This window comes from Azospirillum sp. NS33, assembly GCF_059703765.1.
The window spans coordinates 56,110-112,697 of the sequence record NZ_BAAKJB010000009.1 but is presented as its reverse complement, the minus strand read 5'-3'; the positions used below and the strand labels follow the sequence as shown (position 1 = coordinate 112,697).

The following is a 56,588-nucleotide window of genomic DNA, read 5'->3' as shown; positions in this document are numbered from 1 at the left end:
GCGCTGAGAGGCGCGGATCGCGGCCCGGGTTTCCGTGTCGAGGGCACCGGTCACCGCGCTCACCCCGTAGCCGTGCTGGCGCAGCGCCAGCTGCACGTCGGCGACCAGGTCGCCGTCCGCCGCGCCGGGCTGGGCCGTCGGCACGCCGGACGACGGCAGCCCGACCCCGGTGATGCGCGCCAGCAGACGCGGACTCGGCTGCCCCGTCACCGCCAAGCCGTTGTCGCGCTGATAGGCGACGATGGCGGCGCGGGTGCGGCCTCCCATGGCCCCGTCGGCCGGCCCCGGGTCGTAGCCGGCGCGCTGCAGGGCGCGTTGCAGGGCCGCCAGGGAATAGACGTCGGACGCCCCGGGGGACGCCCCGGGGGACGCCCTGGGGGACGCCCCGGGTATGGACCCGGGGGTGGCCCCCGGGGCGCCACGATCGCCGTATGTCTGTGCGACGGCGGGGCCGGCCGCGACGGCCAGCATCGCCAGAGTGAACGCGCAAGCGCGGAGCATGGGTGCCTCCCCTTCGCCGTGTCGTGCACAGGCGCCAACAGGGGGGCTACGGACGGGTTCCCGGTGCCGCGGGCCGGGCGCTCAGGCGCAGCCCGGCAGCGCCGGCAGCGGCACCGGGCTTTCCGGCCCGCCGAGGCCGGCGTAGAAGGATTCGTAGTGGCCGGCGACGATCGGCAACGAGAAATGGCGCAGCACGCGGGCCCGCGCCAAGGCGCCGAGGGCCGCGCGCTCCGCGGTGCCGAGCCGCACCAGGCGGCGCCACGCCATGGCCAGGGCGACGGGGTCGCGCGGTTCCACCACCACGCCGGTGTCGGCGATGATCGCCGCGGCGTCGCCGACGTCGGTGCTGACGCACGGCACGCCGCACGCCATGGCCTCGCCGAGCACGTTGGGGAATCCCTCGCCGAACGCCGAGGACAGGGTGGCGATGTCGAGCCCGGCGAGCACGCGGTCCATGTCGCGCCGCTCGCCCAACAGCCGGACGCGGTCGCCGATGCCGCACGCCCGCACCATGCGCGACACCGTGGCGTTGGCCGCCGACAGGCCGGCGCCGATCAGCACGAAGCGCGCCGCCGGCTCATGGGCCGCCAGAGCGGTGGCGGCGGCGAAGAAGCTGGCGTGATCCTTCATCGGATCGAGGCGGGCCGGCAGCCCGATGAGGACGGTGTCCGGATCCAGGCCCAGGCTCTGGCGCAGCCACGGCCGGGCCTCCGGCTGCGGCCGGAAGCGCTCGGTGTCGAAGCCGTTGGGGATCAGCTGCCAGGCGCGCGGGCGGTAGCCGTAGGACTGGTGGACCGCCCGCCCCGCCGTGGAGTTGACCACCACCGCGTCGGGCAGGCCGGACAGACGGGCCAGCAGCAGCGGCAGATGGCGCGACATCCACCGGTAGTTGGGCCGGTTCATGTCGGAGCAGCGCAGATTCCACACGACGCGCGGCACCCCGGCCAGCCGCCCGGCAACCGTTCCCATCAGGTCGGCGTGGTAGAGCCAGGTCTGCAGCAGATGGGGACGCTCGGCACGGAGCAGGCGCACCAGACGCGCCAGGCCACGGGGATCCGCGACTCCCCGCTTCATCTGCAAGGAGAGGATCGGCACGCCGCTGTCCACGAGCTCGGACGCCACGCTGCCGCCGCCGGTCATGGAGATGACGATGTTGCGGAAACGCCGGTCGTCCATCGAGCGGACCAGCTTGGCCAGCATGGTTTCGGCGCCGCCGGTCTGCAACCCGGTGATGAGGTGGGCGACGGTGATCACGGCGGGCCGGCCAGGGTGAGTTCGTCGACCACGGCGTCGGCCGCCTCGCGCCAGGGGCGCAGACGCACGCCCAGGCGCTGCGCCGCCAGCGTGCAGTCGAGGACCGAATTGGCGGGCCGGCGGGCCGGCGTCGGGTATTCCGCCGTGGTGATGGGCACGACCCTCGGGCGCCGGCCGAGCCGTGGCGCCGCCCGCTCGAACACCGCCTCGGCCAAGCCGTGCCAGGTGGTCTCACCCTCGCCGGCGAGGTGGTAGGTGCCCCAGGCGTCGAGGCTGCCGCGGCCCAGCCCGGCGGCGATGGCGACCAGGGCCGCGGCGAGGTCGCCGGCGGCGGTGGGGCAGCCATGCTGGTCGGCGACCACCTTCAGCTCGTCGCGGTCGGCGCCGAGGCGCAGCATGGTCTTCACGAAATTGGCCCCGAACGGGCTGTGGACCCAGGCGGTGCGGACGATGACGTGCCGCGGGTTGGCGTCGCGCACCGCGCGCTCGCCGGCCTCCTTGCTGGTGCCATAGACCCCCAGCGGGGCCACCGGATCGACCTCGCGGTAGGGACCGCGCCTGGTGCCGTCGAAGACGTAGTCGGTGGAGATGTGCACCAGCGGCAGGCCGACGGCCGCCGTGGCCTCGGCGAGGAAGCCGGGGCCCTTGGCGTTGACCGCGAAGGCCTGATCCGGCTCCGATTCGGCGCGATCGACCGCGGTGTAGGCGGCGGCGTTGATCACCGCGGCCGCCCCCGACCGCGCCACCAGCGCGTGCACCGCGCCGCGATCGGCGATGTCGAGCTGTGGCCGGCCGACGGTCTGCAGGACGACGCCGGGCGGCAGGGCCGCCCGCGCCAGCTCGCGAGCGACCTGGCCGGTGGCGCCGACGACGATAAGGGGCGTGGTCTGGGCGGAAGCGGACACGGGCGGAACATCCCCTGGAACGGCGGACCCGGCGACGGCGCCCCGCTGCGGCGCGGCCGCCCCGGGCGGGCGCGCCGCATCCTATACCACCCCTCCCGGGCCTGCCATGGATAAGCTCCGCCCCCGCGCGATTGCCACAAGCGGGCGCGGCGCGGCGCGGGACCGCACGCCTTCGTACGAGTTTTTTCCGAGCGGTATACTCCGGTATGCGCTATTTTCGCCGCCACGACCGGGTTCGGGAGTTGGGGAGCACAACGGCGATGCGGAGAGCGCTGAGCTTGCGGGCGCAGGTCGCCGCCACCTGTGCGGCGTTGACGTTCGCCCTGTCCGCGGCCATGGCCGTCATCGTCGGCTACCGCGCACACACGCAGGTCGAACGCGAGGTCGGCCACACGCTCGCGACCATGGCGGCGCAGATGGCCGAGCAGCTCGACCGCACCATGTGGTCGCGCTCCGGCGAGATCGCCACCCTGGCCGAGTTGGTGCCGTCGCGCGTCACCGGCGACCCGGCGGCCCTGCGCCGGGTGATCGACCGCTTCAAGGAGCGGTTTCCCGCGGTGTCCTGGATGGGGATCACCGACGCCGCCGGCGCGGTCGTCGCGGCGACCGGCGGCATCCTGGAGGGCGTCGACATCGCGCACCGCCCGGTGTTCCGCGAGGGTCGCGAGGGCGTGGCGATCGGCGACGTCCACGACGCGGTGATGCTGTCGCGGCTGCTGCCCAACCCCACCGGCGAGCCCATGAAGTTCGTCGACGTCAGCGCCCCCATCCGCGACGAATCCGGCGCCCTGGCCGGGGTGCTCGCGGCGCATTTCGGCTGGCAATGGGCGCGCGAGGTCGAGCGGTCGCTTCTGCGCCCCATGCACGACCGGGAGCAGGTCAACGTCTTCGTCCTCGCCAGGGACGGCACGGTGCTGCTGGGTCCCGCCGGGACGCAGGGCGCTCCGCTGGCGACCGTGAGCGCGCGCCGCGCGGGCGCCGGCGAGTCCGGCTGGGCGGCGGAGGGCTGGGCCGACGGGGAGCGCTACGTCAGTGGCTTCGCCCACGGGGCGGGCCATCTCGACTATCCGGGTCTGGGATGGAGCGTGGTGGTCCGCAAGCCGGTGGCGGTCGCCCATGCCTCGGCGGTGGCCCTGCGCCGGGAGATCCTGCTGTGGGGGGGCGGCTTCGCCGCGGCGTTCAGCGTGTTCGGCTGGTTCGCGGCGACGCGCCTGACGCGGCCCCTGGCGACCATCTGCGACGCCGCGGCGCGCTTGGGGCGGGGCGAGCCCGGCGCCTCGATTCCGCGGCTGCGCGGCGCGCACGAGATCGAATCCCTGGCGGCGTCCCTGCGCGCCCTGGTCGAGAACCTGACGCGGTCGCGCACCGCGTTGGCGACCATGGAGGATCTGGCCTTCCAGGACCGTCTGACCGGGCTGCCGAACCGCCGTTTCTTCGAAAGCCACGTTCCCCGCGTCACCGGCCGGATCGCCGCCGAGGGGGGAACGGCGGACGTCCTCTACATCGACCTCGACGGCTTCAAGCCGGTCAACGACCAGCTCGGGCACGCGGCCGGCGACGCCGTGCTGCGCCAGACCGCCCTGCGCATGGCCGCGTGCCTGCGCGCCGACGACGTCATCGCCCGCCTGGGCGGCGACGAGTTCGTGGCCGTGCTGACGACGCCGCAGGGCGGGGCCAATCCCCGCCTGGCGGAGATCGCCCAGCGCCTGATCGAGGCGGTCGGCGAGGCGATCGTGGTCGACGGCACCTCGGTGCGCGTCGGCTGCAGCATCGGCATGGCGTCCTTCCCCACCGACGCCGACGCGTTCGAGGCGGTCATGGGCCTGGCCGACACCGCGCTCTACGCCGCCAAGCGTGCCGGCAAGAACCGCGCCGTCGCCCACGGTGGCGCCGGCCCGGCGGCGCGCCGCGCCGGCGGCGCAGCCTGACGACGGCGAGTCCTGACGACGACCGGGCGCACCCGGGTCGCGTGCGCAAAAACGTCACCCCGGTCTGGCCGAGGTTGCATTTCGGTGACGGCGCCCCGTAGCGTCCCGTGACGGATCTCGACACCCAGTGGGGAGCGCATCATGGACGCCACGGCCCGCAAGCCCGGAAAGGGAAAAGCCAAGGGGGAAAAACGACCGGCGCCGGCCGGTGGCGGGCGGGGCGGCGACCTGCTCCGCGACGCCAAGGAGACGGCGCGGATCGAATCCCACTGGCACGTGCTCGGTGACGCCAAGCCGCTGGAGAAGCCGGGCGCGAAGTACAAATACGTCGACGAACTCGCCCGCCTCCAGTTCGAGCTGATCAAGCTGCAGGAATGGGTGCGCATCCAGGGCCTGAAGGTGGTCGTGGTGTTCGAAGGGCGCGATGCCGCCGGCAAGGGCGGTGTGATCAAGCGCATCACCGAAAGCCTCAACCCGCGGGTCTGCCGGGTCGTCGCCCTCGGCACACCGACCGAGAGGGAGCGGGGCCAATGGTACTTCCAGCGCTACGTGGCGCAGCTTCCCGCCCCGGGCGAGATCGTGCTGTTCGACCGGTCCTGGTACAACCGGGCCGGGGTCGAACGGGTCATGGGCTTCTGCACCGACGAGGAGTACCGGGAGTTCCTGCGCGCCTGCCCCCTCTTCGAGGAGATGCTGGTGCATTCCGGCATCGTCCTGGTCAAGTACTGGTTCTCGGTGAGCGACGAGGAGCAGGAAAAGCGCTTCGCCGAGCGCATGCACAACCCCATCAAGCGCTGGAAGCTCAGCCCGATGGACCTCGAATCGCGCAAACATTGGGTCGAGTATTCCCAAGCCAAGGACGTCATGCTGGAGCACACCGACCGGCCGCTGACCCCCTGGCACATCGTCGACGCCGACAACAAGAAGAAAGCGCGGCTGAACTGCATCTGGCACCTGCTGCACCAGATCCCCTACAAGGATCTGGAGCCGGTGGACATGCCGCTGCCGGAGCGCCAGGGCGACACCGGCTACGCCCGGCCCAGCAAGGCCGACCAGAACTGGGTGCCGCGGGTGTTCTGAGGCGCCGGCGCCGGGCCGGCGCGCCGGCGGGATGCCCGGTCGCGGCGGCCGCAGTCCACCCCTGCGGCGGGGCGGCGAATGGCCGCTTGCCTTGTCCGTGGGGGCGGCGATAGCATCCGCGCACTCTCACCGCCCGCTGCCGTTGACCCTTGCGATGCCCCTCGACGCCCGCGCACCCTCGTCGGCCGACCCCCATCCGCGCAGCGATGCCGCGCGGCCCGGCCGGCTGGTGCCGCTGTCCATCGTCATCCCCACCTACAACCGCGGCGCCCTGCTGGAGGACACGGTGGCGGCCGTGGCGCGCACGGCGCAGGGCCTTGAGGTCGAGTTCGTGGTGGTCGACGACGGCTCGACCGACGACACCCCGGACCGGCTCGCCGCCCTGGCGCGCCGCCTGCCGACCCTGACCTGGACCCGCGTGGCCAACGGCGGCCCGGGCCAGGCCCGCAACATCGGGGCGGGCCTGGCCCGCCATCCGGTGCTGCTGTTCCTGGGCGACGACATCCAGCCCCTGAACGCCGATTTCCTGCGGGTCCACGCCGAGCTGCACACGGCCAACCCCGACCCCGGCTTCGGCGTGCTGGGCAAGGTGGTGTGGCCCGACCGCCCCCAGGCCGACGTCAACTTCGTGATGGCCCACATCCAGGGCAAGGGCGGGGAACAGTTCGGCTATGCCGACTTCACCCCCTACACCTTCCTGGATTTCCGCTTCTTCTACACCGCCAATGTTTCGGTCAAGCGCGACGTGGTCGCCGACTGGGCCAGCGACGGCTTCAGCCACGGCTACACGCTCTACGGCTTCGAGGACATCGAGTTCGCCTACCGGCTGTCGAAGGGCGCGCAGGGGCTCCAGCTCTTCTACACGCCGGCCTCGGTGGGCACCCACCACCACGCCTACACGGTGGCCGGGTTCATCGGCCGGCAGGCCAATTGCGGGCGCATGGCCAAGGTGTTCCTGGACCAGCATCGCGAGGTCGCCGACCTGCTCGGCGTGGCACCCCTGGTGCGGGTGCTGGAGAGCCGGGGGGCCGGCGACGACCGGCCGCTGGCCGACCTGATGGCCGTGCTCGACGGGCTGAAGGCCTGGGCACGCCTGCTCGAGGCGGAGCACCGCATCGGCTCGCAGCACTGGCACGACGACCTGCTGCGCGGCGTCTTCGAAATGGCCTATCTGGAGGGCTTCGTGCAGGCCTGGGGCCGGCCGGACGCCAATCTGGGCGATGCCTACCGCCACATCCTCGAGCGGGGCACCCGCCACGTCGAGCGCGCCGTTCGCAACGACATCCTGGGCGACGCCGTGCCGCTGGCCCGCGCCCTGCCGTGGCTGGCGTCCGGCCCCCTGTGACCCCCTTCCGTCTGAACATCAACTTGGAAATCGGTGCGGAGACGTCAGCATGCGCATAGCGATGATCGGCACGGGCTACGTGGGACTGGTGTCCGGCGCTTGCTTCTCCGAATTCGGCGTCGAGGTCTGTTGCGTCGACAAGGACGCCGGCAAGATCGAGCGCCTGCAGGGCGGTGAGATCCCGATCTACGAGCCGGGCCTGGACGAGCTGGTGGCGCGCAACGTGGCGGCCGGCCGCCTGTCCTTCACCACCGACCTGGCCGAGGCCATGCGGGGCGTCGACGCGGTGTTCATCGCCGTGGGCACGCCGTCGCGCCGCGGCGACGGCCACGCCGACCTCTCCTACGTCTACGGCGCCGCCGCGGAGATCGCCAGCCACCTCGACCACTACACGGTGGTGGTGACCAAGTCGACGGTGCCGGTCGGCACCGGGCGCGAGGTCGCCCGGATCATCCGCGAGGCCCGCCCCGACGTCGAGTTCGACGTCGCCTCCAATCCGGAGTTCCTGCGCGAGGGGTCGGCGATCGGCGATTTCATGCGCCCCGACCGCGTGGTCATCGGCACCACCTCGCCGCGCGCCCAGGAGGTCATGCGCGGCCTGTACCGGCCCCTCTACCTGATCGAGCGGCCGATCGTCATGACCGAGCTGGAAACGGCGGAGCTCATCAAATACGCGGCCAACGCCTTCCTGGCGGTCAAGATCACCTTCATCAACGAGATCGCCGACCTCTGCGAGAAGGTGGGGGCCAACGTCCACGACGTCGCCCGCGGCATGGGCCTGGACGGGCGCATCGGCCGCAAGTTCCTGCACGCCGGTCCGGGCTACGGCGGCTCCTGCTTCCCCAAGGACACCCTGGCCCTGGTCCGCACGGCGCAGCAGCACGACAGCCCCGTACGCATCGTCGAGACGGTGGTGGGCATCAACGACCGGCGCAAGCGCCAGATGGCCGAACGCATCATCGCCGCCTGCGGCGGCTCGGCGGCGGGCAAGACGGTGGCGGTGCTGGGCGTCACCTTCAAGCCCAACACCGACGACATGCGCGACGCGCCGGCCCTGGAGATCGTGCCGGCGCTGCAGGCGGCGGGCGCCACGGTGCGCGCCTTCGACCCCGCCGGGATGGCGGAGGCGAAGAAGCTGATGACCGGGGTGGTGTGGTGCGACGACGCGTACGCCGCGCTGGACTCCGCCGACTGCGTCGCCATCGTCACGGAGTGGAACGAGTTCCGCGCGCTGGACCTGAAGCGGGTCAAGGCGCTGCTGCGGGCACCGGTGATGGTCGACCTGCGCAACGTCTACAATCCCGCCGAGATGGCGGCGGCCGGCTTCACCTACACGTCGATCGGCCGGCCGCGCGGCGGCACCGGCGCCACCGCACCCTGAGAGGTCAGCCCCATGCCATTTGGTGACGGCGCGGTGTCGACCCGCGGCTACGGCAAGCGCGTCATGGTGACCGGCGGCGCCGGCTTCCTCGGCTCCCACCTCTGCGAACGCCTGCTGGCCGACGGCTGCGAGGTGCTGTGCGTCGACAACTACTTCACGGGGTCGCGCCACAACATCGCCCATCTGCTCGCCGACCCGCTGTTCGAGGCGATGCGCCACGACGTGACGGTGCCCCTGTTCGTCGAGGTGGACGCGATCTTCAACCTCGCCTGCCCGGCCTCGCCGGTCCACTACCAGCACGACCCGGTGCAGACCACCAAGACCTCGGTGCACGGCGCCATCAACATGCTGGGCCTGGCCAAGAGGGTCGGCGCGCCGATTCTCCAGGCCTCGACCAGCGAGGTCTACGGCGACCCCGCCGTGCACCCGCAGCCGGAATCCTACTGGGGCAACGTCAACCCGATCGGGCCGCGCGCCTGCTACGACGAGGGCAAGCGCTGCGCCGAGACCCTGTTCTTCGACTACCACCGCCAGCACGCGCTGCCCATCAAGGTCGTGCGCATCTTCAACACGTACGGCCCGCGCATGCACCCGGCGGACGGCCGTGTGGTGTCGAACTTCATCATGCAGGCGCTGCGGGGCGAGGCGATCACCATCTACGGCGACGGCTCGCAGACCCGCTCCTTCTGCTATGTGGACGACCTCGTCGAGGGCATGATGCGGTTCATGGCCACCGTGACGGCCGGCACCGGCCCCATCAACCTCGGCAACCCCGGCGAGTTCACGATGCTGGAGCTGGCCGAGAAGGTGCTCCGCCTCACGGGGTCGTCCTCCACACTGGTCCACCGGGAGCTGCCCCAGGACGACCCGCGCCAGCGCCGCCCGGACATCGCCCAGGCCAAGGCCCTGCTCGACTGGGAGCCGCGGATCGGGCTGGACGAGGGGCTGGAGCGCACCATCGCCTGGTTCCGCCGGCGGTTCTTCGCCTGAACGGCCGGCGTCCGGGGCCGCCCCAGAGGGGGAGCGCCGGTCACCCCAGGGCCGCGCGCCGCCGCGTGGCCGGTCACTCCAAGGCCGCGTCGCGCATCCATTCCCAGGTCCGGCGCAGTCCGTCCTGCCAGCTTGTGCGCGGCGCCCACCCGAGGTCGGCGCGGGCCCGGGCGATGTCGAGGATGCTGACCGGCACGTCGACCGGCCGCGCCGGGTGGTGGATCGCCGCGAGCGGCCGGCCGGTCACGACGCCGAGGTCGGCGACGATCTGCGCCAGGCTGCGGCCCTCGCCGCTGCCGATGTTGAACACCCGTTCGGCGCCATCGTGGGTGGCCGCCAGCGCCAGCGCCTCCACCACGTCGTCGACGTACACGTAATCGCGCACCACCGCGCCGGTGCCCCAGATCTCCACCGCCTGGCCGGCGAGCGCGCGGCGCAGGAAGGCGGCGACCACCCCCTGGTGCTTGTGCGCCGTCTGAAAGGGCCCGAAGGGATTGGCGACCCGCAGGATGCGGTGATCGAGGCCGTGCAGGTGCTGGTACAGCGCCAGGTACTTCTCGATCGCCAGCTTGCCGATGCCATACGCGGCGATGGGATCCGTGGGCGCGGTCTCGGGCGTCGGCACCGCCCGCGGCACGCCGTAGACGGTGCCGCCGGACGAGACGAACACCACCCGCCCCACCGTGCCGGTGCGGCACATGTCCAGCAGATGCAGGGTCGCCGCCACGTTGGCCTGGAGGTCCTGGGCCGGATCGAGGTTGGCCGACGCCGGGGTCGATGCGCTGATGAGGTGGAACACCGTGTCGCACCCTTCCACCGCCGTCGCCAGCGCCGCGGTGTCGGCGAAGCCGCCCTCGTACCAGGCGACGCCGCGCACCGCCGCCGGGAAAGAGCGACGGCGGCCGAAGGCGCGCAGCTCCCCCACCCGCTCGTGCAGGCGGCGGCACAGATTGGTGCCGATGAACCCGCCGCCGCCGAGGACGACGCATTTCATGGTCCGCATGCTGGTCCCTCTCCACCTCCCGATGGCCGCTCCCTCCGCGGGTCCCGGCCGCGACAGGCAATCTCCTCTACCAGTCGGTCGCCCGGCGGTCTATTAAGTTCGCTCCATCCGACGCCCCCCGAACACGTGTCCTTGCCCGCATGCTGGAGTCCCTGAAGCCGCTGGTCCGCCGCATCCTGGCGCGCACGCCGGGCGGCGCACCGGTGGAGCGCGCGCTGCACCGCCTCTACCGCCGCCTCGCCGCCACGCCCGCGCCGGTTTCGCCCGCGCCGCCGCAGCGGCCCGGCACGGCGGCGGCCCCGCTGCCGGCGATCGGCATCCTTGCGCCGGCCGACGATCCCGGCCTCGCCCATCGGCTCGCCGCCCTGGCCCCGGCCATGCTGGTCCCCCTCGACCGCGCCGGGGACGCCGCCGCCGCCGGCTGCCGCTATCTGTACGCACCGCAGTCGGCGACGACGGCGCTGGACGAGCGGGACCTGCGCACCATCCTCCTGGCGGTGCTGCACCGCGACCTGGACTTTCTGCTGGTCAGCCGCACCCTGGACGAGGCGCCGACGCTGGCCGTGGCGGGGGCACTGCGCGACCAGACGGTCTTCGCGGCCGACGCGGCGCCGGTCTTCCTCGACCGGCGGGCGCCGGCCCGGCCGCTGACCGGCCGCCTGCTGCGCCTGCTCCCGGCCCCCGCCAAGGCCGTGGCGACGACCCTGGACGAGGCCCTGGGCTTCGCCGCGCCGCAGACGGCGGGCGCCTGGATCGGCCTGGGCGGCGCCCCCGCGGTGCCGGCGCCGCGGCCGACCGCCGGTGCCGCCCTGCCGCTGGCCGGGGCAGGGGACGGGGCAGGGGACGGGGCAGGGGACGGGGCGGGGGGCGGACGCACGGTGCTGGTGCTGCCGATGTTCCTGGCCGTGGGCGGCGTCGAGCGCAACACGGTGGAGATCGTCCGCGCCCTGCACGGGCGCTGGGACTTCGTCATGGCGACCACCGAGCGGCTGGCCACCCGCCAGGGCAGCCTGCACCACCAGGCGGCCCCGCTGGCCCCCCTCTACGACCTTGCCGAGGTGGCGGAGAACACCGACCACCTCGCCCTCATGACGGCGGTGGCGCGCACCCATCGCCCGGATGTCGTGTGGATCTGCAACGGGTCACCCTGGCTGGTCCATCACGCCGCCGCCCTGCGGGCGCTGTTCCACGACGCCGGCATCGTCGACCAGCAGGTCTACGACACCGAGGTCGGCTGGATCGCCCACTATCCCGACCCGGGCATCCAGGCCTTCGACCGCTTCATCGCCATCACCCGGCGCATCCACGCCGTGTTCGTCGACCGCCTGGCCATGGACCCCGGGCGCATCGACCTGATCTACTCCGCCATCGACGCCCCGCGCTTCGACCGCCCGCCGGTCGACGCCGCCGAGCGCGCCCGCCTGTCGGCGATCACCGGCATCCCCACCGACCGCCGCTGCTTCGCCTTCATCGGCCGCCTGACCGACCAGAAGGCGCCTCTGAACTTCCTGGAGCTGGCGCGCCGCGCCTGCGCGGCCGGGAGGTCGGACCGCTTCGTGCTGATCGGCGACGGCGACCTGGCGGCGGCGTGCGACGCCTTCATCGCCGCCCACCGCCTGGACAACGTCCAACGCATCCCCTTCTGCAACGACCTGACCCGGGTCTACCCGCTGCTGGCCGGGCTGGTCGTGTCGTCGCGCTACGAGGGGCTGCCCATCGCCATGCTCGAGGCGATGGCCATGGGCGTCCCGGTGTTCGCCACCGACGTCGGCGACATCCGCGCCGTGCTGGAGGAGTACGGCAGCGGCGCCACCGTGCCGCCGGACGACGCCGCGGCCCTGGCCGATGGCTTCGCCGGCTGGCTGGAGGCCCTTCCCGCCTTCGCGGACCGCGCCCGCACCGCCGCACCGCTGGTGCGCCAGCGGTTCTCGACCGCCGCCATCGCCGGCCAGTACGAGGACTCCTGGCGGCGCGCCACGGCGGCGCGACGCGCCGGCGGCTGACGGCCGCTGACGGCCGCTACGGCGCCGCGGCGACCGCCAGCGCCGACAGCTCGAGGCGGCAGTCCCGCCCGGGGCCGGTGCGAAGGCCGACGATCCCCTCGGCCGGCCCGACCGGGACCGTGAAGCGGAAGGCGGCGGGCGCCCCCGCGGCGACCGTTGCCGTCGCGTCCGGCCCGACCGCGGCCATCACTCCACCGCCGTCGCCGTCGCCGCCGGCACCGCGCACCGCCTCCAGACGCAGCGGCGCGCAGCCCGCTCCCGCCAGGGCGGCCGTGCCGGAGATGACGACCGCGCCGCGGACCGGGCGCAGCAGGGTCACCGCGAGCGGCGCGCCGTCCGCGTCCGCGGGCGCCGGAAAATGAAGGGTGCGGGCGCCGTCGGCGCCGTAGCCAGCGTGGGCGGGTTCCGCCGTCCAATGCCAGACGTCGCGGTAGCGGGGCGGTGGCGAGCCGGTCACCGCGCGGACCCGCCGGTAGATGTCCAGCGCCGTGGCCAACGCCGTCGGCCGGCTCCGCACGTACAGCCGGGCCGTCGCCCCCTGCCCGCCCAGGGCAAAGCGGGCGCCGCTGTCGGCGAAGTCCGCGGCGACCGGCCACTCGTCCCGGAACGCCGCGACCAGAACGCGCACGACGTCCTGCTCGGCCGGGCTGCTGAGATGGTACTGGAAGGGCCGCACCACGACGACCTGGCGGGCCCGCAGCAGATCCTCGACCGGCAGCGGGTCGCGGCTGTCCACCTGCGGGCTGGCGATCACCGCCAGCTGCGGCGGGCCGCCGCCGAACAGCGCCGGCTCGGCCTTGGCCACGAGGTCGAAGTTCAGCAGCCCGTTGGACGCGGCGACGAGGACGGGCTGCGGCCCGGCGCGCAAGGTTCCGATCAGCCGCCGCACCTCGTCGAAATCCCGGCGGACCATCGGTCCGAACGGTATGGACAGCAGCCCGGTGCGATCCTGCACGATGCGGTACGGGGTCGTCCAGGGCCCGTACGTTACCAGGGCCACGGCCGCCGCGACGGCCAGGCACGACGCCAGACACAGCCGCCCCAGCGCCGGCGTGGCGTGGCGGGCCACCGCGTCCGCCGCCATCAGCACGCCCACCGCGGCCAGCGGCGGCAAGGCCACGATGATGTGATGCCCGTTGTTCTGGCGGGCCAGGCCGAACCACAGCGCCAGCCAGAGCGCCCCGAACAGGCCGAGGGCGCTGAGCGCGCCGCAGCGCAGGCGCCCCGCCGCCAGGGCGACCACGACCGCCACCGCCGCCGCGGCCAGGTAGACCGGCCCCATGAGCGCGGCGAAGGACCGCACCAGCGCGCCGAACGGCAGTTGATAGGAGGCGTACAGCGCCCCGTAGTCGTGGGCCAGCACGGTGCCCACGAAGTACGGGTTGAACGCCATGAGGAGCGCCAGCGTGGCCGCCGGCAGCGCCAGCGCCCGCAGCAGCCGGCCCGCCCGGGCATCGGCGAGCACCGCGCCGGCGCCGCCGGCGCGCAGCCGCTCGCCCCAGTGCAGCAGCAGCGACAGCGCGGCCGCGCCGAGCACCGCCAGCCCGGCGTACGCGATGTGGCGGCGGACCACCACCGCGGCGGCGACGGCGACCGCCACGCCCAGCACCGTGGGCCACCGGTCGAGGCGCGGATCGCCCAGCAGGATCGCCAGCCCCGCCAGCAGCGTGGCGGCGGCCAGCACGTCGGGGTAGCCCCGCATCACCGTCATCCACACCGGCGGCACCGCCACCGCCAGACAGGCGCCGCCCCACAGCGCCGCCCGCCCGAGCCCGGGCAGGGCGCGCCGGCAGACCACCCCGACCACCAGGGCATAGGGCACCAGGTAGAGCACGGCCAGCGCCACCACGTAGGTCGTCCGCGAGCCGCCGAACAGGGCCAGTGCGGGAACCAGGGGCACCGCAAAGATCAGGTTGTATTCGTCCTTCAGCGCGCCGAGGAAGAGGGCGGCACCGGAGCGCGCATCGCCGAGCAGCTGATCGGCGAAGCCGACGGCGACGCCGTGGAACCCCGCCCAGTCCCAGAAATAGAGGAACCGTTCATGGGCCATGTAGGCGTGGGCGAGCACGCCGACGGCAAGGGCGAAGGCGGCAACCGCCGCACCGCCGCGCGCCAGGCCGGCCGCCCGGGACTGCCCCCGGCGGTGGCGCCGTCGGCTCGCCAGCGTCATGTCAGAGCGGGGCCATCTGCCGCGCCGCCCCGCGGGCGGGTGCGGGCGCAACCGCTGCCGGCGGCACGGCGCGGGTGACGCTTTCGATGAGGAACAGCGGGCGCTGCTTCGACTGAAGGAAGATGCGGCCGATGTACTCGCCGATGATGCCGAGCATGACGAGCTGCAGGCTGCCGACGAACAGCACGACCGAGATCAGGCTCACCCATCCCGGCTCGGTGCTGAGGAAGGCATAGGAAAACAGCGCGTACGCCAGCATCAGCAAGCCGACGACCACGCCCGCCACGCCGGCGTAGATCGACAGGCGCAGCGGCACGACGGAAAACCCGGTCAGGGCGTCGGCGGCGAAGCCGAGCATCTTGCGCAAGGGGTATTTGGTCTCGCCCGCGAACCGGGCGTCGCGGTCGTAGGGGAGCGCCACCTGGCGGAACCCGATCCAGCTGACCATGCCGCGCACGAAGCGGTGCTGCTCGGGCATCGCGTTCAGCGCGTCGACCACGCGCCGGGTCATCAGCCGGAAGTCGCCGGTGTCGACGGGAACGCGCACCGTCGACATGCGGTCCAGCAGGCGGTAGAACGCCGCCGCCGATGCCTTCTTGAACGCCGATTCCCCGGCCCGATCGCGGCGCTGGCCGTAGACCACGTCGGCGCCGTCGCCGACCAGCCTCAGCATGTCTCCCAGAAGCTCGGGCGGGTCCTGCAGGTCGGCGTCCAGGACGAAGACGAGGTCGCCGGAGGCCACCGTGAGGCCCGCCGACAAGGCGAGCTGGTGGCCGAAATTGCGCGACAGGTTGACCACCGCCACATGGGGATCGCCCGCGGCGATGCCCTTCAGCCGCTCCAGCGTGCCGTCGCGCGATCCGTCGTTGACGTAGACCACCTCGTAGCCGTCGCCGACCGCCCCGCGGCAGGCCGCGGACAGCCGACGGTGGAGTTCCGCGACCCCGTCCTCCTCGTTGAAGCAGGGAACGACTGCGGACAGGTTCGGCATGCGGCCCTCCATTGCGTTGGACGTGCTGCGGCGCACCATGCCCTTTGTGCCACAAGGACCGATGGTGCGCCACCCACCCATTGCTACGCGGACGATGGGAGCGTCCTGCGTTCCCACGCCAGGGCATGGCCGACCATGAGGTCGAGGTCGTCGTATGCCGGCCGCCAGCCAAGCACCTCGCGGATGCGCCCCGCCGCCGCCACCAGCACCGGCGGGTCACCGGCGCGGCGCGGTCCGATGCGGACCGGCAACGGCCGGCCGGTCGCCCGCTCGACCGCCGCCACCACCTCGCGGACCGAGCGGCCGCGGCCATAACCGCAGTTGAGGACCACCGGCCCATCGGCGGCGGCGAGATGGCGGACCAGCCGCACATGGGCGTCGGCCAGATCGCTGACGTGGATGTAGTCGCGCACGCAGGTGCCGTCCGGGGTGTCGTAGTCGTCACCGAACACGGTCAGGTCGCGGCGCTGCCCCGTGGCGACCTGGACGGCCACCTTGATGAGGTGGGTGGCGACGGCGCCGCACTGCCCGGTCGCACCCCCGGGATCCGCGCCGGCGACGTTGAAGTAGCGGAGGATGCCGCAGCGCAGGCCGTGGGCCGCGGCGGTGTCGCGCAGCATCGTCTCGGTCATCAGTTTCGACGCGCCGTAGGGATTGATCGGCCGGGTCGGCGCGTCCTCCGCGATCGGGAGCCGGTCGGGCACGCCGTACACCGCCGCCGTGGACGAGAACACGAAGCGGCCGACGCCGCAGCCCACCGCGGCCTCGATCAGCGCCAGGCTGTTGGCCGTGTTGTTGTGGTAGTACGCGAGCGGGCGCTCCACCGATTCCGGCACGACGATCGAGCCGGCGAAGTGGAGGATCGCCGACGCGCGGTGGAGCTCGAGCAGCGCAGCCAGCCGGTCGCGGTCGCCCACGTCGCCCTCGACGAAGACCACCCCGTCGGGCACGGCGGTCCGGCGGCCCGTCGACAGGTCGTCCAGCACCACCACCCCGTATCCCGCCGCGCGCAGCGCCAGCACCACATGGCTGCCGATGTAGCCGGCACCGCCGGTCACCAGAACGACCTCCTGATCCATCGGTCCCGCTCCTTGTCCTGCCGGGACCGGCAGCGCCGCGCCTGCCCCGTCCCTCTCCTTATGCGGATTGCATTGCGCGTTTGCCAAGCCTTGTCGTCGCGGCGCGGCTCCCGCGGTGCTTGCGCCGCGCCGGGGCCGCTGGCTATGGTCCGCCGGCACGTCCGTTTTCTCCTGCGACCCCCTTATGGCGGGCAATGGCATGTCCCTGGTCCGCACGCTCGTCGACGCCACGATGATCCGCTTCGTGCTGGTGGGGCTCGTCAACACCGCGGTCGGGTACGCGGTCATCCTGGCCGCGCACGGGCTCCTCGGCCTCGGCCACGTGGCGGCGAACGCCGCCGGCTACGCCGTCGGCCTGACCGTGAGCTTCACCCTCAACCGCCGCTTCACCTTCCGCCACCAGGGCCGGGCCGCCGCCGCCGCCGTCCGCTTCCTCGGGGTGTTCGCCGTGGCCTACGCGGTGAACCTGGCCGTGCTGCTGGGCCTGGTGGACGGCCTGGGCGTCCCCGGCCCGCTGGCGCAGGCGATCGCCATGGTCGCCTACACCGTGGTCTTCTACCTTCTCAGCCGTTTCGTCGTCTTTGTCTGAGGCCGGCGCTTTACGGTGGCCCGGCAGATGCTGTAGGTCGAGCACCATGGTCGATCACGCTGTCACCGCCCCCCGGTCCGACGCCGCCAGCCCGGCGGCGGGAGGGCCGCGCGCCCTGCTGCACCTGCTGCGCCCCCACCAGTGGGTCAAGAACGGCTTCGTCCTGGCCCCGCTGTTCTTCACCCCGGCCGCGGTCGACGCCACGTCGGTGCTGCGGGCGGCCGCGGCGGCCGTGTGTTTCTGCCTGGTGGCCAGCGCGGTCTACATCGTCAACGACTACGCCGACCGCGAGGCCGACCGCGGTCATCCGACCAAGCGTCTGCGGCCGCTCGCCGCCGGCACCATCGCGCCGGCGGCGGCGTTCGCGGCGATGGCGGCGCTGCTGGCCGCCGGGCTGGGCGCCGCCGCGCTGCTGTCGCCGGCCTTCCTGGCCTTCGTCGTCGCCTACCTGCTGCTGAACCTCGGCTATTCCCTGCGCCTCAAGCACGTGGCCATCCTCGACGTGCTGATCATCGCCATCGGCTTCGTGCTGCGGGTGGAGGCGGGCGCGGCGGTGGTCGCCATCCAGCCCAGCGTGTGGATCATCGCCTGCACCTTCCTCCTGGCCCTCTTCCTGGCGCTGGCCAAGCGCCGCGACGACCTCGTCCGCGACCTCGGCGCCAGCCACCGCCGCAGCCTGGACGGCTACAACAAGCCCTTCCTCGACACCGCCTTCACGGTGACCGTCGCGGCCCTGGTGGTCTGCTACATCATCTACACCACCGACGCCGCGGTGGTTCAGCGGATGGGGACGGACCGGCTGTACCTGACCGTGCCGTTCGTCGTCGCCGGGGTCTTCCGCTACCTCCAGCTCACCCTGGTGGAGGAGCGGTCGGGCTCGCCGACCCGCATCGCCGTGAGCGACCCGTTCCTGGTGACCACGGTGGTCGGCTGGATCGCCGTGTTCGCCGCGCTCATCTACCTGTGACGCCAAGAGGATGCCACCCGCCGTGCCGCCTGCCGTGCCGCCCCCCTCCCCCCGCGACGCCCTGGCCCGGGCCGGCCGGCTGACCGCGGTGGCGGCGGCCGTGGCGGCGGCCGCCTTCGCGCTGGCCGGGGCGCTCGCCGGCTGGGAGGCGGTGACCGCGCCGCTGGCGCGCCTCGGCGCCCCGCTGGTCGCCGGCATGCTGGCGCTGTCGCTGGTCAACTACGCCGTGCGGGCGGTGCGCTGGCACCTGTTCGAGCGCCGGCTCGGCATCCGCGTGCCGTGGCCCCGCTCCGCCGTGATCTTCGCCGCCGGCTTCGCACTCACCGCGACCCCGGGCAAGATCGGCGAGGCGGTCCGGCTGTGGCTGCTGGAGACGCGGCACGGCGTCGGCTACGCCCGCTCCGCGCCGCTGCTGATCGGCGACCGCGTCGCCGACGCCAACGCCGTCGCCGCCCTGTGCCTCGGCGGGTTCGCGCTGTTCGCCGAGCACGCCTGGATCGGGGCGGCGCTGCTGGCCGGGCTGGCCGCCGCCAACCTGGCGCTGATGCGCCCGGCCGCGCTGGCCCGGGCGGTCGGCGCCGCCCACCGCCTGTTCGGCCGGCGCGCCGTGCGGCTGTTCGCCGGGGCGCGGACCGCCCTGCGCCGCAACGCCCGCCTGTTCGCGCCACGCCTCCTCGCCGCCGCGCTGGCCCTCGGCGTCCTCGGCTGGACGGCGGAGGGCCTCGCCTTCCATTGGCTGCTGACGGCGCTGGGCGCCGGCACCACCCTGGCCGAGGCGATGTTCGTCTTCGCCTTCTCCATGCTGGTGGGCGCGGTGTCCATGCTGCCGGGCGGGCTGGGCGGGACCGAGGCCACCATGGTGGCCCTGCTGACCGCCGGCGGCACCGACACCGCCACCGCCCTGGCGGCCACCGCGGTGATCCGCCTGACCACCTTGTGGTTCGCCGTGGCGCTGGGATTCCTGGCCCTGCCCGCGGCCTTGGGCGCCGCGCCGCGGCACGGGCTGGCGCCATGAGCCGCTGGCGCACCCTGACCCTGGCCGGCTGGGGCCGCACCGCGCCGGCGACGGCCCCGGTGGCCCGGCCGGAACGGGTGCCGGAGGTCGCGGCGGCGCTGGCGGACGCCACCGCGGCCGGCGCCAGCCTGCTGGCGCGCGGCCGGGGGCGCAGCTATGGCGACCAGGCGGTGAACGGCGCCGGGCGGGTGGCGCTGATGGAGCGCCTCGACCGCATCCTCGCCTTCGATCCGGACAGCGGCATCGCCACCTGCGAGGCCGGGGTCACCATCGCCGACCTGATGGCCGTCTTCCTGCCGCGCGGCTGGAAACCGCCGGTGATGCCGGGCACCGCCTTCGTCACCATCGGCGGCGCCATCGCCAACGACGTGCACGGCAAGAACCACGACCACGCCGGCAGCTTTGGCGACCACGTGGCGTGGCTGTCGCTGCTGCTGGCGTCGGGCGAGGTGCGGCGGGTCACGCCGGAGGGGGATGGCGAGCTGTTCGCCGCCACCCTCGGCGGCTGCGGCCTGACCGGCGTGGTGCTGGAGGCCGGCGTTCGCCTGGTGCCCGCGCCGTCGCCCTGGATGCGGGTGAGCGAACGGCGCATCCCCGACCTCGACGCCTTCCTCGCCGCGCTGGACGAGGCGCGGCGGACGGCGACCCATTCCGTGGGCTGGATCGACGGCCTGGCGCGGGGCCGGCACCTCGGCCGCGGCCTGCTCGAAACGGCCGATGCCTCCGGCTCCGCCCCCGGGAACGCCGCCCCGCCGCCCCGGCGGGCCCGCCGGATCCCCGTCGATGCCCCGGGCTTCGCCCTGAACCCGGCGTCGGTGGCCGCCTTCAACGCCGTCTACCGCCGCCACGTGCCGGCGGCCGGACGCGTCCGCACGGTGCCCATGGACCGCTTCTTCTTCCCGCTCGACGCGCTGCACGAGTGGAACCGCATCTACGGCCGGCGCGGCTTCCACCAGTTCCAGTGCGTGCTGCCCGACGCCACCGCCCCGGAGGGTGTGCGCCGCCTGCTGGAGGCCATCGCCGGGGCCCGCGCCGCGTCGTTCCTGGCGGTGCTGAAGACCCTGGGGGAGGAGGGGCGCGGGCTGCTGTCGTTCCCCATGCGCGGGATCACCCTGGCCCTCGACCTGCCGGCCCGGCCGGGGGTGGCGGAGCTGCTGGGCCGCCTGGAGCGGTTGACCCGCGACCATGGCGGGCGTGTCTACCTCGCCAAGGACAGCGCCCTGTCGGCCGAGGGCATGGCCGCCATGTACCCGCGCCTCGGCCGCTTCCGCGCCGTGCTCGCCGACGTCGACCCGCAGCGCCGTTTCGCCTCCGACATGGCCCGGCGCCTGCGCATCCATGGGGACGTCCGGTGAGCGCCAGCCACGCACGCGGCCCGACGCCCGGCGCCGCCCCACCGGACACCACGCCGGACACCTGGCTGGTCCTCGGCGCCTCCTCGGCGCTCGCCCGGGCCTTCGCCCGGGTCGCCGCCGGCCACGGCTGCGCCGTGCTGCTCGCCGGGCGCGACGGCGCCGACCTGGCGCGCAGCGCCGCCGATCTCGCCACCCGCTGCGGCGTGGCGGCGCGGGCGCTCGCCTTCGACGCCACCGACACGGCGTCCCACGCCGCGTTCGCCGCCGCCGCGCGCGCCGCCGCGCCGGGCCGCCTGTGCGTGTTCCTGGCCTTCGGCGCGATGCCCGAGCAGACGGCGATGGAGCGCGATGTCAGCAAGGCCGTGGCCTGCGTCCAGGCGACCTATGTGGGCGCCGTCTCGGTGCTGGGACACCTGGCCCCCCTGCTGGAGGCGGCGGGCGGCGGGCGGGTGGTGGTGATCGGCTCGGTCGCCGGTGACCGCGGCCGCCTGCCCAACCACATCTACGGCTCGGCCAAGGCGGGCCTTCACGCCTACGCCCAGGGCTTGCGGGCGCGCCTGTACCGCAAGGGGGTGAGCGTGACCACGGTCAAGCCCGGCTTCCTCGACACCGCGATGACCTGGTCCCTGGGCGTGCCCCTGGCCGCCAGCCCCGCCGCGTGCGCCGCCGCCTGCTGGGCCGCGGCGGCGCGCGGACGGGCGGTGGTCTATGTTCCGTGGTTCTGGTATGGCGTGATGACCATCATCCGCCTGATTCCCGAATCCCTGTTCAAGCGCCTGTCGTTCTGACGACGGGCCCCCGACCGCACCGGAGCCGCCCCTTGAAGACCGACGACGTCGAGGCCCTTGCCGTGGCCTCCTTCGCCCTCAGCGCCACCTTGATGCGAAGCCTGGTGGCGCGCGGCGTGCTGCCGCGGGCCGAGGCACGCGCCATCGTCGACTCGGCCCTGGCGCAGGTCCGCGCCCTCTACCATCTTCCCGCCGCCGCGGCCTCCGGCGGGGGCGGGGCGGCCGGCGATTCCCTGGACATCGACGCCTTTCTCGACGCCGCCCACGAGCGCGACGCCGAAGCGGTGCTGCGCGACCTGCTGACCGGCGTCGGCGGCATCGCGGCGGCACGGGATTAATCCGGCGCGCCGCGCGAACACGGAAAGGGTCGGGGGTGGCCACGGCATCCCGCCGGCGGTTCCCAGGACCCGAGGACCCACGGGCGCGATGTTCGAACTGAAGAATGACCTGGCCGATCAGCTGCGGAACCTGCGCAAGTACGCGATCGCCCTGGTGCGCAACGGGGACGACGCCGACGACCTGGTGCAGGAGACGCTGGTGCGTGCGATCGCCGGGGCCGACGGGTTCCGGCGCGAGGGCGACCTGCGGCGCTGGCTGTTCGGCATCCTGCACAACGTCTACGTCTCCAGCGCCCGGCGGTACCAGGTGCGCGCCCGCGCCGCCGCCGTCCTGGAGGGCAGTGCCGAGGAGGCCACGGCGGCGGCCCAGCCCGACCAGGTGGAGCTGCGCCGCACCGTCGACGCGCTGCAGGCTCTGCCCCTCGAACAGCGCCAGGCCCTGGCCCTGGTCGCCCTGGAAGGCCTCACCTACCAGGAGGCCGCACAGTTGCTGAACATCCCGCTGGGCACCTTGATGTCCCGCCTGGCCCGCGGCCGCGAGGCGCTGCGCCAGGCCACCGGACGGGAGGCGGCCCCGGCGACCCTGCGTGTGGTGAGGTGATCCCATGACACGGACCAACGACCGCGGTCCCAGCGAGGACGATCTTCACGCCTTCGTCGACGGCCTGATCGACCCGGCCCGCCTGCCGGAGATCGAGGCGTGGCTCCAGGCCAACCCCGCCGAGGCGGCGCGCCTGCGCGACTATCACCGCCTGAACCGGCAGCTCCGTGGCGGACTGGACATGCTGGCCGCCCGCCGCCCGCCGGCGGAGGCGGCGCTGGAGCAGCGGCTCTACCGCCGCCTGCTGTGGCGGGCCGCGTTGCGGCGCGTCGGGACGGCCGTCGCCGCGTCGCTCCTGCTCGTCGGCGGCTGGGGGTTGCGCGACTGGATCGAACCGCCCGTCGCCGACCTCGCCCTGGACGGCGTCCCGCTCTACGCCGACGAGGCGGCGGAGGCGCACCACACGCTGGCGTTCCGCACCCGCATCGAGGATCCGCCCGCGCCCAGCGATCCAGCGCTGCAGGCCCGCATGGTGGAATCCCTGGCGACCGCCGCCGGCCGCACGATCACCCTGCCACGCCCGGTGGCCGATCTCCGGGTCGTCGGCTCCACCCTCGTCCCCTGGGACGAGGGCACGGCCCTCCAGGTCGCCTACCGCGAAACCGACGGCGAACTCGTCACCCTGTTCGTGGTCGCCGACGAGGACGAGGAGCACACCCCGCCCCGGGCCGTCGCCCGCGACGGGCTCCGCCTGGTGTTCTGGCAAACCGGCCGCGTCGCGTACACCCTGGGGGGCGACGAGGACGACGACGAGGACCTGCTGCGGGTCGCCCGCCTGATGGCCGCCGCGCCCCCGGGGTGACGGCGCCGTCACCCCGGGGGCGCGCTGCGGGGGTAGACCAAAAAGATCACGCGACCCACGGGAATGATGCGGGGGGGCACGGCGAATATGGCGGCAACCCACTCCCCTTCACTCGGGCCCCCACCGATGCCGCTGCTCACCCCCGGAGATCCGTTCCCCTTCTTCAAGGGGCGCACGCCCCAGCGACCGGACTTCGTCATCGACTCCATGGCCGGACGCTACATCGTCCTCAGCTATTTCGTGTCCGCCGGCCTGCCCTTCGGCCGGCGCTTTCTCGACCACGTCACGGCGATGGCCGCCGCCCGGTTCGACGACCGCCGCTGCTCGTTCTTCGGGGTCAGCATCGACCAGACCGACGAGGCCGAGGGCCGGCTGGCGCAAAGCCCGCCCGGCGTGCGGTTCTTCTTCGATCCCGACCTGCGCATCAGCCGCCTCGGCGGCGTGACCCCGGACGCCGCGCCGGACGGCGGGGGGCCGCCGCCCTACGAGCCGGCGACCTATGTGCTCGACCCGTCGTTCCGTGTCCTGGCCGCCGCCCCGTTCGGCGATTCCGACGCGCACGCGGCCTGGCTGTCCGGGGTGCTCGACGCCCTGCCGGCGCTGCCGGAGCCCTTCGCCGCGCCGGGCCACGCGCCGGTCCTGGTGGTTCCGCGCATCTTCGATCCGGATCTGTGCGCGGGGCTGGTCGCCGCCTACGAGGCCGACGGCGGCGGCGAGTCCGGCTACATGGTGGAGCGCGACGGCCGGACCGTCCCGGTGATCAACGCTGCGAAGAAGCGCCGGCGCGACGCCGGCATCGAGGATCCGGCACTGCGCGCCGCCATCCTCGAGGGCGTGCGACGGCGCCTTCTGCCGCTGATGGAGCGGGCGTTCCAGACCCGGCTGACGCGCATCGAGCGCTTCATCGTGGCGTGCTACGAAGGGGAGAACCGGGGCCATTTCCATGCCCACCGCGACAACACCACCCGGGGCACCGCCCACCGCCAGTTCGCCGTCTCGATCGGCCTCGACGAGTCCTACCGCGGCGGCGAGATGTGCTTTCCGGAGTACGGCTCCGCCCTCTACCGGCCGACCGTGGGCGGCGCACTGGTCTTCTCCTGCTCGATGCTGCACGAGGTCCGGCCGGTCACCGCGGGACGGCGCATGGTCTTCCTGACCTTCCTCTACGACGACCAGCAGGCGTCCCTGCGGCGCACCAACAGCCGGTTCCTGGGGGCGCCGGTCCCGGCCCCGGCGCCGGACGGTTCGGCGCTGCCGGCGGCGGCGACCGCGTGACCCGCGCCGGCCATTAGGCGAACGTCAACCATCGCGCCGCTATGAGTGAGCCTCCAACAGGACGTTCACCACATCCACCGGGCGCCCCGCGCGCCCGGAGCGCGGGGGTCGACGCATGGCGTTGCAGAGCACCATCACCTTCGACGAGAGCGCCGCCGCCATCGCCGCGGTCCAGCCCCAGGTCGACGCGGTCCTGACCGCCGCGATCGCCAGCCTGGGCCGGCACTACGCCACCAACGCCACGCTCGAGGTCCTGGTGCAGGCCGAGGACCTCGGCGCCACCGTGCTGGCCCAAGGCGCGCCCGGCGGAACCGTGCTGGTGCGCCAGTACACCCAGCTCCGCGACATGCTGCTGAAGAACCAGCCGGCGCTGCCCAGCGACCCGGCGCTGTGGGTCAAGCAGGCCGCGGGAACCGTCTACGACGTCCACCAGGCGACCGCGGCGTACGAGATCGCCACGGGGACCGACGGCAACGGCGCCGCGCCGGACATCGTCATCACCATCAACACCCAGGCGGTGACCGAGAACTGGTTCTACTTCGACCCCGACCCGCGCGACCGCAGCCCGATCGACGCGCCCCTGGTGCCCGACGACCAGTACGACTTCTACGACGTCATGCGCCACGAGGTGGCGCACGGCCTCGGCCTGGCCGGGCTGCGCAACGAGGTGACCGGGGCGATCGGCACGGAGATGTCGGTGCACGACCGCTGGACCATCTATGCCGGCGCCCAGCCGAACCCGTTGCCCTACTTCGCGGGACCGGCGGCCACCGCCGTGTACGGCGCGCCGGTGCCGCTGGTCGACGGCAACCTCTACCACTACCGCGCCGACATCGGCCCGCTGGCCGGCCTGTTCGGGCCGGCCGCGACCATGGGAACCCGGCTCGACCTCACCGCGCTGGACGTCGCCATCCTGCGCGATCTCGGCCTGCCGAACCTGGCCAACGACACCACCGGCACCGACGGCAACGACAGCATCGCCGGCACGGTGCTGCGCGACAACATGTCGGGCGGCAACGGCAACGACACGCTGCTGGGCGGCGACGAGGCCGACGTGGTGGCCGGCGGTGCCGGCAACGACGTCATCCACGGCGATCCCGTCGGCACCGCCAACGCCGACATCCTGGTGGGCGACGGCGGCAACGACTACATCGACGGCGGCGGCGGCGACGACCATCTCGACGGCGGTGCCGACCAAGACACGGTGCTCGGCCTGCCCGGGGCCGACACCGTGATGGGCGGCGGCGGCGACGACAGCCTGTTCGGCGACTACTACACCGACCGCTTCCGCGCCGGCGCCAACGTCGCCATCGCCCAGGACGCCACCAACGCCGACCTCATCGACGGCGGCGCCGGCAACGACTGGATGGCCGGCGGCGCCGGCGCCGACGTGCTGGTCGGCGGCACCGGCGCCGACACCTTCTCGATCGCCGATCCCGGCGAGTCGGCCCCCGGCAGCCGCGACAGCATCGCCGATTTCCGCGGCCGGCTGACCGAGACCATCGACGGCACCACCCACACCGTCACCTTCTCGTCCGTCGGCGGCGCCACCGCCCAGCTCGTTCCCGGGCAGGAGATCGTGGATTTCCGCGGCGCCGCCGCCCACACCCAGCGCGACGTCATCGACGTCTCGGAGATCGACGCGGTCGCCAACACCGCCGCCAAGGACGGGTTCACCTTCATCGACCAGGCCGCGTTCACCGCCGCCGGGCAGATCCGCTGGGCGGTCGAGGGCAACAACCTGGTCGTGGAGGGCAACACCGACGACGACCTCGCCGCGGAGTTCTCGATCGAGCTGACGGGAATCGGCGGCTCCTACGCGCTCACCGCCGTCGACTTCAACCTCGGCGCCAGCAGCAGCGCCGCCCTGGCCGCCCCCTCCCTGGCCGGCCCGCCCGGGCAGGGCTGGACCGCCGGCGGCCAGGCGGCGCCGGAGGGCGTCGTGCTCAACCTCGGCACCGCGACCGTGGCCAACGCCCAGGGCGCCGTGCTGTCCATCCCCTACGCCCGCAACGCCATGGGCACCTACCACGGCGACCGCATGCACGGCGATGGCGCGTCCAACACCCTGTGGGGGGAGGACGGGGCCGACACCGTGTTCGGCGACACCGGCGACGACACCCTGCACGGCGGGTACGGGCTCGACCAGCTCTCCGGCGGCGCCGGCAGCGACGTGATCTACGGCAACGCCGACACCGACCGGCTGTGTGGCAACCGCGGCAACGACGTGCTGTTCGGCGGATCCGGCGACGACCTGGTGTACGGCAACCTCGACGCCGACGTGCTCTACGGCAACCGGGGCTCCGACATCCTGTTCGGCGGCGCCGCGGAGGACACCCTGTTCGGGGGGCTGAACGCCGACGTGCTCTATGGCGGGGCCGGCGCCGACGTGCTGCACGGCAACCGCGGCAACGACACCCTGTGGGGCGGCGAGGGGGCCGACCGTTTCGAGATCGGCGGCGGCGCCGGGGCCGACGTCATCGCCGACTTCACGGCGGCGGCCGGCGACCGCGTCGTTCTGGCCGCGGGGATCGGCTGGGGACTCGGCCAGGACGGGGCGGGGAATGCGGTGCTGGCGTTGAGCACTGGGCACTCCGTCACGCTTCAGGGGATCGCCCCGTCGGCCGTCGAGGCCGGCTGGATCGTCGTCGGCTGACGCGCCGTTCCGGGGTGCGGCGACGCCGCACCGCCGGCGGCGGCGCGCCCGTCGTCACACCGCCTGCCGTCACACCGCCTGCAGGTAGGCCGGGTCGAGCTGGCCGTGGCGGAACGGGATCCAGTCCTTGTGGTCGGGCCGGTAATAGAGGCCGTAGGGATTGCTGAAGAAGATCTTCTGCATGGGCTGGCCCCCCTCGCGCTGGGTGCGCTCGTGATCCACCAGCGGCGACACCGCGAAGATCTTCTCCCACAGCTCGGCGTTGTCCACGTCGCGCCCGGCATTCTTCACGTAGTCGCGGGCGGTGTCGCTGAGCTGCCACGCCTCCTCGACCATCGCGTAGTAGTCCACGGTACCTTCAGCCATGATTCTCGTCCTCGAAGGGTTCGGCGCCTCTGATTTAGCGCGAACGGGCGTTCAGGAAAAGGGATTCGGTCCCCGCCACGCCGCTTATCTGCGCCGCAGCAGCCGGCTGACGGCGCGCAGCGGCGCCGACACCCGCCACGACGAGGAGGCGTAGACCCCGTCGAGCGCCGCCCGCAGGCCGTCGCGCTCCTCGCCGCGGCGCTGGAGTTCGGCGGTCGACCGATGGAGTTCGGCCAGGGTGGCGGCGTAGGCGGCCCGGGCGGTCTCCGCCTCGGCCAGGGCGTTGTCCCGCACCGCCTCGGCGGCGGCCCGGGCGTGTCCGGCCTGGTCGACGGCGAGCGCCGCGGCGCCGACCGCGCGGGCGCATTGGGCGACCGCCTCGGCGGGACCGCACACCCGCAGGTCGGCGACGACGCGCCCGCCGCCGCGCAGCCGCTCCAGCGCCTCGGCCGGCACCGGCAGCTCGATCCAGCCCTGGCCGTCGACGTTGACCCACAGCAGGCGCCCGTCCGGGCCGCCCGGCCACAGGACGAGCAGGCCGCGCGGCTGCGCCTCGAGGCGCGCGCGGTCCTGCTGCAGCCGCCACACCTCGCGGCCGCCACGGTCGAGGGCGCGCAGGCAGACCACGTCGACCACGCCCGCCCGGTCGCTGAAGTCGACACGCAGGCCGCGCGGCGCCCGCGGGAGGTCCGGCAGCACCAGTTCCAGGCGTTGCGGCACCGGCGCCAGCGACAGCGCCGCCACCGCCGTGGGCGGCTCCGCGTAGGCATCGTCCAGCCGGACGTACAGCTTGGCCCGGCCCTGCCCCGGTGCGTCGGGGGCGAGGTGGACGCCACGCGCGGCGGCGGCGGCCAGCGCCACGGCCGCCGGCCCGCCGGACAGCACCGCCTCGAGCAGGCGGCGCGCCTCGCGCAGGCCCGCCGGCAGCATCCAGCCCCGCGGGCCGAGCGGAAAGGCGTTGGCCGGAAAGGCGGGCACGTCGACGAGGCGGGGCACCTTCAGCCCTTCGGCGACCGCGTAGGGCAGCGACGGCGCGCCGACGAAGGCGCGCGCCCCGGCGATCACCCGTGCCAGCTCCAGGCCGTCGCGCGCGGTGACGAACTCGCCGGCGATCCCGGCATAGACTGGCGCGTCCTCCGGAAGGCCGATCAGGACGACCGGACCCAGCCCCTTCAGCAGCGCCGCGAAGAACTCGGCCGGCTGGTGGCGGTAGCGGGGGGTCAGCGACAGCACGATCGGGCCGTCGCCGGGCGCCCCGGCGGCGGCGGGGCGCTGGACGAAGGGCGCGATCCCGGTCACCCGCACCCCCGCGGCGCGCCCGTGCGCCTCCACGAGGTGCAGCCGCTCCAGCGGCTCCAGGCGGAACCGGTCGAGCACGAGATCGACCCCCAGGGCGGTCGCGGGCACGTGCTCGAGCGGCAGGCCCTGGCTCAACACCTCGCGCCGCGCCCGCGCGCCGAAGCCGGGGGCGAGCCGCACCGGCACCTCGGCGATCTCGACACGGCGCAGGCCGGGCTGGGCCAGCAGCAGCGGGGCCAGGAACTCGGCCATGGCCGCGCTCATCACCCGGCCGCCGACACCGGGGTCGCGGCAGACGTTCAGCACCAGCCGGCCGACGCCGGCCGCGGCCAGCGCCGGCAGCGCGTAGACCACGTCGCCCATGTTGCCGCTGTGAACGGCGCTGCGCCCGTCCCAGGTCGCCGCCCCATGGGCGGAAAGCAGGGTCAGCATCGCCTAGAGCCCCCGCGCCGCGAGGGCGCCGTCCAGGGCGGCGACCCACGCCGCCTGGCCGGCGCGCTTCCAGTTGAAGAGGTCCGGCGCCGCCTCCGCCGGGCGCAGGCGCGCGACCACGTCCGGCACCTCCGCTTCGGCGGCGGGGAAGGCGAACGGCAACGCGTGCGCGGAGGGCGCCGGCGCGCCCACCAGCACCGCCGGCTTCAACATGGCGTTGGCCAGGGTCGCGACCGCCGCGTCGGCGGTGACCACGAGGTCGTGCTGGGCGAGCAGGTCGCACCAGGCCGCCTCTCCCGCCGTCAGGCGCACGGCGACGCCGGCAAGGTCAGGCACCGCGAGGAACAGGGCCGCGGCGGGCGCGGCCAGGGTGACCGCGGCCGTTCCGGCGAGGGCGCGGCACAGCGCCGCGCCGGCGTCGGCCAGCCGTTCGTCCGCCACCACGAGGATGCGCTCGAGCCGCCGGGCCGGCGCTTCCGGCAGCGGCCGGTAGAGCGCCGCCGGCGGCAGGTCGGGCGCGGCGCGGAGCAGCTTGCCGGCGGTCTCCGGCCCGGCGGACTCCGGCGTTGCGTCTTCAGCGACGCCCGGCAGGGCGACCACCAGGTCGGCCCGGGCGACCGCCGCCGCCAGCGCGCGCCCGTCGAGTCCGGCGTCGGACAGGGTGTTCCAGGGGACGCCGGGCCGGGCCTCGCCGGCCAACGCTTCGAGGCCGGCGGCCTCGGCCGGCGACGCGGCAAGGACGAGCAGGGTGCGGGCCGGTTCCATGGGGGACTCCACGCTGAATTGAGAACGCGGCGGCGCGCGTCACCGCCGCCGCCAGAGCCCCGCCAGACGGGACAGCCAGCCGCCGGCCCCCGCTGCCGCGACCAACCGGGCGTGCAGGGCCTGGACATGGGCCGGTGCCTCGGCCCGAAAGCGCGCCCCGTCGGTGGCGTTGTGGCGCATCGCCGGGGTGAGGAAGGCGTCGACCTCGGCCCCGGCGGGACCGGCGGCGGCGGCGGCGAGCGCCGGCAGCCCCAGCGCCGCCACCGCGTGTCCGACGGTGCCGCGCCAGTCGTCCAGCAGCGACTCGTAGCGCAGGACGGCGCGGGGATGGCCGCGGGTCGCCGCCTCCGCCTCGGCCATGTGGCGGTACCACAGCTCATAGGAGCGGTCCAGCGGCAAGCCGTCGCGCTTGTGCAGGGATCCCGCCACCTCGAAGGGGTGGCGGGCGATCACCACGAAGACCGGGCGGGCGCCGACGGCGGCGAACAGGGGCAGCCACAGGGGCATGAGGCGGCACATCCGGGGGTCCTTCATGCCCCAGTCGCCGGGGCGGTCGAAATCGTGCCGCAGCACGTCGACGATCTCGCCGGCCAGGGCCCGCGCCTCGGGTCGCCCGGTCCACCCGTCCGGCAGCGGCCCCGGATCGCTCCAGTGGGAGCCCAGCGCGCGCAGCAGGCGCTCGTGGATGGGGACGATGGAGTTGTGCTCCCAGAACCCCATGGCGTTGGAGCCCTCCTCCGGCGGCATGAGGTTGCTGCCGAAGTCGAGTCCCAGCTTGTGGAAGGTCCCGGCGAGCGCCGAGGTGCCGCTGCGGTGCATCCCCAGGACGACGAGCGCCCGGTTGCCGGTGGCCATGGCGGACGGCCCCCCGCCGGATCAGGCCGCCGCCGCCGGCGTCGCCGCGCCGAGGTAGCCGAACCGGCGCAGGGCGGCGCCGCTCACCTCCTCCAGCGCGCGCACCGTCGCGTCGTCGAGGAGGCGCTGCCAGCGGTGGAGGGAGGGCGGCGATTCCACCAGGGCCGCCGCGTCGGCGGCCCGTCCGGCGTCGAGATCGAGGCGGCCCAGCAGCTCGCTCACCGTCTCCAGCGGCCGGGCGCAGAGGTCTTCCAGGCGGATGCGGATGTAGTGCCGCCCCATCGTCCGCTCGGCCCAGTCGGCGACGCCGAGATTGGCGCGGCCCCACAGGGCGCAGGAAGCCACCGCCTCCCCCTCCTCGGCCGGCGAGCCGCCGAACATGGCGTGGTGGTGCTTCTTGAACTGCCACTGGTTGGTCGAGACCGCCATGTCCCGGCCGTCGCGCACCACATGGACGAAGTGCATCTCGGGGAAGATCGCGTGGATCAGCGGCAGGATGTACATGGAGCGCGGATTCTTCCAGCCCCACCGCCCGGCCGTGCGGGGCCGGTCGCGCAGGTAGACGCGGATCTGCGTCTTCAGGCGGGCGATGGCCGGTTCGCGCAGCCGCGGCGACAGGCGGCCCACCTCGTAATCGGTGGTGTGGGTCACCTCGAGGATGTCGTTGATCAGCTCGTCCAGCAACGGCTCGTAGTCCATGGCGTCGCCGACGTTGTTGACGTTGGCGCCCATGAACACCCCCGCCCGCTCCAGCACGGCGCGCACCGCGCGGGTTCCGGATCCGCCGGTCGCGCCGATCACCACGGGGCGGCCGAGGCCGCCGCGGCCCAGGCCACGGGCGATCGATTGCCCCAGTAGGGTGGGCAGAAGCAGCGCGGAAGGTCGGATCACGGCTCGGGAATCCCGTCGTTAATGGACATGTCACAGTGGCGGCTATTGATGCCAGACCGGGCGGCGGCGAGGCAACGGCTTTGGCCCACCGCCCGGCGCCGCCCCGCGGGTGTTGCGAATTCAGCGTGGCATCGGGCATGAAGGGCGGCCCCCGCGACTCGGATGCCCCCCATGCCCCGCTTGCACCGCCACCCGCACCCGCCGTCGCCAGCGAACCCCGGGCTCCCGCGGCTCCCGGGGCGTCCGGTGCTGACGCTGGTGGCCATCTTCGCCCTGGCCGCCGCCGGTGTGCTGGCGGCGAGCTGGATCAGCCCGATCGGCCTGTTGAACATCGACAGCACGCTCTACCTGCGGCTCGCCCGTTTCCTGGAGGACGGGCGCGGCCTGGGGGCGGGGGTCTTCAAGAGCGCCATCGACCGCGGCGACACCCCGTTTCCCTTCTTCGCGGTGTGGCCGGTGGGCTATCCGGCGCTGATCGCCGCGGTGTCCGTGCTGTCGCCGCTCGACGTGTTCTGGGCCGCGAAGCTGGTCAACATCGCGGCCATCGCCGCGGGGCTGGTCCTCCTCCACCGCGTGTTCGGCCGCCGCGCGGTGGCGCCGGGCGCCCTGTACCTGTTCGCCACGGTGTGGAGCATGCACGCCTGGAGCCTCGCCGAGGCGCCGTTCCTGCCGGTGCAGTTCCTGTTCTTCGCCCTGCTCGCCGCCATCGACGACAGCGACCGCCCGTGGCGCATCGCCGCCGCCGCCGCGGCAACGGCGCTGGCGCTGTTCCTGCTGCGCTACATCGGCGCCTACGCCTTCCTGGTCGGCGGCCTGGCGGTGGCGCGGGCGGCGTGGTGGGGGCGCTGGCGCAGCGCCGTGGCGCTGAGCCTGTGCTTCACCGCCGCCGGGCTGCTGGCGCTGGCCTATCTCTGGACCAATCACGTCCAGACCGGGCTGTGGACCGGCACCTGGCGGGTGCCCAACACGGTGCCGCTGGGCGAGCTGGCGCTGGCCATGGCGCGCAGCGTCTGGGTGGTGGTCAACCCGGTGACCCAGACCGCCGGCCCGGAAAGCCTGCGGGGCATCCTGCTCACCCTGCTGCTGGTGGCACTGCCGGTCGCCGCCGTCGCCCTGGCCGGGCGCCGCGACCGGACGGCGTGGCCGGTGCTCGACCGGTTCGCGGACCGCTTCGCCGCCTGGGCGGCGGTGTCCGGCGGGGTCTACCTTGCCGCGCTCTACGGCTTGCGGACGCGCCAGTTCTTCGAGGCGTTCGACCTCCGCTTCCTGGCGACGGGCCTGGTGCCGCTGGCGGTCTGGCTGTTCTGGCGGGTGCTGCGCCGCGGTGGCCGCCAGGCCACCGTGCTGACGGCGGTGGCGCTGCTGCTGGGTGCCGCGTCCTGGGTCGTCAACGTCGCCCTGCCCGTGGCCGCGTTCCTGGGCTCCGGGGGGCCCTCCTACCCGGAGGTCCGGCGCGCCCTGGAGGCGCGTTACGCGCCGCTGCCGCCCGGCAGCGTCTACGTCTTCGGATTCGGCCGGCCGGAGATCTTCTACCTTCGCCCGGACGTGGCCGTCGCCCACCCGCGGGTGAGCTTCCGCGGTGGCCAGAGCTGGGACGCGTTCCTGGCGACGCTGCGCCCGTTCGGGCAGCCGGTGTACGCCGACGACGACTGGGAGCCGGCGCCGCGGTACGACGACTCGGTGGTCGAGGCCTACCGCCGGCGTGTCGCCGGCCACGGCCTGGTCCGCCTGGATTGAGGACACACCCCATGCGCATCCTGATCGCCCTGCCCCACTACGCCGAAGGCGGCAGCGGCTACTACGGCTCGACCGGCAGCGACCGCGGCGGGCGTGCCGCGGCGCTGGCCGACACCATCCTGGCGCTCCACCGCTCCCTGGGCGGCGCGCAGTCGCTGCTGCTGAACCGCCGGAACAACGTGCGCAGCCATGCCAACGGCGCGGCCGCGACGGTGCTGGACGTGGTGGTGTGCACCACCGGCGACCACCACGCCCTGGACGCCCTGGCGCTGCCCGACGGCACGTGGCGGCACCACCCGACCCGGGCGGAGCCCACCCTGCTCGGTTTCGAATGCCACGCCGTGCTGGCTGCCGCCGCCGGATCCTACGACTGGTACGGCTACCTGGAGGACGATCTGCTGGTCGAGGATCCGCTGTTCCTCGTCAAGCTGGCGTGGTTCCAGGCGGTGGCCGGTGCCGACACCGTGCTGCTGCCCAACCGGTACGAGCTGCAGCCCGGCTCGCCGGAGAAACTGTACATCGACGGCCATCTCGACCCGGGCTTCGCCGGGCGGTGGCAGAACGTCGGCGAGGCGGCGCGCCTGACCGGCACGGTCATGGGGGCGAGGATCGGGTTCTGGCGGCCCAACAACCCCCATTCCGGCGGCTTCGTCCTGAGCGCCGGGCAGATGGCGGCGTGGGCCGCGGCGCCCCATTTCCTGGACCGGGACACGGCGTTCGCGGGGCCGCTGGAAAGTGCGGCCACCTTGGGCATCATGAAGACGTTCCGGATCTACAAGCCGGCGCCGGACTCGGCCGGCTTCCTTGAGATCCGGCACCGCAACAACCGCTATCTCGGCAACTGGCTGAGCCGGCCGGGGGTGCCGGACACCCCGGTGTGGCGGTGAGCCGCCCGGCGCCACGGCGGCCCCGGCCGTGGCGCCGGGCGCGGAGTCGGCCACGCTGAATTGGTAACGCCAGGCGGTCCGCGCGACTCGGGTGGGTCGGCGGTCGGGCCCGTTACCAATTCAGCGTGATGAAGCCGCGGGATTCCTCGGAGTCGGATCGATGCGACTCGCCGACCCCGCCGTTTCAAATTCAGCGTTGTCGCCGCGAGTCGCGATGGGCCTCCGCAGGGTGTATCAAAATCAGCGTTGCCGGCGGGGTGCGGACCCCGTTCGGGTGCCCGAATGTATCAAAATCAGCGTCCCTCGGCACCGCCCCGGAGAGCATCGCCCGAATCCCGGTTCCGGAGTCGCAAGGCGCGACGGTGTCGCGGTCGCGTCGGGCCCCTGCGCCGGTCCTATTCGGAAGACATATCGGGACTCATATAGGACATGGATTCAAAGTCAGCGTGGATAACCGGCCTTTCGGTTGCGACTTCAGCGAGGATTGGACTTGCCGCGTTACCAATTCAGCGTTGCCGGTGTTGCAACATCGGCGAAGCGCTCGCTGCGACTGTTGCGAAATCTGCGTGGACAACCCGGCCTCCCTGTGGACAGCCGCCCCGCCACGCTGATTTTGATACGGCAGGGCGCCAAACCCATGGTTCCGGCGGGTTTCCCGGCGTGTCGGCGCGGGGTTGGCGGAGCGGTGGCGGGGTGTCCCACGCTGAAGTCGCAACGCTGACCCTGGCCGGCCCGCCGTGGCACGCTGAAGTCGCAACGGAATCTGCCCGCGGCGTTGCGAACTCAGCGAACCCTGGTGTGGTTACGCCTAGCCACGGTCCCACATTTTGTGTTTTAGCTGGGCCATGAACGATGACGGTTCCGCGACGGAGGTGGCGATGGCCAAGATCCACGAGCAGCTGACCCTGGAGGGCCTGGACGCGGTGATGGCGCGCACCAGCGACCCCAAGGAGCGGCGGCGCGTGATCATGGCGCACGAATCGCTGAGCAGCGAGGTCGACGCCATCGGATACCTGCACGCCGGCTTCTGCCAGGCGTCGCTTCCGCACCGCAAGCCCAAGGACGAGACCGCGCCCTGGGTGCGCAACAACGGCAAGTACCAGCTGGTGGTGCGCCCCGGCATCCTGCCGCTGCGCGACGGCACGGTGGTGGAGGTCGGCGTTCCCTACGGGGCCAAGGCGCGGCTCATCATGATCTATCTGCAGACCGAGGCCCGCAAGACCCGCAAGCCGGCCATCGACCTCGGACCCAGCATGAGCGCGTGGCTGCGCCGGCTCGGCCTGTCGCCCACCGGCGGCGAGCGCGGCAACTACAAGCCGGTGCGCGAGCAGGTGATGCGCATCGCCCGCTGCGAGTTCACCCTGCGCACCACCACCGGCAGCTCCACCGCGGAGATCTCCGACCAGCGCCTGATCGACGGCATCAAGCTGTGGCGCGACGACCATGACGCGCCGGACCTGTTCCGCACCGGCGGCGAATGGGCCCGCTACGTCCGCCTGACCCAGAGCTTCTTCGACCACCTGATGGAGCACGCCGTTCCCCTCGACGAGCACGCCATCGCCAAGCTGAAGAACTCGGCCCTGGCGCTCGACGCCTATGTCTGGCTGGTGCACCGCCTGCACCGGCTCGACAAGCAGACGGTGGTCCCCTGGCACGCGCTGTCCCAGCATTTCGGTTCGGTCAGCGAGCACCGCGTGCTGGCCTTCCGCTTGAAGGAGGCGCTGAAGGACGTGTTGTCGGTCTACCCCGACGCCAATGTGGAGCCGACCTCCAAGGGCCTGGTGCTGCGTCCGTCGCCGCCGGCGGTGCCGTCCAACAAGCACCAGGTGTTGCTGCGCCCGGTGCGCAGCAAGGGCTGAACGGCGGGCTCCATGGGCTCCGGGAGCGTCTACGTCCACCTGCGCGAGAATGCCGATTCGGACGACCTGCTCGTCCTCTTCTGCGGTGCCAACACCGAGGCCGGCCGGTTCGACGGCTTCCAGGCCCTGGAGGGCATGTCCGTCTCGGTCCTCTTCGTCAACTGCCCCGACAACAGCTACTACGTGTCGGAGGTGCCGGGGGTCGGCGGAGACTGGCGGGAATCGGCGGACTTCTTCCGCGGCGTGGCCGGCCGGCATCGCCGCCGGGGGGGCCGGGTGGTGTCCTACGGCAACTCCATGGGCGCCTACGCGGCGGTGCTCTACGGCTGCCTGATGGGGGCGGACCTCACCATCGGCATGGCGACGGAGACGCTGCTCAACATCGCCGACGGCGCGCTCATGCGCACCCGCGGCGCGCCGGTCGACGGCCCGGAGCTGGTCGACGTGATGGCCGACTCGCCGACGCCGACGGTGATGTGGGCCGGCGAGAAGTTCCTGGCCGACATGGTGTGCGCGTCGGCCGTGCGCCACCGTCCGGACATCGTACGCATCGGCGTCCGCAACGCCTTCCACACCATGGCGCCCTACGTCCACGCGCGGTTCGGGCTGCGGCCGTTCCTGGAGCGGGTGATCGCCGATCCGCGGTTCGGTGTCGGGGCGCCGTTTTGCGGCACCTTGCTCGACCACCCCGCGCTGGTGGAAGGGCTGTACGCCGCCAGTGTCGCCGACGGGCCGGCCGCCGCCCTGGACCGCCTCGCCGCCACGCCGTGCGACGGGCTGGACGGCCCCGTGCTCGGCTACCACCGTCTGGCCGTCGCCCGGGCGGTTCTCGAGCTTGGCGACGCCGCCGCGGCCGAGACGCACGCCCGTACGGCGTGGACCCACAACCCGGGCGACATCGAGGCCGCCGTGGTGCTGGCGCGGGCCCTGCTGCGCCAGGGCCGGGGGGAGGAGGCGCGGGCGGTCTGCCGGCGCATGCACGCCACCCACGACCCCCATCTGGCCGTGCAGGTGGCCTACCGCCGCCTGCTCGACGAGGCGTCGGCGGTGGCGGCGGGGGCCGATCCGGCCGCGGTCACAGCCGTGCCGGCGGCCCGGGACAGCACCTGCGGCTGACCGGCCGCACCCCCGGGCGCGGCCGGCGCCGCTACAGCCACACGAACCACCCGTCGTTGACGTCGGCGGCGGAGATCCCGGTGAGGGTCACCGAGGCGCCGCTGGAGAACCGGACGACGCACCCCCCGGTGGCCGCGGCGGCGCTCCATCCGTCCAGCGCCGCGACCAGCCGGTCGCCGTCGGCGAGGTTGAAATCGCCCACCAGGTCGTCGCCCTGGCCGCGACCGACCACGAACCGATCGGCCCCGCCGTTGCCGAACAGGGTGTCGTTGCCGACACCGCCCTGCAGGGTGTCGGCGTCGAGACCGCCGGCGAGCTGGTCGTCGCCCTGCCCGCCGAAGAGGGTGTCCGCACCCAGGCCGCCCTGCAGGGTGTCCGCGCCGCGGTTGCCGTAGAGCACGTCGGCACCGTCCCCGCCGTCCAGCACGTCGTCGTCCTGGCCGCCGAACAGCGTGTCATTGCCCGCCTCGCCGTACAGCCGATCGTTGGACTGGTTGCCGTAGAGGGCGTCGGCCCCGTTGCCGCCGTAGAGGGTGTCGAAGCCGAACTCGCCCCACAGCGCGTCCGCGTCGTCGCCGCCGTACGCGACATCGACGCCCAGGCCGCCGTACAGGGTGTCCGCGCCGCTCTCGCCGTAGAGCACGTCGCCGTCGGCCAGGCCGTAGAGAAGGTCGTTTCCCGCCCCGCCCCACAGCCCGTCGTCGCCCTGGCCGCCGAACAGCGTGTCACGGTCGTCGCCGCCGTAGAGGTGATCGGTGCCGCGCCCGGCGGTGAGGCTGTCGTCGCCGGCGCCGCCGCTCAGGGTGTCGTTGCCGGTGTTGCCCAGCAGGATGTCGTTGTCGTCGCCGCCGTCGATCAGGTCGGCCCCCGCGCCCGCCCCGCCATCAAGCGTGTCGCGGCCGGCGCCGCCCACCAGCGTGTCGTCGGCCGGGCCGCCGAGCACCGAATCGTCGCCACGCGCCGAGGTGGCGGAGAGGCGGATGCTGGTGCTGGCGAACGCCGCGGCGCTGATCGTCACGCCGATCGTGCTGGTCGTGGTCAAGGTGAACAGGGCGCCGGGGGTGGTGATTCCCGCCGGCAGGGTGATCGCATGGGCGGCGTTGCTGGTCACCTGGACGCTGGAATAGCCGGTGACGCCGGCCAGGGTGGTGGCCAGCACCGTCCCGGAATTGATGATGAGGTCCGGATCGGCGATGGAGCCGGTCGCCACCGCGGCCAGGTTTGCTACGCTCGTCGTCGGCATGTGGTCCGTCCCATTGTCCGATCTCCCCCCGCAAGGGGCCACGATGCACCGGGCCTAACCCGGAGATGGTAAACATCCGCTGAAAACACCGGGGCCGTCGCCGGGCGGTGCGAGGACGAACCGGCCGCACTCCCCTCCCCGTCACCACTTGGCGCAAAAGTGTGGAACAGTGGCCACACTGACGGGGCGGCGGCAAAGAAAGCGTGCTACGCCCTTCGCAAGAGTCTTCCAGCGACCGACCGAATGGATTACACCCAAGTGCAAATCGTCGGCACGAAGGAGTTCCAGCATGGCCACTGTTCCGGGCGGCATCATCGACACCACCACGACGATCTCGCAGGTGACCAAGGACGTCATCTCGGCGATCCTGACGCAGCAGAACATCATTGAGACGACGTTCCAGAAGGTGTCGATCACGACCCCGACGCAGACGGTGACCCTGACCGGCACCAACAACAAGGTGATCATCGACTCCTCGGTCAACGACACCGTGACCGTGGCCGGGTCGACCGGCGACGACCTCGTGGTCGCGGGTGCCGGAACCGACATCATCACCGGTGGTGCGGGCAACGACTCCCAGTTCGGTGGCGCCGGCAACGACGTGGTGAGCGGCGGCGAGGGCGACGACCTCAACTACGGTGGCGACGGCAACGACCAGGCCGCCGGTGGTGTGGGCAACGACTTCGTGTACGGCGAGGCCGGCGACGACGTGGTGTACGGCGACGACCCGACCAGCGCCCTGGCGGGCGCCCTGGGCGACACCGCGGGCGGTGACGACGTCCTGTTCGGCGGCCAGGGCTCCGACACCATGTTCGGCAGCGGCGGCTTCGACCAGATGTACGGTCAGGTCGGGCTGGACAAGATCTACGGCGAATCCGGCAACGATCTGGTCTACGCCAACCAGGGGTCGGACACGATCTTCGGCGGCCAGGGCTCCGACACGATCTTCGGTGGCCAGGGCGACGACCACATCGCCGGCCAGCGCGGCAACGACTACCTCTACGGCGGCCTCGGCAACGACACCTTCGTGATCTCGTCGAGCGGCGGCAACGACTACGTGCTCGACTTCTCGGCGGGCGACAAGATCCAGGTGGCCCAGAACATCAACGGCCTGACGATCAACACCGCGGCCGACCTCGTGTCCCACATGTCCACCGACGCGTCGGGCAACGTCGTGCTGACGCTCGGCTCCGACACGGTGACGCTGACGCTGAACGGCCTGACCTTCCAGCAGCTGACGCAGAGCCCCGACACCTACTTCCAGATCGGCTGATCCTCCTTTTCGCACGACGCAACGGGCCATTCCCCGCTATAAGGGAATGGCCCGTTTTGTGTTTTCGGCTACGGTTTCCGCTCAGATGCTCGACGCTGCCGATCGGCCGGTCGCCGCAACCCGCCTGTCGCCGACCCTGGTGATCGTCGTGGCGTCCGCTGTGGCGGAGGTTCCCGCTCCGATGTCGGTCCTCCTGAACGGCCGGCCCGCACCGCGCCCGCACCTCGCCACGCGCCTGGACGGAGCGGACGGAAGACGCGGCTTCGCCCTGCTCGTCCGGGTGCCGGACACCGCCGCCGAGGGCGGCACCCTGGTCGTTCGCGGGCGCGCCGGGCCTGACCTCCTCGCCACACCGGTGCCCGCGGCGACGCCCGACGGCCCGCGCGACTTGGCCGCGGTCCTGCGGGGACTTGGCGCCGGCGACCGCGCCAGGGTTCTGCGCACCCTGCTCGACACCGGGCCGGCCATGTTTCGTGCCCAGGGTGACCGTGCGCTGGCGGCGTCGGTGTCGGCCGTCCTCGACGCGCTGTTCGCCCCGCCGGGCCTGCGGGCGGTGGCGGTCGCCGCCGGCGCCGGCATGGCGCTGTTCCAGGGCGCGTTGCCCGCGGCCCTGGGCGCGGTTGAGGCGGTGGTGGCGGTCGGCGGCGGCGCCGTGGGGCGCTGCCCGGCCCTGCCGGCGCTGCGCCGGGACGGCGACGCCGTCCGGTTCGACGTGATGGTGCCGGTCGACGCCGGGGCTCCCCGGGCGTTCGTCGTGTTCGGCGCGGGCGGGGTGTGCTGCCGACGCGTCGCCGGATCACCGCCGCAGAGCCTGTTGAGCGTGCTGACGGCGCCGGACGATGGTGGGCTGGCGCCCGCAACCCGGGAGTATGTGTTCCGCATGCTCGCGGCGGCGGCGGCCACCGGCAACCCTGCGGCCGGCCATCTGCTGCGCGACGCCCAGCTCTATCGTCCGGCGGCGGCGGCCGAGGCCAGCAACCCCACGGAACCGGTGGGCGCCGGCGTCGATCTCGTCCTCGGGCATGGCATCGACGGGGTTTTCGTGTCGGGCTGGCTGCGCGATCCCTATGGCGCGGTGGCGGGCATGGCCGCCGTGTTTCCGGACGGCTCCCGCCGCGCGGTGGACCGCCTGTGCGTGCGCTTCCCCCGCCCCGAGGTGGCCCAGGTTCAGCATGCCGGGCCGCATCCGGCGGCGTCCGACGGCATCGGCTTTGCCAGTTTCCTGCCCGGCGGCGGCATCACGTTCCCCGCCTACCAGCCGGCCGTCGAGATCGCCCTGCGGTCCGGCGGCCGGCTGCGGGTGGTGCCGCCGCTCGGGCCGACGACGACGCGGCAGGCGCGCCACCGCGTGCTCTCCGCCGTTCCCCCGGACCGTCTCACCCCGGCGGTCGTCGCCGACCTGCTGGCGGTGCCGGTGGCCGCGCTGCAACGCGCCCACCAGGACGGCTGGAGCGCGCCGGAGGTGGTGCGCTTCGGCACCGGGCCAGCGGCGCCGGAAGCGTCCCTGATCGTGCCCTTGTACCGCAACCTGGACTACCTGCGCTTCCAGTACGCGGCGTTCGCCCTGGATCCGGCGATGGCGCGGATCGAGCTGATCTTCGTCCTGGATTCGCCCGAGCAGCGGCCGGAGCTGGAGCACTTCCTGCGTTGCCTGGAGCGTCTCTACGGCCTGCCCTGCCGTCTGGCGGTGATGACCGAGAATTTCGGCTTCGCCGCGGCCTGCAACACCGGCGCGGTGATCGCCCGGGGGGACACCCTCTTGTTCGTCAACTCCGACGTCCTTCCGGTGGCGCCGGGGTGGTTCGAGCCGCTGGCCGCGGTCCTGGAGGCCCGTCGCGACGTGGCGGCGGCCGGGCCGAAACTGCTGTTCGACGACGAGTCGCTGCAGCACGCCGGCCTCTACTTCGACCGGGACTATCAGGGCCGCTGGTTCAACCATCATTATTTCAAGGGCATGCCCCGCGACTATGGGCCGGCGGGCGTGGCGCGGCTGGTCCCCGGCGTCACCGCGGCGACGCTGCTGATCCGCCGCGCCGTGTTCGAGGACGTCGGCGGCTTCAGCGAGGACTACGTCATCGGCGACTTCGAGGATTCCGACCTCTGCCTGAAGCTGCGTGCGGTCGGCCACGAGATCGCCTACGTGCCGCAGGCCGAGCTCTATCACTACGAGCGGCGGTCCATCGACCGCCATGACGGCTACACCACGTCGGCGGCGGGGCTCTACAACCAGTGGCTCCACGCCAGCCGCTGGAGCGACCTGATGGCGGAGGTGATGGACCGCGACCCGCCCCGCCTGGCCGTCCAGCAGCCCCTCGCCGCGGTGTGACCGCCCGCCCCGCCATGACCAAACCCCGCGTCCTCTTCATCGTCCACAGCCACCCCGCCCTGAATCCGGGCGGCACGGAGATCGTGTCCCACGAACTGTTCCGGGAAATCCGCGACGGTGGCGTGGAGGCCCTCTACCTTGCCTGCACCAACGCGCTGCACCGCGACCGCAAGCCCGGGACCTCCTTCCAGACCGTCGGTCGCTCGGCCGACGAGGTGCTGCTGTGGACCGGGCACGTCGATCGCTTCTTCTTGTCCCAACTCGATCTCGGCGGGGTGGTGGCCGATCTCACGGGGCTGCTGGAGTCGTTCCGGCCCGACGTCGTGCACGTCCACCACGCCCTGATGATCGGCGTCGAGATGCTGTTCCTGATCCGGCGTCTGCTGCCCCGCGCCCGGATCGTCTTCACCCTCCACGACTACTACGCCATCTGCTACCGCGACGGTCAGATGGTGCGGACCGCCGACGACTCCCTGTGCCATCGCGCGTCCCACGACGCCTGCCACCGGTGTTTCCCCTCCGTGGACCCCTGGCAGTTCTCGCTGCGCGAACGGCACCTCAAGGCGCTGCTGTCGCTGGTTGACCGCTTCGTCGCGCCGAGCGCGTTCTTGAAGCGGCGCTACGTCGAATGGGGGTTGGACGCGGCGCGCATCGAGGTGGTGCCCAACGGCCGCCGGCCGGTGGCGCCGTCTCCGCCGCGCGCCCTGCCGCCGGGCGCCCCCCGCAACGCCTTCGGCTTCTTCGGCCACATCAACCTGTTCAAGGGCGCCACCGTCCTGCTGGACGCGGCGGAGCAGCTGCAGCGGGCGGGGCGGACCGACGTCGCCGTCCACCTGCACGGCGGCATGCTGTACCAGACCGAGGCGTTCGGCGAGGCGTTCCGCGGCCGGCTGGAGCGCCTGCGCGGGGTCGTCACCTGGCACGGTCCGTACGACGCGGCGGATCTGCCATCGCTGATCGGCAAGGTGGACTGGGTGGTGATGCCCTCGATCTGGTGGGAGAACGCTCCGCTGGTCATCGAGGAGGCCTTCGCCCACAAGCGGCCGGTCCTGTGCTCGGGCATCGGCGGGATGGCCGAGCGGGTCGCGGACGGGGTCAGCGGACTGCATTTCACCGCGGCCTCGGCCCAGGACCTGGCGGCGGCGATGGCGCGGGCGTTGGATGAACCCGGGCTGTGGGACCGTCTCGCCGCCGGCGTCCCCGACACCGTCTCGATCGCGGACTCGGCGCGCCGCCACCGCGCCGTCTATGGGATCGACCGGGGCGCCTGACCCGGGTGCCTGGACCGGCCGCTGGCGGCGGTCACGCCGCCAGCACCAGGATGTCCTCGCGGCCCGCGCCGGCGCCGGGCGCGAAGGCGGTGCGCCGGTCCACCAGGCGCAGGCCGGACGCGGCCAGCAGGCGATGGCAGTGGTCGTCCGTCATCCAGGCGTAGCGCAGGGTCTCGACGCTGTGGCGCAGGACGGTGCCGTCGGCCGCGGCCAGGGTGTACGCGACCTGCTGCTCGCACACGGCGAGTCGGGTGTCCACGGTGCGCCGGACGATCCGCACCTGGAGGGACAGCCCGTCCGCGTCGAGCCGCACGGTGGTGCGCTGCGACTCCAGCGCCGCCGCCGGCAGCGCGGCCGACAGGATGGCGGCGGGCACGAGGTGAAGCACGAGGCGGGCATCGGGACCGAGGTGGTCGCGCAGGCAGTCCAGCGCCGCCCGGCGCTGCGCGTCGTCGTCCAGGTGGTTGAACACATAGAACGGGGCGATCACCAGATCGAATCGGCGGGCGAGGGCAAAGCGGGTGATGTCGGCGCACAGGAAGCGGGCGCTGCCGGCGGCACAGGCGTCCTGCGGCGGCCGGCCGCGCGCGCCCAGCGCCAGCATGCCGGCGGAGCGGTCCAGCCCGACCACGTCGTAGCCCTGCGCCGCCAGGGCCCGGGCCACCCGGCCGGTGCCCGCCCCCACCTCCAGCACCGAGCGGCGCCGGCCCCCGGGTCCGTTTCCGTCCCCGGGATCGCCGGCAAGCCCCGCGTAGAACGCCACGTCCCCCGCCAGATGGTCGGCCGACAGCGCCGCCATCACATCGTAGAAGGCGAGGCTGAGGCTGTCCGGCGCGTAGTAGTCGGTCACGCAGGCGCCACCCAGGGCCTGTCCGCCCGCGGCGGTTCGGCCCGCGCGAAGGGCACGCGCAGCGACTGGTTGGCGTTGTAATAGGGATCCTCGGCCAGCCGCTCGCCCCATTTGGCCAGCAGCCGGTCGCCCTCGCCTTCGAGCAGGGCCTTTTTGGCCGGCGTCAGGTAGATGCCGCGCGAGGCGGATTCGTAGTGGAAGAGCTCGGCGTAGGGGTCGACCAGGACGCGGTAGCCGGCCGCGCCAACCTTGAGGCAGAGGTCGACGTCGTTGTAGTTGACGTGGAAGTTCTCGGCGTCGAACCCACCCACCGTCTCGAACACCGCCCGGCGCATCACCAGGCAGGCGCCGGTCACCGCCGAGGCCGCGTGGATCAGCTGGGAGCGGCAGAAATAGCCGGGGTGCTCGCGTGGCAGGCCGACATTGTAGTGGGCGGCGATGCCCCAGATCCCGGTCAGCACGCCGACGTGCTGCACCGTGCGGTCGCGATAGAGCAGCTTGGCGCCCACCGCCCCGACCTCGGGGCGGACCGCCTGGGCGACCATTTCCGCCAGCCAGCCCGGGCCGGCCGGCTCCGTGTCGTTGTTGAGGAAGCAGAGGATCTCGCCCCCGGCCAGGGCGGCGGCGGCGTTGTTGAGGGCGGCATAGTTGAAGGGGCCGTCGTCGCGCAGCACGCGGGCGAGCCCGTCGCGCTCCAGTGACGCCAGGTAGGCCAGGGTGTCCGGGTCCTGGCTGCCGTTGTCGATGATGATCAACTCGACGTCGGGGTAGTCCGTCGCGGACAGCACGCCGTCGACGCAGGGGCCGAGGAAGTCCATGCGGTCGCGGGTCGGCACGATCACGCTGACCCGCGGTGCCGGCTCGGGCAGCCCGCGCACCACCCGGTAGCCCCAGGTGGTCGGCCGGACCTCGGCCACCGCCGCGCCGGTGCGGGCGAAATGGTCGGTCAGCGCCCGGACGGCCGCGTCGACGCAGTAGGGCTTGGCGTCGCCGCCGGCGGCGGTCGAGCCGGCGATGGCCCGCCAGTGATAGAGCAGGAAGGGCACGTGGTGGATCTGGTCCGGGCGGATCCCCTCGACCACCCGCAGGGTCAGGTCCCAGTCCTGGCTGCCCTCGTAGCCGACGCGCAGCCCGCCCAGCCCCCGCACCCGGTCCAGCCGGTAGACCGAGAGGTGCGTGACGTAGTTCTGGGCGTAGAAGAGGTCGGCGTCCCAGCCACCCTTGAAGTGGGGGCGGAAGCGGATGCCGTTCTCGTCGACGGTGTCGTTGTCGCTGTAGATCAGCTCGGCGTCGGGATGGCGCTCCAGCGTCTCGGCCATGTGGTAGAGGGCTTCCTCGGCGAGGAGGTCGTCGTGGTCGAGAAAGGCGACGTGGCTGCCGCCGGCCAGCGCCAGGGCGCTGTTGCTGGCCGCCGAGATGTGGCCGTTGGTGTCGCGCAAGACCAGCCGGATGCGCGGGTCCTCCGCGGCGTGGCGCTCCAGCAGCGCCCGGATCGCCGGGTCGGGGGAAGCGTCGTCGGCGATGCACAGCTCCCAGTGGGGGTAGAGCTGGGCACGCACGGAGCGGATGGCGGCGTCGAGATAGATGGCCGGCGGGTCGTACACCGGCATGATCACCGAGAAGACGGGGCGCACCGTCAGGGCGGCGATCCGGCTGGCGATGGCCTGGCGGTCGGCGTCGTCGAGGCTGTGGTGCTCGTCCAGCCAGAGCTGGTAGTTGGACGGCGTGGCCAGCGCGATCGCCGCGTACTCGCCGCCCCGGCCGAGCCGTTCGAGGATCGGCCGGATGGCGGCGAGGGAGCCCTCGCGGTCGGGGTCGGCGTCGAGCGCCGCCAGGAAGCGCGCCAGCGCCTCGTCGTCGCGCCCGGCCTCCAGCGCGAGCTCGCCGAGCCGGCGCTGGGCGCCGCCGTCGGCAGGGTCGATCGCGGCGACCCGCCGCAGCAGGGGTGCCTCCGCCGCGTCGTCGCCGTCCAGCACACTGGCGCGCACCAGGTGGCGCAGCGCCTCGGCGTGGTCCGGCTCCAGGGTGTGGGCGCGTTGCAGCAGGGCCACGGCCCGGCGGGTCCGTCCGGCGGTGATCTCCAGCCGGCCGAGCTGGTAGCTGGCGCCGACGTTGTGGGGATCCCGGTCCAGGATGCGCTCGAAGCAGGCGGCCGCCTGGGCCTCGCGGCGCAACGGCGGCAGGGTGACGCCGAGGTTGTAGAGGGCGTCGAGGTCGTCGGGGCGCGCCTCCAGCACCCGGGCGAACTCCACCGCCGCCTCGTCCAGGCGGTGGGCGGCGTGCAGCGCGATGGCCAGCTGGTAGCGCCGCCCGGTGTCGTCGGGCCTCAGCTCCACCACCCGGTGGAAGTGGTAGAGCGCCTCCTCGTGCCGCTTCAGGCGGCGCAGCACGGTGGCGAGGTTGGCGTGGGAATCCGCGTGGCCCGGCACCCGGCGCAGCACGTTGCGGAAGCACACGGCGGCGGGGCGGTTGCGCCGCTGGCCGGCCAGCAGCGAGCCCAGGGTGAACCAGGCGGTGGCATGGTTGCGGTCGCGGCGCACGGCCACGCGCAGCCAGCGTTCCGCTGCCGCCGGATCGCCGGCGGCCTGCTGCAACAGGGCGAGGCTGAAGGCGGGGCGGGGATCGCCGGGCATCAGCGCGGCGACCCGGTCCATCAGCTCCATGGCCTCCGCCGGGCGCTGGGCACGGGCCAGGGCCACCGCCCGGGAGAACAGGGTCTCCGGCGACTCGTCCAGCGCCGTCCCCGGGGGCGGCGCGGTGCGGGCGGCCGGGGCCTGGCTGGCCGGGGTCTGGCTGCCCGGTGATTGGCTGGCCGGCGATTGGCCGGGCACGGGAAGGGCGGCCGGAGCGGGCGACGTCATCGGAGGTCCTGGCGCGTCAGCGGTCAACGCTGGGTGATGCAAGACCCACGCCTGTCTGTCAACAGAACTCGTCGCAGCACCACCAGCCGCCTTGACGGGGCGGTGCCGGGCCGCCAAAAGGTCACGGCATGGGACGCATCCTTTATTTCGTCGAGCAGGGACGGATCGCCGGCGGCATCAAGGTCGCCTACCGCCACGTGGCGATCCTGCGCCGGCACGGGCTGGACGCCCAGGTCGTCCATGCCAAGGCGGAACGGCCGGGCTGGTTCGCGGTGCCCGATGTGCCGGTCCACGCCTTCGCGGGCATGTCCATCACCGCCGCCGACACGGTGGTGATGGCCGAGGACGCCCGCCACAGCTTCCGCACCATGGCCAAGAGCCCGGCGCGCAAGGTGATGTTCTGCCAGAACCATTACTACCTCGCCGGCGGGCTGGCCGGGGCCGGCGACGTGCGCGCCTTCGGCATTGCCGCGGCCTACACCAGCGGCGAGGTCATCACCGACTTCCTGCGCCGCCGCCTGCCCGGCCTGCCGGTGGCCACGGTCCACCTCGCCATCGACCCGGCGGTGTACCGTCCGGCCGCGGAGAAGGCGGTCCAGGTCGCCGTCGTGCCGCGCAAGCGCCCGGTGGAGTACCGCCACATCCGCGATCTGCTGGCCCATGGGCATCCGGATCTGCGGGACGTGCCGTGGGCGGAGCTGGTCGACGCCAGCGAGGCGGCGGTGGCCGAGGCGATGGCCCGAAGCGCCGTGTTCCTGTCCCTGGCCCGGCTGGAGGGGGTGGGGCTGACCGGGCTGGAGGCGATGGCGGCGGGCTGTGCGGTGACCGGCTTCCTGGGCGGCGGGGGCCGCGAGTTCGCGACCGCCGGCAACGGGTGGTGGGCCCGCGACGACGATTGCGACGGTGCGGTCGGCCAGCTCGCCGCGTGCCTGCGCGCGGTGCGCGCGGGCACCGCCGGCGCCCGCGTCGACGCTGGCCGCGCCACCGCCGCCACCTACGCGCCGGACCGCGAGGAGCGGGAGCTGCTGGCCTTTTGGCGCGGTCAGGCGGGGTGAGGGCGCACGCCGGGCGCCGCCACGGCGTTCCTGGCACTGTCCCGGGCGGCGAGAATGTCGTCACACACGTCCAGGATCCCCCGCACCGGCGCTCGCCCGACGGCACGCCGGAGCTTCGCCGGACTGGCGTGGAACGGGGCGGACGCCACGCCGGTGCACTGCTGCTCGACGACGTGGCGCGCGGCGTCGAGGCCGTGTCGGGCGAAGACCTCCCGCGCCAGGTCCCGTCCGAGCCAGGTCGTGCCGGTCGCCACCACGAACCCGCCTTCCGCACGGCGTTCGGCGATGTCCACGGCGATGTCCATGTATTCCGACGCGGAGCCCCAGTCGCAGTGGAAATCCAGCGTCCGGACCGCCATCCGCGCCTTGGCGTCGGCCTTGGCCGCCGCCAGGGCGTCCACCAGGCGGGGGATGAAGAAGTCCGGGCCGCGGCGCTCGGACTCGTGGTTGAACAGATAGAGGGTGGCGGCCTGGACGCCGTGGCGTTGGCGATACTGATCGATCAGGCTGCCCGCCGCGACCTTGGTGACCCCGTAGAGGCAGTTCGCGCGCGGCGGGGTGCTCGCCCCGATCCGGGTCGGCAGGGGATCGCCGAAGGCCTTGGCGGAGCTGGCGTAGACCAGGAAGGCGGTGGGCGCCTCGACGCGGATGTATTCCAGGGCGGCGTGCACCGCGCCGACGTTCACGGCCAGCGCGTCCTGCCAGATCGGCTCATACTGGACGCCCGCCGCACCGTGCACGGCGGCGACGTGGAACACCAGTTCGGGCTGGAACGTCCGCAGCGCTTCGGTCAGCAGCCCGACGTCGCGCAGGTCGGCGCGGCGGTAGGCGAAGCGCGGATGCGGCGCCACATGGCGGGACGTCTCCTGCCGGGCGAGGCCGAGCACCTCGTGGCCGCGCGCAAGAAGATGGTCGCACAGGAAGCTGCCGTCCTGACCGTTGGCGCCGATCACAACGGCCCGGCTCACGTCGCTTCCCCGACGGCCTCCCCGTTGGCGGAGGCCGTCACCCGCAAAAACGCCTCGGCATCCCGGGCGGCGCGCTCCCGCTCCTCGTCCAGGTTGTCGGCGTCCACGATCGACAGCGTCGGCAAGGGGAAGATCATCTTGGTTCCAGCCTCGATGGTCGCCCGTTCGCGCTCCAGGAACTCCGCCTTGAAATGCCAGGGGAGGACCAGATAGTAGTCGGGTTTGGCCGCGCGTGACGTCGCCTCGTCGACGATCGGAATGTTGCTGCCGAGGGTGCGCGCCCCGGTTTTGGCGGGGTTGCGGTCGGCCGCGCAGTCGACCGTGGTGGCGTCGATGCCGCACCACTGGAGCAGCACGTTGCCCTTGGTCGACGCGCCATAGACATGGACACTTTGGCCGCGCGCGCGAATGGCGGTGAGGAGCGTCTGCAGTTCGCGGCGCTCCTCCTCGATGCGCTGCTGGAAGGCGAGGTACGGACGGTCCGTATCGAGCTCCAGTTCGAATTCATCGATGCGCAGCAGATGCAGGAACCGGGTGGCGTCGGCGCTGTCCATCGACCGGTTGTCGGCGTGGGTCACGAAGCAGCGGATGCTCCCGCCATTGATGTCGTTGAGGCTGGCCTTGAAGATCCGCAGACCCGCCTTGCCGACGATGTGGTCGAGCGCCGCGAGGCTGTAGTATTCCAGATGCTCGTGGCAGATCGTGTCGTATGAGTTCTGCTTCAACATCAAGGGCAGATAGGACATCTCGAGGATCCAGACGCCGCCGGGGGCGAGAATCCGCTTGATCTCGCGGGCGAACCCGACGGGATCCTCGAGGTCGTAGAACATGGCGATCGACGTGATGACATCGAACGTCCGGGCACCGAACGCCGCCGCCGCCGCGGGCGACGGGAACACCGTGTTGACCACGGTCACCGGTGCGGGGACCTCCGAGGCGATGTCGGATGGATCGACCCCGAAGCGCTCGACCGTGTCGGCATAGTTGGCCAGCAGCGTCCCGTCGTTGCAGCCGATGTCGAGCACACACCGCGGGGCGTCACCGAGGGTTGCGACGGCGGCGTCGACAATGCCCTTCAGGTGATTGCGCATGGTGGCGTTGGTGCCGGACCGGTACCAATAGTTGGCGTACAGGATCTCCGGCGGGAACGTGTGCGCCAGCTGAAGCAAGCCGCACGCCTGCTCGTCCTGCGTCGTGTCGCACCGGACCAACCGGGTCGGCAGCTTGCGCATGGGCGGCGGCATGTAACCGGGCTTGATGAAGGAGCCCTGCAGATGCTGCTCGCCCAGGTCGATCACCGGGACGAGCGCCGCGTTTCCGCACACCCGGCAGCGCTGCCGATGAATGATATGCATGTCCTAGCCCCGACTGCCCTATGGAGTGGTTGGCGGCGCTGACGGCACCCGCCGCCAGCGCGTCTGTGGTTTGACCGGCAATGCTACTGGCGATCGTGTATATGGGGCCGGGCCGCCCAGGGCAACGCAAATCAGACGGGGGCAAACCGCTGCGGGACGGGCCCGCCCCGGGAGCCGCTCAGTACGCCGCGTAGGATTTTTCCTCGACGAGATCCGACCCCATCAGGTCGTTCAGCGTTCGCTTCAAGGCGGCGCGCCGGTCGTTGGTGCGGTACACGCGGCGCGCCAGATCAACGAAGCCCGCACCGAAATCCTTGGCGCGCTCGTGATCCCGGATGGCGTCCTCGATGTCCCACAGCTCGGTGTTCACGGCGCGCAGGTCGGCACCGACGGCCACGGCGGCGGGGCTGAGGCCGCCGGCGGCATCGCGCACGGCCGCGAGCGCCGCCAGTTCGGCGCGCACATTCACCAGCTTCGCCGGATCGGCGATGCGCTCCGACTTGATCTCCAGGATCGTGATCTTGTCGACAAGTTCTCCCCACGACACCGGGACCAGCAACGACATGATTTCCTGCATTCACGATTGATCAGCGGCGGTCATGGTTGCAGAGCGTTCCGGCGAAGGCAAACGATATCTCCCCCAGCCATGGGGGGACCGGCCGGAGGCGCGGTCGAGGCTCTTGCGCGGTGAACCCCATGCCCTGTATCCCCACTACGCCCTTGCCGGGTGGCACGGAACGGCCGACCGAGGGCAACGCTTGGAGAAGCCGTGCTTGGTAAGGTGGGGAGCGTGCGATCATGGCGACACTGTTTGAAGAACTGGCCCGGGCGACACGCCTGATTTTCACCGGAAAGGCGGCGGAAGCGGGGGAGGCCCTGCGCCTTGTCCTTCGACAGCACCCCAGCAACGCGGATGCCCTGCATTTGCTGTCGCTGGTGGCGGTTGCGCAGCGCAAGCCGAAGGACGCCGAATTCCTCACCCGCAAGGCGCTGGTCGCGACCTGCATCGCCCGCGGCGATCTGGACAAGGCGCTGGGTCGCCGCAGGGAGGCCCTGTGGCACTACGACCAGGCGCTGGCGATCAGTCCCAACGACCAGGAGGCGTGCGACCGCATCGGCGCGTTCTATTGGCAGTCACGGGACCTGCAGGCCGAGGATCTGGAGTTCCGCAAGCCGCCCCTGGACCTGTTCCGCACGCCGATCGGCACCTACTATCTGCCGTCCGATGCCCCGAGGGATTCCATCATCCGTCGCATGAAGGCCGGGAAGGTCTTCGAGGAGGAAGTGGTCGACGCCATGCGCCCCTACATCAAGGAGGGGACGACCGTGCTCGACGTCGGCGCCAATCTCGGGCAGATGAGCCTGATTTTCTCCAAATCCGTCGGTCCCGCCGGTCGCGTCGTCTCGTTTGAGGCGGACCCCTATATTTGCCATGTGCTGCGCAAGAACATCGCCGCCAACGACGCGCACAACGTCACCGTCTACAACAACGCGGTGTATGACCGAACCGACGATTTCATCTTCTACCCCGAGCAGGACTTCAAGCGTTTCACCGCCTATGGGTCCTATGGCGTCGATCCCGGGGCGAAAGACGGGCGGCGGATCGCGATGATCACCATCGACAGCCTGGCCATCGCCGAACCCATCAGCTTCATGAAGGTGGACATCCAGGGCTCGGACCTGTTCGCCATGCGTGGCGCGGCCGAGACGATCCGCCGCAACCGCATGCCCATCGTGTTCGAGTTCGAAGAGCAGTTCCAGGAGAAGTTCGGGACCAGCTTCGACGATTACATGCGGTTCGTCGACGACATCGGCTACCGCGTCGAAAAGACGGTGAACGCCATCAACTACGTCATCGTCCCGAAGGACCTGTAACCCGGCGGGCGGCGGCGGGGTCGACGGGCGCGCGCCGTGTTGCGTGGTCCCCGCGGGAGTGCTATTCGGGGCGGCGATGAGGGGGACAGGCATGGCGTCCGAATCCGGCTGGAGAACCATTGCGCAGCGGTCGCTGCTGAAGGCCCCGCGGGGGATCGAGGTCCTGGTGGAGACGGTCGCGCTGCCGGACGGGCGGATCGTCGACGACTACTACCGCATCGACAAGCCGGGCGCGGCCGTCGTGGTGGCCGAGACGACCGATGGCCGCTGCGTCACGCTGTGGCAATACGTCCATGGGGCCCGCCGCGTCGGGATGACGCTGCCCGGCGGGACGGTCGAAGACGGTGAGGCCCCCCTGCTTGCGGCGCAGCGCGAACTTCTGGAGGAAACCGGGTATGTGGCGGAGGACTGGCTGCCGGTCGGGCGGTACACCCGCGACGGCAACCAGGGCAGCGGTGTCGATCACTGCTTCCTGGCGCGCGGCGCGCGGCCGGTCCAGGCCGCGGCGCCCGGCGACCTGGAAGACCTCGAGGTCCGCCTGCTCACGCGCCACGCGCTGCGCCAGGCGCTCGTCGACGGTGCGATTCCGGTGAGCGCGCACGCGATCGCCATCGCATTGGCTCTTCTGCATTGACGCGTCGGCGCGCCCGAGGCGATGGGTATCCACGACGAGGCCACACATGAACATCCTGATGGCGCAGTTCAGCGCCAATGGCGACTGCCTCTACGCCACGACCTTGGCCCGCCAGATCAAGCACGACCATCCCGACAGCCATCTCACCTGGGTCACCTCGTCCCACTGCCGACCGATCATCGAGGGCAACCCCCACGTCGACACCATTCTGGCGATGAACGCGCCGAACCGGCAGGTGCAGATGGCGGCGTGGATCGCCTATGAGCGGGAGATCCTCAACCAGCTGGGAAGCGGCACCTACGACCGCATCTACCTGTCGCAGATCTGGCCGCGGAACTTCCACCGTTACGACGGGACCGTTCGTCCGTCCTTGCTGCGGGCCTACGGAGCGCCCATCACGGTGCCCGTGCAGCCCGTCCTGGCGTTGAGCGACGCCGAGCACGAGCGCGTCGCCGACTTCGCCAAGCGGCACGGGGTGGGCCGCTACGCCAACCGCATCCTGATGGAGTGCGCGGCTCTGTCGAGCCAGTCCTTCGTGACCCCGGACTTCGCCGTCGCGGTGGCCGAGCGGGTGGTCGCGGCGATCCCCGACACCTGCGTGATCCTGTCGTCCCACCTCGAGGTGAAGAGCGACGATCCGCGGATCATCAGCGGGCGCGAGATCTCGCTGCGGGAGAACGCGGCGCTGACGCACCACTGCACCCATTTCGTCGGAACCGCCAGCGGGCTCACGGTGATCAACACCTCCTCGGCGGCCCGGCAGCTTCCCATGCTGCTGCTGCTGGCGCGGGAGACGTCGGTGTACGCGTCCTTCCACCACGACTTCGAACACTGGAAGATGCCGGTGGACGGCATCATCGAAATGACCGAAGCCCCGGCGGACCGGGTCGCCGACTGCGTGCTGTCGATGATCCGCGACGGCATGCCCGCCGCCAAAGCCGCCTACCATGAGACGATCCGCCCCGATTTCCGCAAGTATCTCAACCAGGTAAACACCTACCTCATCAACGAGAAGCGGATCATCGACGCCGGGCAGTCGCTGGCGACGACCGCCGAACGCTACGGTTGGCAGCCGATCCTCCTGGACTTCGCGAGCCGGTACGTGTTTCCGAACCTGAAATATGATCCGGCCACCATGTTTCCGGACCGTCGCGCCTTCGCCGAATCCCTGCGAAGCGCCGTGAGCGCGGCGATCCGCGCGTCCGGCACGCCGCCAGGCGGAAGCGGCCCGGCCAGCTCCTGAAGGAAGTGACGCCTATGGAAGCCCTCGTCAAACGCGTTCTCGACTACGTCCTCGGCACCCATCGCGAACAGATGGAGCAGGCCGACCGGGCCCTCCTGCTGGCGGGCCGTCAGGCCTCATGGCTGCTGGCCCAGAAGACGCGCCTCGCCACGCTCGCCGACGCCGAGTTCCGGGTGACCTCGCAATGGGGTGAGGACGGCATCCTGGAGTGGCTGGTGCAGACCGTGCCGGTGTCCCGCCAGCGCTTCATCGAGTTCGGCGTCGAGAACTACCGGCAGTCGAACACCCGCTTCCTTCTCCAGAACCGCAACTGGAAGGGGCTGGTGATCGATGGATCGTCCAACAATATTCAACAAATCCGTGCTGACAAGATTTACTGGCGCTACGATCTGACGGCGGTCGACCGCTTCATCACCACCGACAACATCAACGCCATCTTCGAGGAGACGGGATTCGCTGGCGATGTCGGGGTGCTGAGTATCGATATCGATGGCAACGACTATTGGGTTTGGGAGGCGATCGGCAACGTGCAGGCGGACATCGTCGTGTGCGAATACAACGCGATCTTCGGTGACCGGCACGCGGTGAGCACTCCCTACAGCCCGACTTTCAACCGCTTCGACCACCATCCCTCGGGCCTTCATGCCGGCGCGTCCATCGCCGCCCTGCGCCACCTCGCCGGGCGGAAGGGGTACGACCTCGTCGGCAGCAACGCCAGCGGTCTCAACGCCTTTTTCGTGCGCAAGGAGCACATGGCGGTTGTGGAGCCGCTGATCGCGCGCCGTCTGGCCTACCCGTCGGTGTTCCGGAACGCCCTCGATGCGCAGCGCCGGATGACGCACACCGCCGGTCTGGACCGGCTGGCGCTGGTCAGGGACCTTCCCGTCGTCGACGTGGTGAGCGGCGCCACCACCACGCTCGCCGCCCTCGGGGACGCCTACAGCGACGCGTGGCTTGAGTTGATGAAGGTGTAGGCGGCGCGCCCGCCGCCGCGGCCCCGTGATCCGGGCCGGGGGCGACCCGTCTCCCGGCCTAACGGGCGGCGGGGCTCGCGACCGTCACCAAGGCCCGCAACCCCGCCCCCAGGCTCCGCGCGTAGCCTTCCTCGTTGTAGACCGTGGTCTGCCGCAGGGCCTCCCGGCCGTGGCGGCGGAAGTGCTCCCGCCACGCGCGGTCCTCCGCCAGGCGCCGTGCGATCGCCACGAACTCCGCCTCGTCGCGGGCGGCCAGCCAGCCCAGGCCGGCGTGGTGCACGAAGGACGCGCCGTGGGCGGCGACCATGCGCTGCCCCTGCAGTGTGAGCAGCGGCACCCCCATCCACAACGCCTCGCAGGTGGTCGTCACCCCGTTGTAGGGGAAGGCGTCGACCATCACGTCGATGGTGTCGTAGAGGCGGAAATGGTCGGCGTGGGTGTCCGTCCGGCCGACGAAGGTCAGCCGCTCGGCGGCGATGCCGCACGCGGCGAAGGCGTCGCGCAGCCGGTCGTAGGCGTTGGCCGGGGCCGTCGAATCATGGCACTTGATGGCGATGCGCGAGCCGTCGACCGCGTGCATGGCGGCGCTCCACAGGGCGACGGCCTCGGGCTTGATCTTGCGGTACTGGTGGAAGGCGCCGAACACCAGGCCGCCGTCCCGCCCGGTCGTCGCCGGGTCCGGCGCGTAGTCGGGCGGCGTGTAGCACAGGGTGCTGCCGTCCAGGGCGAGCAGCCGGCGCTCGGTGCGGGCGTGCGGCGGCGGCGCGATGACGCGGTCGCCGATCAGCGCATCCACCGTCTCCAGGCCGCAGGTGTCCTCGTTGCCGTGGAGGATCGCGGTCACCGGGGCGGGGTGGCTGGCCAGAACATCCAGCCGCTCCCCGGCGAAATGCCCCTTGAGGTCCACGTACACGTCGAGGTCGTCGCGGCGCACCCGCTCGATCATCGCCGCATCGGACCAGTGGCCGACCGCCACCAGCTCCACCCCCGGCAGCCGGCGCGGAAGCGGCGACGCCGCCAGCATGTGCGGCGGGCATTGGGTGTACACGATCGGCACATACCCGCCCGCCGCCCCGTGGCGCACCATGGCCGGCAGGAAAAAGTCGATCAATGGCTTGTCCTGGATCGTCCCCGCGTAGAATCCGACGCGCAGAGGCCTGGCGTCGACGGCCCGCGGCCCGGCGGGCACCACCGGCCTGGTCGGGTCGGGCAGGTACAACCGGTTCCAGGTGCGGTAGAACGTCATGCGCAGGGCATCGGGGACGTCCGGCTCGCACAGCAGCGCGACGATCAGCGCGGAGTGACTGCGCCGGTTGGCGACGTTCCGCCGTTCCGGGAGCGCCGCGACGCGGTCGAGGGCGGCGTCGACGGCCGTCCACTGGCGCAGGCGAAGCAACGTGTAGATCAAGGTCATGAGCCGCTTGGCGTTGCCCGGAT

47 protein-coding genes (2 of these 47 only partly in view) are annotated in these 56,588 nt (G+C 72.5%); 28 read left to right on the top strand and 19 right to left on the bottom strand.

The annotated features are described in order from the left end of the window. The 3 genes from AC6H2I_RS10520 to rfbD form a co-directional block, all read right to left on the bottom strand. Positions 1-501: the 5' portion of a peptidoglycan-binding domain-containing protein gene (locus AC6H2I_RS10520; RefSeq protein WP_497500579.1), read on the bottom strand. It extends 393 nt beyond the left edge of the window; only the first 501 of its 894 coding nucleotides appear in the window; the start codon lies at positions 499-501; the stop codon falls past the left edge of the window. Positions 502-582: 81 nt separating this feature from the next. Beyond that, entirely contained in the window at positions 583-1,755 is a 1,173-nt protein-coding gene (locus tag AC6H2I_RS10515) for a glycosyltransferase (RefSeq protein ID WP_497500578.1), read from the bottom strand. Next, positions 1,752-2,660 (bottom strand): dTDP-4-dehydrorhamnose reductase, encoded by a 909-nt coding sequence (gene rfbD, locus AC6H2I_RS10510; RefSeq protein ID WP_497500577.1) that lies wholly within the window; start codon positions 2,658-2,660, stop codon positions 1,752-1,754. Before rfbD ends, AC6H2I_RS10515 begins: the two co-directional genes overlap by 4 nt. Before the next feature lie 260 nt (positions 2,661-2,920). On the opposite strand from rfbD, the gene AC6H2I_RS10505 reads away from it, so the two are divergent. The 5 genes from AC6H2I_RS10505 to AC6H2I_RS10485 all read left to right on the top strand — a co-directional run bounded on the left by AC6H2I_RS10505 (position 2,921) and on the right by AC6H2I_RS10485 (position 9,384). Next, positions 2,921-4,588 (top strand): diguanylate cyclase domain-containing protein, encoded by a 1,668-nt coding sequence (locus AC6H2I_RS10505; RefSeq protein ID WP_497500576.1) that lies wholly within the window; start codon positions 2,921-2,923, stop codon positions 4,586-4,588. A gap of 141 nt (positions 4,589-4,729) precedes the next feature. Further along, on the top strand, positions 4,730-5,668 hold the full coding sequence (ppk2, locus tag AC6H2I_RS10500) for a polyphosphate kinase 2 (protein ID WP_497500575.1): 939 nt from the start codon (positions 4,730-4,732) through the stop codon (positions 5,666-5,668). Positions 5,669-5,822: 154 nt separating this feature from the next. Further along, positions 5,823-7,013 carry a glycosyltransferase family 2 protein gene (locus tag AC6H2I_RS10495; protein WP_497500574.1) on the top strand — a complete coding sequence of 397 codons (1,191 nt, stop codon included), beginning with the start codon at positions 5,823-5,825 and terminating at the stop codon, positions 7,011-7,013. Positions 7,014-7,062: 49 nt separating this feature from the next. After that, the gene (locus AC6H2I_RS10490; RefSeq protein ID WP_497500573.1) at positions 7,063-8,394 is read left to right on the top strand and encodes a UDP-glucose dehydrogenase family protein; all 1,332 of its coding nucleotides are present in this window, start codon (positions 7,063-7,065) and stop codon (positions 8,392-8,394) included. A gap of 12 nt (positions 8,395-8,406) precedes the next feature. Further along, positions 8,407-9,384 (top strand): UDP-glucuronic acid decarboxylase family protein, encoded by a 978-nt coding sequence (locus AC6H2I_RS10485; protein ID WP_497500572.1) that lies wholly within the window; start codon positions 8,407-8,409, stop codon positions 9,382-9,384. A gap of 73 nt (positions 9,385-9,457) precedes the next feature. Here AC6H2I_RS10485 and AC6H2I_RS10480 read toward each other — a convergent pair whose 3' ends face one another. Then, positions 9,458-10,387, bottom strand: coding sequence for an NAD-dependent epimerase/dehydratase family protein (locus AC6H2I_RS10480; protein ID WP_497500571.1), 930 nt, complete (start codon positions 10,385-10,387; stop codon positions 9,458-9,460). A 140-nt stretch (positions 10,388-10,527) separates the two neighbouring features. Here AC6H2I_RS10480 and AC6H2I_RS10475 point away from each other — a divergent pair, with 140 nt between their 5' ends. Beyond that, positions 10,528-12,390, top strand: a complete 1,863-nt coding sequence (locus tag AC6H2I_RS10475; protein ID WP_497500570.1) for a glycosyltransferase family 4 protein — start codon at positions 10,528-10,530, stop codon at positions 12,388-12,390. Between the two features lie 16 nt (positions 12,391-12,406). Here AC6H2I_RS10475 and AC6H2I_RS10470 read toward each other — a convergent pair whose 3' ends face one another. From AC6H2I_RS10470 to galE, 3 genes are all read right to left on the bottom strand, one after another. After that, a complete protein-coding gene (locus AC6H2I_RS10470; protein WP_497500569.1) occupies positions 12,407-14,560 on the bottom strand; it encodes a hypothetical protein in 2,154 nt (717 codons plus the stop codon). 1 nt (position 14,561) lies between these two features. After that, the gene (locus AC6H2I_RS10465; RefSeq protein ID WP_497500568.1) at positions 14,562-15,551 is read right to left on the bottom strand and encodes a glycosyltransferase family 2 protein; all 990 of its coding nucleotides are present in this window, start codon (positions 15,549-15,551) and stop codon (positions 14,562-14,564) included. Positions 15,552-15,634: 83 nt separating this feature from the next. Further along, on the bottom strand, positions 15,635-16,630 hold the full coding sequence (gene galE, locus AC6H2I_RS10460; protein WP_497500566.1) for a UDP-glucose 4-epimerase GalE: 996 nt from the start codon (positions 16,628-16,630) through the stop codon (positions 15,635-15,637). Positions 16,631-16,829: 199 nt separating this feature from the next. Here galE and AC6H2I_RS10455 point away from each other — a divergent pair, with 199 nt between their 5' ends. The 10 genes from AC6H2I_RS10455 to AC6H2I_RS10410 all read left to right on the top strand — a co-directional run bounded on the left by AC6H2I_RS10455 (position 16,830) and on the right by AC6H2I_RS10410 (position 27,016). Beyond that, on the top strand, positions 16,830-17,219 hold the full coding sequence (locus AC6H2I_RS10455; RefSeq protein ID WP_497500565.1) for a GtrA family protein: 390 nt from the start codon (positions 16,830-16,832) through the stop codon (positions 17,217-17,219). 46 nt (positions 17,220-17,265) lie between these two features. Then, positions 17,266-18,186, top strand: a complete 921-nt coding sequence (locus AC6H2I_RS10450; RefSeq protein WP_497500564.1) for a decaprenyl-phosphate phosphoribosyltransferase — start codon at positions 17,266-17,268, stop codon at positions 18,184-18,186. Positions 18,187-18,208: 22 nt separating this feature from the next. Next, a complete protein-coding gene (locus AC6H2I_RS10445; RefSeq protein ID WP_497500562.1) occupies positions 18,209-19,201 on the top strand; it encodes a lysylphosphatidylglycerol synthase transmembrane domain-containing protein in 993 nt (330 codons plus the stop codon). Next, entirely contained in the window at positions 19,198-20,556 is a 1,359-nt protein-coding gene (locus AC6H2I_RS10440) for an FAD-binding oxidoreductase (protein ID WP_497500561.1), read from the top strand. The genes AC6H2I_RS10445 and AC6H2I_RS10440 overlap by 4 nt, the downstream gene beginning before the upstream one ends. Continuing rightward, positions 20,553-21,344, top strand: coding sequence for an SDR family NAD(P)-dependent oxidoreductase (locus tag AC6H2I_RS10435; protein ID WP_497500560.1), 792 nt, complete (start codon positions 20,553-20,555; stop codon positions 21,342-21,344). The genes AC6H2I_RS10440 and AC6H2I_RS10435 overlap by 4 nt, the downstream gene beginning before the upstream one ends. 32 nt (positions 21,345-21,376) lie before the next feature. Further along, positions 21,377-21,682, top strand: a complete 306-nt coding sequence (locus tag AC6H2I_RS10430) for a hypothetical protein (protein ID WP_497500559.1) — start codon at positions 21,377-21,379, stop codon at positions 21,680-21,682. An 88-nt stretch (positions 21,683-21,770) separates the two neighbouring features. Beyond that, entirely contained in the window at positions 21,771-22,283 is a 513-nt protein-coding gene (locus AC6H2I_RS10425) for a sigma-70 family RNA polymerase sigma factor (protein ID WP_497500558.1), read from the top strand. Between the two features lie 4 nt (positions 22,284-22,287). Beyond that, positions 22,288-23,085: an anti-sigma factor family protein gene (locus AC6H2I_RS10420; protein ID WP_497500557.1), complete on the top strand. Its 798-nt coding sequence runs from the start codon at positions 22,288-22,290 to the stop codon at positions 23,083-23,085. A gap of 126 nt (positions 23,086-23,211) precedes the next feature. Beyond that, positions 23,212-24,360: a 2OG-Fe(II) oxygenase gene (locus AC6H2I_RS10415; protein ID WP_497500556.1), complete on the top strand. Its 1,149-nt coding sequence runs from the start codon at positions 23,212-23,214 to the stop codon at positions 24,358-24,360. Positions 24,361-24,475: 115 nt separating this feature from the next. Continuing rightward, positions 24,476-27,016, top strand: coding sequence for a hypothetical protein (locus tag AC6H2I_RS10410; RefSeq protein WP_497500555.1), 2,541 nt, complete (start codon positions 24,476-24,478; stop codon positions 27,014-27,016). Between the two features lie 69 nt (positions 27,017-27,085). Here the strand turns inward: AC6H2I_RS10410 and AC6H2I_RS10405 are convergent, their stop codons facing one another. From AC6H2I_RS10405 to AC6H2I_RS10385, 5 genes are all read right to left on the bottom strand, one after another. Then, complete coding sequence (locus AC6H2I_RS10405; RefSeq protein ID WP_497500554.1) at positions 27,086-27,382, bottom strand: hypothetical protein; 297 nt, start codon at positions 27,380-27,382, stop codon at positions 27,086-27,088. An 84-nt stretch (positions 27,383-27,466) separates the two neighbouring features. Beyond that, positions 27,467-29,113, bottom strand: coding sequence for a glycosyltransferase family 9 protein (locus tag AC6H2I_RS10400; protein ID WP_497500553.1), 1,647 nt, complete (start codon positions 29,111-29,113; stop codon positions 27,467-27,469). Positions 29,114-29,116: 3 nt separating this feature from the next. Next, the gene (locus tag AC6H2I_RS10395) at positions 29,117-29,878 is read right to left on the bottom strand and encodes a hypothetical protein (protein WP_497500552.1); all 762 of its coding nucleotides are present in this window, start codon (positions 29,876-29,878) and stop codon (positions 29,117-29,119) included. Between the two features lie 39 nt (positions 29,879-29,917). Then, positions 29,918-30,733: a sulfotransferase family protein gene (locus AC6H2I_RS10390; protein WP_497500551.1), complete on the bottom strand. Its 816-nt coding sequence runs from the start codon at positions 30,731-30,733 to the stop codon at positions 29,918-29,920. Between the two features lie 21 nt (positions 30,734-30,754). Next, positions 30,755-31,624, bottom strand: coding sequence for a sulfotransferase (locus tag AC6H2I_RS10385; RefSeq protein WP_497500550.1), 870 nt, complete (start codon positions 31,622-31,624; stop codon positions 30,755-30,757). 246 nt (positions 31,625-31,870) lie between these two features. On the opposite strand from AC6H2I_RS10385, the gene AC6H2I_RS10380 reads away from it, so the two are divergent. From AC6H2I_RS10380 to AC6H2I_RS10365, 4 genes are all read left to right on the top strand, one after another. Next, positions 31,871-33,361, top strand: coding sequence for a hypothetical protein (locus tag AC6H2I_RS10380; RefSeq protein ID WP_497500549.1), 1,491 nt, complete (start codon positions 31,871-31,873; stop codon positions 33,359-33,361). Positions 33,362-33,372: 11 nt separating this feature from the next. Continuing rightward, complete coding sequence (locus AC6H2I_RS10375) at positions 33,373-34,248, top strand: hypothetical protein (RefSeq protein ID WP_497500548.1); 876 nt, start codon at positions 33,373-33,375, stop codon at positions 34,246-34,248. Positions 34,249-35,126: 878 nt separating this feature from the next. Then, complete coding sequence (locus AC6H2I_RS10370; RefSeq protein WP_497500547.1) at positions 35,127-36,107, top strand: replication protein RepA; 981 nt, start codon at positions 35,127-35,129, stop codon at positions 36,105-36,107. Between the two features lie 12 nt (positions 36,108-36,119). After that, positions 36,120-37,223 (top strand): tetratricopeptide repeat protein, encoded by a 1,104-nt coding sequence (locus AC6H2I_RS10365; protein ID WP_497500546.1) that lies wholly within the window; start codon positions 36,120-36,122, stop codon positions 37,221-37,223. Positions 37,224-37,254: 31 nt separating this feature from the next. On the opposite strand, the gene AC6H2I_RS10360 is transcribed toward AC6H2I_RS10365, so the two are convergent. After that, positions 37,255-38,466 (bottom strand): calcium-binding protein, encoded by a 1,212-nt coding sequence (locus AC6H2I_RS10360; protein WP_497500545.1) that lies wholly within the window; start codon positions 38,464-38,466, stop codon positions 37,255-37,257. Positions 38,467-38,755: 289 nt separating this feature from the next. Between AC6H2I_RS10360 and AC6H2I_RS10355 the strand changes: the two genes are divergently transcribed. The 3 genes from AC6H2I_RS10355 to AC6H2I_RS10345 all read left to right on the top strand — a co-directional run bounded on the left by AC6H2I_RS10355 (position 38,756) and on the right by AC6H2I_RS10345 (position 43,336). After that, positions 38,756-39,739, top strand: a complete 984-nt coding sequence (locus tag AC6H2I_RS10355) for a calcium-binding protein (RefSeq protein WP_497500544.1) — start codon at positions 38,756-38,758, stop codon at positions 39,737-39,739. A gap of 85 nt (positions 39,740-39,824) precedes the next feature. Continuing rightward, on the top strand, positions 39,825-42,065 hold the full coding sequence (locus AC6H2I_RS10350) for a glycosyltransferase (RefSeq protein ID WP_497500543.1): 2,241 nt from the start codon (positions 39,825-39,827) through the stop codon (positions 42,063-42,065). Positions 42,066-42,079: 14 nt separating this feature from the next. Beyond that, positions 42,080-43,336 carry a glycosyltransferase family 4 protein gene (locus tag AC6H2I_RS10345; RefSeq protein ID WP_497500542.1) on the top strand — a complete coding sequence of 419 codons (1,257 nt, stop codon included), beginning with the start codon at positions 42,080-42,082 and terminating at the stop codon, positions 43,334-43,336. Between the two features lie 31 nt (positions 43,337-43,367). On the opposite strand, the gene AC6H2I_RS10340 is transcribed toward AC6H2I_RS10345, so the two are convergent. Further along, positions 43,368-44,186: a class I SAM-dependent methyltransferase gene (locus AC6H2I_RS10340; protein WP_497500541.1), complete on the bottom strand. Its 819-nt coding sequence runs from the start codon at positions 44,184-44,186 to the stop codon at positions 43,368-43,370. After that, on the bottom strand, positions 44,183-47,047 hold the full coding sequence (locus AC6H2I_RS10335; RefSeq protein WP_497500540.1) for a glycosyltransferase: 2,865 nt from the start codon (positions 47,045-47,047) through the stop codon (positions 44,183-44,185). Before AC6H2I_RS10335 ends, AC6H2I_RS10340 begins: the two co-directional genes overlap by 4 nt. A gap of 128 nt (positions 47,048-47,175) precedes the next feature. On the opposite strand from AC6H2I_RS10335, the gene AC6H2I_RS10330 reads away from it, so the two are divergent. Beyond that, a complete protein-coding gene (locus tag AC6H2I_RS10330; RefSeq protein WP_497500539.1) occupies positions 47,176-48,102 on the top strand; it encodes a hypothetical protein in 927 nt (308 codons plus the stop codon). Here AC6H2I_RS10330 and AC6H2I_RS10325 read toward each other — a convergent pair. The 3 genes from AC6H2I_RS10325 to AC6H2I_RS10315 form a co-directional block, all read right to left on the bottom strand. Next, positions 48,090-49,070, bottom strand: coding sequence for a GDP-mannose 4,6-dehydratase (locus AC6H2I_RS10325; RefSeq protein WP_497500538.1), 981 nt, complete (start codon positions 49,068-49,070; stop codon positions 48,090-48,092). The two genes, AC6H2I_RS10330 and AC6H2I_RS10325, sit on opposite strands and share 13 nt — an antisense overlap. After that, entirely contained in the window at positions 49,067-50,425 is a 1,359-nt protein-coding gene (locus AC6H2I_RS10320; RefSeq protein ID WP_497500537.1) for a class I SAM-dependent methyltransferase, read from the bottom strand. Before AC6H2I_RS10320 ends, AC6H2I_RS10325 begins: the two co-directional genes overlap by 4 nt. 178 nt (positions 50,426-50,603) lie before the next feature. Further along, on the bottom strand, positions 50,604-50,990 hold the full coding sequence (locus AC6H2I_RS10315; protein WP_497500536.1) for a DUF6165 family protein: 387 nt from the start codon (positions 50,988-50,990) through the stop codon (positions 50,604-50,606). A gap of 233 nt (positions 50,991-51,223) precedes the next feature. Between AC6H2I_RS10315 and AC6H2I_RS10310 the strand changes: the two genes are divergently transcribed. The 4 genes from AC6H2I_RS10310 (at position 51,224) to AC6H2I_RS10295 (ending at position 55,151) form a co-directional block, all read left to right on the top strand. Continuing rightward, positions 51,224-52,300: an FkbM family methyltransferase gene (locus AC6H2I_RS10310; RefSeq protein ID WP_497500535.1), complete on the top strand. Its 1,077-nt coding sequence runs from the start codon at positions 51,224-51,226 to the stop codon at positions 52,298-52,300. 91 nt (positions 52,301-52,391) lie between these two features. After that, on the top strand, positions 52,392-52,934 hold the full coding sequence (locus AC6H2I_RS10305) for an NUDIX hydrolase (protein WP_497500534.1): 543 nt from the start codon (positions 52,392-52,394) through the stop codon (positions 52,932-52,934). Between the two features lie 46 nt (positions 52,935-52,980). Further along, positions 52,981-54,177: a glycosyltransferase family 9 protein gene (locus tag AC6H2I_RS10300; protein ID WP_497500533.1), complete on the top strand. Its 1,197-nt coding sequence runs from the start codon at positions 52,981-52,983 to the stop codon at positions 54,175-54,177. A gap of 14 nt (positions 54,178-54,191) precedes the next feature. Continuing rightward, positions 54,192-55,151, top strand: coding sequence for a hypothetical protein (locus tag AC6H2I_RS10295; protein ID WP_497500532.1), 960 nt, complete (start codon positions 54,192-54,194; stop codon positions 55,149-55,151). Between the two features lie 58 nt (positions 55,152-55,209). On the opposite strand, the gene AC6H2I_RS10290 is transcribed toward AC6H2I_RS10295, so the two are convergent. Beyond that, positions 55,210-56,588 carry the 3' portion of an O-linked N-acetylglucosamine transferase, SPINDLY family protein gene (locus AC6H2I_RS10290; RefSeq protein ID WP_497500531.1) on the bottom strand. Its footprint extends 799 nt past the window's final position, so only the last 1,379 of its 2,178 coding nucleotides appear in the window; its start codon lies beyond the right edge, outside the window; its stop codon occupies positions 55,210-55,212.

What these genes read in the sequence shown, in the direction of transcription:
- AC6H2I_RS10335 (WP_497500540.1), bottom strand. Translation starts at nt 47,047, where the DNA reads ATGACGTCGCCCGCTCCGGCCGCCCTTCCCGTGCCCGGCCAATCGCCG.
- ppk2 (WP_497500575.1), top strand. Translation starts at nt 4,730, where the DNA reads ATGGACGCCACGGCCCGCAAGCCCGGAAAGGGAAAAGCCAAGGGGGAA.
- AC6H2I_RS10505 (WP_497500576.1), top strand. Translation starts at nt 2,921, where the DNA reads ATGCGGAGAGCGCTGAGCTTGCGGGCGCAGGTCGCCGCCACCTGTGCG.
- AC6H2I_RS10425 (WP_497500558.1), top strand. Translation starts at nt 21,771, where the DNA reads ATGTTCGAACTGAAGAATGACCTGGCCGATCAGCTGCGGAACCTGCGC.
- galE (WP_497500566.1), bottom strand. Translation starts at nt 16,630, where the DNA reads ATGGATCAGGAGGTCGTTCTGGTGACCGGCGGTGCCGGCTACATCGGC.
- AC6H2I_RS10330 (WP_497500539.1), top strand. Translation starts at nt 47,176, where the DNA reads ATGGGACGCATCCTTTATTTCGTCGAGCAGGGACGGATCGCCGGCGGC.
- AC6H2I_RS10485 (WP_497500572.1), top strand. Translation starts at nt 8,407, where the DNA reads ATGCCATTTGGTGACGGCGCGGTGTCGACCCGCGGCTACGGCAAGCGC.
- AC6H2I_RS10490 (WP_497500573.1), top strand. Translation starts at nt 7,063, where the DNA reads ATGCGCATAGCGATGATCGGCACGGGCTACGTGGGACTGGTGTCCGGC.
- AC6H2I_RS10390 (WP_497500551.1), bottom strand. Translation starts at nt 30,733, where the DNA reads ATGGCCACCGGCAACCGGGCGCTCGTCGTCCTGGGGATGCACCGCAGC.
- AC6H2I_RS10415 (WP_497500556.1), top strand. Translation starts at nt 23,212, where the DNA reads ATGCCGCTGCTCACCCCCGGAGATCCGTTCCCCTTCTTCAAGGGGCGC.
- AC6H2I_RS10400 (WP_497500553.1), bottom strand. Translation starts at nt 29,113, where the DNA reads ATGCTGACCCTGCTTTCCGCCCATGGGGCGGCGACCTGGGACGGGCGC.
- AC6H2I_RS10360 (WP_497500545.1), bottom strand. Translation starts at nt 38,466, where the DNA reads ATGCCGACGACGAGCGTAGCAAACCTGGCCGCGGTGGCGACCGGCTCC.
- AC6H2I_RS10370 (WP_497500547.1), top strand. Translation starts at nt 35,127, where the DNA reads ATGGCCAAGATCCACGAGCAGCTGACCCTGGAGGGCCTGGACGCGGTG.
- AC6H2I_RS10495 (WP_497500574.1), top strand. Translation starts at nt 5,823, where the DNA reads ATGCCCCTCGACGCCCGCGCACCCTCGTCGGCCGACCCCCATCCGCGC.
- AC6H2I_RS10410 (WP_497500555.1), top strand. Translation starts at nt 24,476, where the DNA reads ATGGCGTTGCAGAGCACCATCACCTTCGACGAGAGCGCCGCCGCCATC.
- AC6H2I_RS10365 (WP_497500546.1), top strand. Translation starts at nt 36,120, where the DNA reads ATGGGCTCCGGGAGCGTCTACGTCCACCTGCGCGAGAATGCCGATTCG.
- AC6H2I_RS10310 (WP_497500535.1), top strand. Translation starts at nt 51,224, where the DNA reads ATGGCGACACTGTTTGAAGAACTGGCCCGGGCGACACGCCTGATTTTC.
- AC6H2I_RS10480 (WP_497500571.1), bottom strand. Translation starts at nt 10,387, where the DNA reads ATGCGGACCATGAAATGCGTCGTCCTCGGCGGCGGCGGGTTCATCGGC.
- AC6H2I_RS10355 (WP_497500544.1), top strand. Translation starts at nt 38,756, where the DNA reads ATGGCCACTGTTCCGGGCGGCATCATCGACACCACCACGACGATCTCG.
- AC6H2I_RS10295 (WP_497500532.1), top strand. Translation starts at nt 54,192, where the DNA reads ATGGAAGCCCTCGTCAAACGCGTTCTCGACTACGTCCTCGGCACCCAT.
- AC6H2I_RS10470 (WP_497500569.1), bottom strand. Translation starts at nt 14,560, where the DNA reads ATGACGCTGGCGAGCCGACGGCGCCACCGCCGGGGGCAGTCCCGGGCG.
- AC6H2I_RS10350 (WP_497500543.1), top strand. Translation starts at nt 39,825, where the DNA reads ATGCTCGACGCTGCCGATCGGCCGGTCGCCGCAACCCGCCTGTCGCCG.
- AC6H2I_RS10420 (WP_497500557.1), top strand. Translation starts at nt 22,288, where the DNA reads ATGACACGGACCAACGACCGCGGTCCCAGCGAGGACGATCTTCACGCC.
- AC6H2I_RS10345 (WP_497500542.1), top strand. Translation starts at nt 42,080, where the DNA reads ATGACCAAACCCCGCGTCCTCTTCATCGTCCACAGCCACCCCGCCCTG.
- AC6H2I_RS10395 (WP_497500552.1), bottom strand. Translation starts at nt 29,878, where the DNA reads ATGGAACCGGCCCGCACCCTGCTCGTCCTTGCCGCGTCGCCGGCCGAG.
- AC6H2I_RS10375 (WP_497500548.1), top strand. Translation starts at nt 33,373, where the DNA reads ATGCGCATCCTGATCGCCCTGCCCCACTACGCCGAAGGCGGCAGCGGC.
- AC6H2I_RS10320 (WP_497500537.1), bottom strand. Translation starts at nt 50,425, where the DNA reads ATGCATATCATTCATCGGCAGCGCTGCCGGGTGTGCGGAAACGCGGCG.
- AC6H2I_RS10465 (WP_497500568.1), bottom strand. Translation starts at nt 15,551, where the DNA reads ATGCCGAACCTGTCCGCAGTCGTTCCCTGCTTCAACGAGGAGGACGGG.
- AC6H2I_RS10450 (WP_497500564.1), top strand. Translation starts at nt 17,266, where the DNA reads ATGGTCGATCACGCTGTCACCGCCCCCCGGTCCGACGCCGCCAGCCCG.
- AC6H2I_RS10475 (WP_497500570.1), top strand. Translation starts at nt 10,528, where the DNA reads ATGCTGGAGTCCCTGAAGCCGCTGGTCCGCCGCATCCTGGCGCGCACG.
- AC6H2I_RS10315 (WP_497500536.1), bottom strand. Translation starts at nt 50,990, where the DNA reads ATGTCGTTGCTGGTCCCGGTGTCGTGGGGAGAACTTGTCGACAAGATC.
- AC6H2I_RS10440 (WP_497500561.1), top strand. Translation starts at nt 19,198, where the DNA reads ATGAGCCGCTGGCGCACCCTGACCCTGGCCGGCTGGGGCCGCACCGCG.
- AC6H2I_RS10455 (WP_497500565.1), top strand. Translation starts at nt 16,830, where the DNA reads ATGTCCCTGGTCCGCACGCTCGTCGACGCCACGATGATCCGCTTCGTG.
- AC6H2I_RS10405 (WP_497500554.1), bottom strand. Translation starts at nt 27,382, where the DNA reads ATGGCTGAAGGTACCGTGGACTACTACGCGATGGTCGAGGAGGCGTGG.
- AC6H2I_RS10305 (WP_497500534.1), top strand. Translation starts at nt 52,392, where the DNA reads ATGGCGTCCGAATCCGGCTGGAGAACCATTGCGCAGCGGTCGCTGCTG.
- AC6H2I_RS10300 (WP_497500533.1), top strand. Translation starts at nt 52,981, where the DNA reads ATGAACATCCTGATGGCGCAGTTCAGCGCCAATGGCGACTGCCTCTAC.